45 protein-coding genes (1 of these 45 cut by a window edge) are annotated in these 57,671 nt (G+C 56.7%); 23 read left to right on the forward strand and 22 right to left on the reverse strand.

Going from position 1 to position 57,671, the window contains the following annotated elements; translation table 11 throughout:
- The gene (locus JJL52_RS04640) at positions 1 to 1,713 is read left to right on the forward strand and encodes a PQQ-dependent sugar dehydrogenase (protein ID WP_202051228.1); all 1,713 of its coding nucleotides are present in this window, start codon (positions 1 to 3) and stop codon (positions 1,711 to 1,713) included.
- 42 nt (positions 1,714 to 1,755) lie between these two features.
- Here JJL52_RS04640 and sufT read toward each other — a convergent pair whose 3' ends face one another.
- The 5 genes from sufT to JJL52_RS04665 form a co-directional block, all read right to left on the reverse strand.
- Complete coding sequence (gene sufT / locus JJL52_RS04645; protein WP_202051229.1) at positions 1,756 to 2,304, reverse strand: putative Fe-S cluster assembly protein SufT; 549 nt, start codon at positions 2,302 to 2,304, stop codon at positions 1,756 to 1,758.
- A 9-nt stretch (positions 2,305 to 2,313) separates the two neighbouring features.
- Complete coding sequence (locus tag JJL52_RS04650; RefSeq protein ID WP_202051230.1) at positions 2,314 to 3,042, reverse strand: SDR family NAD(P)-dependent oxidoreductase; 729 nt, start codon at positions 3,040 to 3,042, stop codon at positions 2,314 to 2,316.
- Positions 3,033 to 3,701 (reverse strand): HAD family hydrolase, encoded by a 669-nt coding sequence (locus JJL52_RS04655; protein WP_202051231.1) that lies wholly within the window; start codon positions 3,699 to 3,701, stop codon positions 3,033 to 3,035. The genes JJL52_RS04650 and JJL52_RS04655 overlap by 10 nt, the downstream gene beginning before the upstream one ends.
- A gap of 5 nt (positions 3,702 to 3,706) precedes the next feature.
- A complete protein-coding gene (gene ubiG, locus JJL52_RS04660) occupies positions 3,707 to 4,414 on the reverse strand; it encodes a bifunctional 2-polyprenyl-6-hydroxyphenol methylase/3-demethylubiquinol 3-O-methyltransferase UbiG (protein WP_202051232.1) in 708 nt (235 codons plus the stop codon).
- Between the two features lie 102 nt (positions 4,415 to 4,516).
- The gene (locus JJL52_RS04665) at positions 4,517 to 5,827 is read right to left on the reverse strand and encodes a TRZ/ATZ family hydrolase (RefSeq protein ID WP_202051233.1); all 1,311 of its coding nucleotides are present in this window, start codon (positions 5,825 to 5,827) and stop codon (positions 4,517 to 4,519) included.
- Between the two features lie 61 nt (positions 5,828 to 5,888).
- Here JJL52_RS04665 and mtnA point away from each other — a divergent pair, with 61 nt between their 5' ends.
- A complete protein-coding gene (gene mtnA / locus JJL52_RS04670; RefSeq protein WP_202051234.1) occupies positions 5,889 to 6,929 on the forward strand; it encodes an S-methyl-5-thioribose-1-phosphate isomerase in 1,041 nt (346 codons plus the stop codon).
- Between the two features lie 57 nt (positions 6,930 to 6,986).
- Positions 6,987 to 7,676 carry a sulfate transporter CysZ gene (gene cysZ, locus JJL52_RS04675; RefSeq protein ID WP_436231506.1) on the forward strand — a complete coding sequence of 230 codons (690 nt, stop codon included), beginning with the start codon at positions 6,987 to 6,989 and terminating at the stop codon, positions 7,674 to 7,676.
- Between the two features lie 220 nt (positions 7,677 to 7,896).
- On the opposite strand, the gene JJL52_RS04680 is transcribed toward cysZ, so the two are convergent.
- A complete protein-coding gene (locus JJL52_RS04680) occupies positions 7,897 to 8,211 on the reverse strand; it encodes an H-NS histone family protein (protein WP_202051236.1) in 315 nt (104 codons plus the stop codon).
- 303 nt (positions 8,212 to 8,514) lie between these two features.
- Positions 8,515 to 9,222 carry a DUF2914 domain-containing protein gene (locus JJL52_RS04685; RefSeq protein ID WP_202051237.1) on the reverse strand — a complete coding sequence of 236 codons (708 nt, stop codon included), beginning with the start codon at positions 9,220 to 9,222 and terminating at the stop codon, positions 8,515 to 8,517.
- Between the two features lie 178 nt (positions 9,223 to 9,400).
- On the opposite strand from JJL52_RS04685, the gene JJL52_RS04690 reads away from it, so the two are divergent.
- From JJL52_RS04690 to JJL52_RS04705, 4 genes are read left to right on the forward strand one after another with little or no spacing between them, the layout of a single operon-like run.
- Positions 9,401 to 12,220 (forward strand): 2-oxoglutarate dehydrogenase E1 component, encoded by a 2,820-nt coding sequence (locus JJL52_RS04690; protein WP_236994044.1) that lies wholly within the window; start codon positions 9,401 to 9,403, stop codon positions 12,218 to 12,220.
- Between the two features lie 10 nt (positions 12,221 to 12,230).
- Positions 12,231 to 13,478, forward strand: a complete 1,248-nt coding sequence (gene odhB, locus JJL52_RS04695; protein ID WP_202051238.1) for a 2-oxoglutarate dehydrogenase complex dihydrolipoyllysine-residue succinyltransferase — start codon at positions 12,231 to 12,233, stop codon at positions 13,476 to 13,478.
- 2 nt (positions 13,479 to 13,480) lie between these two features.
- On the forward strand, positions 13,481 to 14,926 hold the full coding sequence (gene lpdA / locus JJL52_RS04700; RefSeq protein ID WP_202051239.1) for a dihydrolipoyl dehydrogenase: 1,446 nt from the start codon (positions 13,481 to 13,483) through the stop codon (positions 14,924 to 14,926).
- A complete protein-coding gene (locus tag JJL52_RS04705; protein ID WP_336885041.1) occupies positions 14,919 to 15,719 on the forward strand; it encodes a hypothetical protein in 801 nt (266 codons plus the stop codon). The genes lpdA and JJL52_RS04705 overlap by 8 nt, the downstream gene beginning before the upstream one ends.
- Here the strand turns inward: JJL52_RS04705 and JJL52_RS04710 are convergent.
- Genes JJL52_RS04710 through JJL52_RS04720 form a run of 3 tightly spaced genes read right to left on the reverse strand, consistent with a single transcriptional unit; the run spans position 15,708 to position 21,586 of the window.
- The gene (locus JJL52_RS04710) at positions 15,708 to 16,616 is read right to left on the reverse strand and encodes a class I SAM-dependent methyltransferase (RefSeq protein WP_202051240.1); all 909 of its coding nucleotides are present in this window, start codon (positions 16,614 to 16,616) and stop codon (positions 15,708 to 15,710) included. The two genes, JJL52_RS04705 and JJL52_RS04710, sit on opposite strands and share 12 nt — an antisense overlap.
- Positions 16,617 to 16,625: 9 nt before the next feature.
- Entirely contained in the window at positions 16,626 to 19,145 is a 2,520-nt protein-coding gene (gene glgP, locus JJL52_RS04715) for an alpha-glucan family phosphorylase (protein WP_202051241.1), read from the reverse strand.
- Between the two features lie 41 nt (positions 19,146 to 19,186).
- The gene (locus JJL52_RS04720) at positions 19,187 to 21,586 is read right to left on the reverse strand and encodes a Lon protease family protein (RefSeq protein ID WP_202051242.1); all 2,400 of its coding nucleotides are present in this window, start codon (positions 21,584 to 21,586) and stop codon (positions 19,187 to 19,189) included.
- A gap of 186 nt (positions 21,587 to 21,772) precedes the next feature.
- Here JJL52_RS04720 and JJL52_RS04725 point away from each other — a divergent pair, with 186 nt between their 5' ends.
- On the forward strand, positions 21,773 to 22,729 hold the full coding sequence (locus tag JJL52_RS04725) for a DnaJ C-terminal domain-containing protein (protein ID WP_202051243.1): 957 nt from the start codon (positions 21,773 to 21,775) through the stop codon (positions 22,727 to 22,729).
- The gene (locus JJL52_RS04730; RefSeq protein ID WP_202051244.1) at positions 22,726 to 23,031 is read left to right on the forward strand and encodes a chaperone modulator CbpM; all 306 of its coding nucleotides are present in this window, start codon (positions 22,726 to 22,728) and stop codon (positions 23,029 to 23,031) included. The genes JJL52_RS04725 and JJL52_RS04730 overlap by 4 nt, the downstream gene beginning before the upstream one ends.
- Before the next feature lie 52 nt (positions 23,032 to 23,083).
- Here JJL52_RS04730 and JJL52_RS04735 read toward each other — a convergent pair whose 3' ends face one another.
- Positions 23,084 to 24,436, reverse strand: a complete 1,353-nt coding sequence (locus JJL52_RS04735) for a sigma-54-dependent transcriptional regulator (protein WP_202051245.1) — start codon at positions 24,434 to 24,436, stop codon at positions 23,084 to 23,086.
- Positions 24,433 to 25,911, reverse strand: a complete 1,479-nt coding sequence (locus JJL52_RS04740; RefSeq protein WP_236994045.1) for an ATP-binding protein — start codon at positions 25,909 to 25,911, stop codon at positions 24,433 to 24,435. Before JJL52_RS04740 ends, JJL52_RS04735 begins: the two co-directional genes overlap by 4 nt.
- Before the next feature lie 165 nt (positions 25,912 to 26,076).
- On the opposite strand from JJL52_RS04740, the gene JJL52_RS04745 reads away from it, so the two are divergent.
- The 7 genes from JJL52_RS04745 to JJL52_RS04775 all read left to right on the forward strand — a co-directional run bounded on the left by JJL52_RS04745 (position 26,077) and on the right by JJL52_RS04775 (position 39,609).
- Positions 26,077 to 27,183: an efflux RND transporter periplasmic adaptor subunit gene (locus JJL52_RS04745; protein ID WP_202051247.1), complete on the forward strand. Its 1,107-nt coding sequence runs from the start codon at positions 26,077 to 26,079 to the stop codon at positions 27,181 to 27,183.
- A 19-nt stretch (positions 27,184 to 27,202) separates the two neighbouring features.
- Positions 27,203 to 30,361, forward strand: coding sequence for an efflux RND transporter permease subunit (locus tag JJL52_RS04750; RefSeq protein WP_202051248.1), 3,159 nt, complete (start codon positions 27,203 to 27,205; stop codon positions 30,359 to 30,361).
- Between the two features lie 2 nt (positions 30,362 to 30,363).
- The gene (locus JJL52_RS04755) at positions 30,364 to 31,800 is read left to right on the forward strand and encodes a TolC family protein (protein WP_202051249.1); all 1,437 of its coding nucleotides are present in this window, start codon (positions 30,364 to 30,366) and stop codon (positions 31,798 to 31,800) included.
- Positions 31,801 to 32,572: 772 nt separating this feature from the next.
- A complete protein-coding gene (locus JJL52_RS04760; protein WP_236994046.1) occupies positions 32,573 to 33,940 on the forward strand; it encodes a TolC family protein in 1,368 nt (455 codons plus the stop codon).
- Positions 33,937 to 35,109 (forward strand): efflux RND transporter periplasmic adaptor subunit, encoded by a 1,173-nt coding sequence (locus tag JJL52_RS04765; protein WP_202051251.1) that lies wholly within the window; start codon positions 33,937 to 33,939, stop codon positions 35,107 to 35,109. The genes JJL52_RS04760 and JJL52_RS04765 overlap by 4 nt, the downstream gene beginning before the upstream one ends.
- Positions 35,106 to 38,216 carry an efflux RND transporter permease subunit gene (locus JJL52_RS04770; RefSeq protein ID WP_202051252.1) on the forward strand — a complete coding sequence of 1,037 codons (3,111 nt, stop codon included), beginning with the start codon at positions 35,106 to 35,108 and terminating at the stop codon, positions 38,214 to 38,216. Before JJL52_RS04765 ends, JJL52_RS04770 begins: the two co-directional genes overlap by 4 nt.
- A gap of 88 nt (positions 38,217 to 38,304) precedes the next feature.
- On the forward strand, positions 38,305 to 39,609 hold the full coding sequence (locus tag JJL52_RS04775) for a hemolysin family protein (RefSeq protein ID WP_202051253.1): 1,305 nt from the start codon (positions 38,305 to 38,307) through the stop codon (positions 39,607 to 39,609).
- A 552-nt stretch (positions 39,610 to 40,161) separates the two neighbouring features.
- Here the strand turns inward: JJL52_RS04775 and JJL52_RS04780 are convergent.
- Both JJL52_RS04780 and JJL52_RS04785 read right to left on the reverse strand, forming a co-directional pair.
- Positions 40,162 to 41,340 (reverse strand): transglycosylase SLT domain-containing protein, encoded by a 1,179-nt coding sequence (locus JJL52_RS04780; protein WP_202051254.1) that lies wholly within the window; start codon positions 41,338 to 41,340, stop codon positions 40,162 to 40,164.
- Positions 41,337 to 42,023 (reverse strand): histidinol-phosphatase, encoded by a 687-nt coding sequence (locus JJL52_RS04785; protein WP_202051255.1) that lies wholly within the window; start codon positions 42,021 to 42,023, stop codon positions 41,337 to 41,339. The genes JJL52_RS04780 and JJL52_RS04785 overlap by 4 nt, the downstream gene beginning before the upstream one ends.
- A gap of 152 nt (positions 42,024 to 42,175) precedes the next feature.
- Here JJL52_RS04785 and JJL52_RS04790 point away from each other — a divergent pair, with 152 nt between their 5' ends.
- Positions 42,176 to 42,757, forward strand: coding sequence for an RNA pyrophosphohydrolase (locus tag JJL52_RS04790; RefSeq protein WP_202051256.1), 582 nt, complete (start codon positions 42,176 to 42,178; stop codon positions 42,755 to 42,757).
- Positions 42,758 to 42,800: 43 nt separating this feature from the next.
- Here the strand turns inward: JJL52_RS04790 and cpdA are convergent, their stop codons facing one another.
- From cpdA to JJL52_RS04820, 6 genes are all read right to left on the reverse strand, one after another.
- A complete protein-coding gene (cpdA, locus tag JJL52_RS04795; protein WP_202051257.1) occupies positions 42,801 to 43,568 on the reverse strand; it encodes a 3',5'-cyclic-AMP phosphodiesterase in 768 nt (255 codons plus the stop codon).
- 9 nt (positions 43,569 to 43,577) lie between these two features.
- A complete protein-coding gene (gene argA, locus JJL52_RS04800; protein WP_202051258.1) occupies positions 43,578 to 44,894 on the reverse strand; it encodes an amino-acid N-acetyltransferase in 1,317 nt (438 codons plus the stop codon).
- A 285-nt stretch (positions 44,895 to 45,179) separates the two neighbouring features.
- Positions 45,180 to 46,877: a dihydroxy-acid dehydratase gene (ilvD, locus tag JJL52_RS04805; protein WP_202051259.1), complete on the reverse strand. Its 1,698-nt coding sequence runs from the start codon at positions 46,875 to 46,877 to the stop codon at positions 45,180 to 45,182.
- A gap of 80 nt (positions 46,878 to 46,957) precedes the next feature.
- Positions 46,958 to 47,635, reverse strand: coding sequence for a TIGR04211 family SH3 domain-containing protein (locus tag JJL52_RS04810; protein ID WP_202051260.1), 678 nt, complete (start codon positions 47,633 to 47,635; stop codon positions 46,958 to 46,960).
- Positions 47,636 to 47,675: 40 nt separating this feature from the next.
- The gene (gene argF, locus JJL52_RS04815) at positions 47,676 to 48,578 is read right to left on the reverse strand and encodes an ornithine carbamoyltransferase (RefSeq protein ID WP_202051261.1); all 903 of its coding nucleotides are present in this window, start codon (positions 48,576 to 48,578) and stop codon (positions 47,676 to 47,678) included.
- On the reverse strand, positions 48,575 to 49,762 hold the full coding sequence (locus tag JJL52_RS04820) for an acetylornithine transaminase (protein ID WP_202051262.1): 1,188 nt from the start codon (positions 49,760 to 49,762) through the stop codon (positions 48,575 to 48,577). The genes argF and JJL52_RS04820 overlap by 4 nt, the downstream gene beginning before the upstream one ends.
- A 173-nt stretch (positions 49,763 to 49,935) precedes the next feature.
- Here JJL52_RS04820 and grxD point away from each other — a divergent pair, with 173 nt between their 5' ends.
- The 4 genes from grxD to JJL52_RS04840 all read left to right on the forward strand — a co-directional run bounded on the left by grxD (position 49,936) and on the right by JJL52_RS04840 (position 54,777).
- The gene (grxD, locus tag JJL52_RS04825) at positions 49,936 to 50,259 is read left to right on the forward strand and encodes a Grx4 family monothiol glutaredoxin (protein ID WP_236994047.1); all 324 of its coding nucleotides are present in this window, start codon (positions 49,936 to 49,938) and stop codon (positions 50,257 to 50,259) included.
- A 233-nt stretch (positions 50,260 to 50,492) separates the two neighbouring features.
- Complete coding sequence (locus JJL52_RS04830) at positions 50,493 to 52,058, forward strand: hypothetical protein (RefSeq protein WP_202051263.1); 1,566 nt, start codon at positions 50,493 to 50,495, stop codon at positions 52,056 to 52,058.
- Between the two features lie 11 nt (positions 52,059 to 52,069).
- Positions 52,070 to 53,971 (forward strand): cytochrome c peroxidase, encoded by a 1,902-nt coding sequence (locus JJL52_RS04835; protein WP_202051264.1) that lies wholly within the window; start codon positions 52,070 to 52,072, stop codon positions 53,969 to 53,971.
- 107 nt (positions 53,972 to 54,078) lie between these two features.
- Positions 54,079 to 54,777: a metallophosphoesterase family protein gene (locus JJL52_RS04840; protein ID WP_202051265.1), complete on the forward strand. Its 699-nt coding sequence runs from the start codon at positions 54,079 to 54,081 to the stop codon at positions 54,775 to 54,777.
- Between the two features lie 49 nt (positions 54,778 to 54,826).
- Here the strand turns inward: JJL52_RS04840 and JJL52_RS04845 are convergent, their stop codons facing one another.
- Complete coding sequence (locus JJL52_RS04845; protein ID WP_202051266.1) at positions 54,827 to 55,612, reverse strand: sterol desaturase family protein; 786 nt, start codon at positions 55,610 to 55,612, stop codon at positions 54,827 to 54,829.
- Entirely contained in the window at positions 55,600 to 56,289 is a 690-nt protein-coding gene (locus JJL52_RS04850) for a TIGR04283 family arsenosugar biosynthesis glycosyltransferase (RefSeq protein ID WP_202051267.1), read from the reverse strand. The genes JJL52_RS04845 and JJL52_RS04850 overlap by 13 nt, the downstream gene beginning before the upstream one ends.
- A 413-nt stretch (positions 56,290 to 56,702) precedes the next feature.
- Here JJL52_RS04850 and aqpZ point away from each other — a divergent pair, with 413 nt between their 5' ends.
- Together aqpZ and JJL52_RS04860 are read left to right on the forward strand one after the other, a co-directional pair.
- Positions 56,703 to 57,392, forward strand: coding sequence for an aquaporin Z (gene aqpZ, locus JJL52_RS04855; protein WP_202051268.1), 690 nt, complete (start codon positions 56,703 to 56,705; stop codon positions 57,390 to 57,392).
- Between the two features lie 145 nt (positions 57,393 to 57,537).
- Positions 57,538 to 57,671, forward strand: the beginning of a protein-coding gene (locus JJL52_RS04860; RefSeq protein WP_202051269.1) for a patatin-like phospholipase family protein. 2,068 nt of this gene lie beyond the right edge of the window; the window shows 134 of its 2,202 coding nt (coding positions 1-134); its start codon is at positions 57,538 to 57,540; its stop codon lies beyond the right edge, outside the window.

A 57,671-nucleotide genomic window follows, 5' to 3' on the forward strand; every position in this document is an offset into this window, starting at 1 on the left:
ATGATGATTCAAAAGTTCATCGACAGGCCAGGATACAGTCCGCGTTTTTTATCGGCATACTGCATTTTCTGGCTCTTTTGCCGGATTTCGGCCGCCGCCACTGTGGAGGTCAGTGTGCGGGATTTTGTATTCGCACCGAAGACGGTGAGCGTGCAAGTCGGCGATACGGTGCACTGGAACTGGATCGAGGAGAGTCATACGACGACTTCAGGCGTTTCCGGAACTCCAGACGGACGCTGGGATTCCGGAGTTCAAAGCATCCCTTTCAACTTTGACCAGACCTTTAACCAGGCCGGGAGCTTTCCTTATTTCTGTGCTCTCCATTGGCAGATGGGTATGACCGGCACCGTGATTGTTCGTGATGCGAATGCGCCCCCCCCACAACAGCTCGACAATCCGATTAAATCCCGCATCCGAAAAGGAAACGTCAATATCAAATTGACTCCCGTCGCGGAAGGACTCACCGCGCCCAATTGGGGAGTTGCCGCGCCAGGCGATGCCGGCCGTTTGTTTGTGGCCGACCAGAACGGGGTCATCTGGGTCATCGATCTGGTCAATGGACAAAAGGCGGTATTCGCGGATTTAAGCGGGATACTGGTTCCTCTGGGCTCTCAAGGGCCCAATACGTTCGATGAACGCGGTTTGCTGGGCCTCGCTTTCCACCCCGGTTATCAGACAAATGGGCTTCTCTATACCTTCACTTCGGAATCTACAGGCGATCCGGCCGATTTTTCCACCCTTCCTTCCGGAACATCGCCCAATCATCAAAGCGTCGTTCGGGAATGGCGGGTAGCGGCGCCGGGAAATCCGCTGGCCTTGGTGGATACCAGCAGTTCCAGGGTCATTCTCCGCATCGACAAACCCCAGTTCAATCATAACGGCGGTGCGCTCAATTTCGGTGCGGACGGCATGTTATATATCTCTACCGGAGACGGCGGCAATGCCGATGATCAAGGGGTAGGCCATAGTTCCCAAGGCAACGGGCAGGATCGTGGCAATGTGCTGGGCAAGATCCTGCGCATCGACCCGAATGGTCGGAGCGCGCCCAATCGCCAGTATTCGGTTCCGGCCGACAACCCTTTCGCGAGCGGTTCGCCGGGCGGACAGGCCGGCTGTGCCGACGGGATCTGTGACGAGGTTTTCGCTTACGGCTTGCGCAATCCCTTCCGCTTTTCCTTCGACAGCGCCAACGGCGCGCTCTTTGCAGGCGATGCAGGCCAGAACGATATCGAGGAAGTCGATGTGATCCGGCCCGGAGCCAATCTGGGCTGGCCGGTCCGTGAAGGCACTTTCTGCTTCAACGCTAACGGGGATGAGGCAGGATTCGTCAGCCGGCCCGGCAATTGTCCGTCAACCGACATGACTGCGCCGGTCGCCCAATACGATCATGACGACGGTACGGCCGTGGTTGGCGGCTTTGTATATCGCGGCGGCAACATCTGGAGTTTGCGGGGGCGCTATGTATTCGGCGATTACGCCAAGCCCTCCGCTCAGGAAGGACGGCTGTTATTCTTGAGCGGTAGAAACATCGCCGTTGGCCAGCGAGCCCGCAAGAGCGGATTGGCGGAAATGCGGATCCAAGGCCAGCAGGGGCTGGGTCTATTTTTATTGGGTTTTGGACAGGATGCTCAGGGCGAGCTTTACGTGTTGGGCAACAGAACAGGTCTGCCTTTCGGTACGACCGGCGGGGTGTGGAAGATCGGGGCGCCTTGACGAGGGATAGATGTGTCTTCGCGGCCCCGCCGAGAGTAAGGATCAGTAAAGGCCCAACTGCAACTGCGCGACTTCCGACATCATCTCGCGCGACCAGGGCGGGTCGAGCACGATTTCGACCGTAACATGATCGACGCCCGGCAGCGCGCGGATACCTCTTTCGACGTCGCCTTGAATCACTGGGCCCATGCCGCAGCCGGGGGCGGTCAGCGTCATCCGGATATGCACATCGTTCAGATGTTCGCCGACCGGTGTGACCTTGCAGGAGTATACCAGCCCGAGGTCGACGATATTGACCGGGATTTCCGGATCGTACACGGTTTTCATCACTTCCCAGCAGTTTTTTTCGACCGCTTCGGGGCTGGTGTCGGACACCAGCGTATGCAGTTCGTGCGCCTCCTTGCCGAGTGCGTCGGCATCCTTGCCGTCGATCCGGACCATATGCCCGTATTCGGTCACCACCGTATAATTGTTGCCCAGCGATTGGTGAATCACGACCGTTTCCCCTTTCTTCAACGTGCTGGGAACGCCGTCGGGGATCGTGATTACGTCCACGTCGCGGGTTAGGACAAAGGCTTCTCGTTCTGTCATAAAAGTGCTTTAAAGATGGAAGGTCCGCGCATCGATCACCTGGCCGTTCACGCCGATGCTCTGCGGGCTGAAAAGATAGCGGTAGACCGGTGCGAGGGACTCCATCGACGGTAATTTGGTGTTGTCGACGCCGGGATAGGCTTTTTTGCGGAGCGGGGAGTCGACCGGGCCGGGCACCATGATGTTGACCCGGATTTTGCCGGCGCTTTCCAGTTCTTCGGCCAAAATTTTGGCGAGCCCTTCGACTGCGAATTTGGAGACGCCATAAGCACCGGAATAAGCCGGGGCGTTCCGGGCGGACGAGTCGGAGGTAAATACGATCGAGGCGTGCGGACTCTTCTGCAGTACCGGCAGCAGCACGCGGCACAGCAGAAACGGCCCGTTCAGGTTTACGTTCAGCGCATGTCCCCATTCCTTGGTGCCGAGCAGCGAAATCGGCGTAAAGCCGCTGAATTCGACAGCCGAATGCAATAAGCCCTGCAGCGACCCGTATTTTTCGTCGATCCGGTTGGCCAATTCCTGAAAATCGTTTTCACTCGCACCGGCCAGGTCGAACGGGTACAGGATCGGTTCGGGGGCGCCTGCCTCGACGATCTTGTCGTACACCGCTTCGAGTTTCGGAATCTTGTTGTCGAGCAAAATCACATGCGCGCCGTGCTTGGCGAGCGTCAGCGCGGCGGTGGCGCCGAGGCCGCCTCCCGCGCCGGTAATCAGTATCACTTGATGGCTCAGCGGCATCGATGCGCTCCTATCCAGTCGGTAATTTGCAGGGGTGAATCGATCACCGAGTCGGCCCCCCAGGTTTCCGGCAGGTCGCCGGGCTTCAAATAGCCGTAGCTTGCGGCGAGTGTTTTCATATGGGCGTTTTTGCCGGCGGCAATGTCGTGAACCGCATCGCCGATGTAGACGCACTGCTCCGGTTTTACTCCGGCTTGTTCGCAGGCGGCCAGCATGGGCCCGGGATGCGGTTTCGAATAAGCGGTCGTGTCGCCGCTGACGATGCAGGCGGCGCGGCCGGTCAGCTTCAAGGCCGCCATTAACGGATTCGTGAAACGCTCGCGTTTGTTCGTCACGACGCCCCATTTCAGGCCTTGTGCTTCGATTTGCGCCAGCGTGTCTTCGATACCGGCAAAGAAGCTCGACTGATCGGCGATATGCCGTTCATAACAGTCGAGCATCGTTGCAAGCAGTGTTTCCTGAACGCCGCCAGCGACCGGTTCGGTCAGGCCGGCAGCGATCATGGCGCGGGCGCCGAACGAAATGAACGGTTTGACCGCAGTGCCGCTGGCTTCCGGAAAGCCGTGCCGGGCGAGCGAGAGGTTCAGACAGCGCATCAGATCGGGCGCGGTATCGACCAGAGTGCCGTCCAGGTCAAACAATACGCAGGCAAGTTCCATCGCGCTTACTCGGATCGCCGAAAAGCGGCGATATAATTTACGTCGATGTCCTTGCCGAGACTGAAGCGCTTGGTCAGCGGATTGTATTCGATCCCGACCATACCGCTCAGCTGCAGGCCGGCGTTGCGCGCCGACTGGCAGAGTTCGGAAGGCTTGATGAAGGTTTTGTACTCGTGGGTACCTTTCGGCAGCATCTTCAACACGTGCTCGGCCGCAACGATCGCAAGCAGATAGGCCTTCGGCTTGCGGTTCAAAGTGGAGAAGAACACCATGCCGCCCGGTTTGACCAGCGTTGCGCAGGCGTTGATGATCGAGCCGGGATCGGGCACGTGTTCGAGCATTTCCATGCAGGTCACATGATCGAAGCCGGCCGGCTGCTCCGCAGCCAGGTCTTCGGCGCTGATTTTGCGGTACTGCGTACGGATGCCGGATTCGAGGCTGTGCAGGTCGGCGATGTCGAGCAGTTCTGCACTCAGGTCGATGCCGAGCGCATCCGCGCCTTCTTTGGCCAGGCCTTCGGTCAAAATGCCCCCGCCGCAACCGACGTCGACGATCCGGGTGCCTTTCAGGTCGGTAAAGCGCCGGATGAACTGGAGTCTAAGGGGGTTGATGTCGTGCAGGGTTTTCAATTCGCCCTGCGGATCCCACCAGCGCTCGGCTTGCGAGCCGAACTTGTTGATTTCGTGCAGGTGGACGTTATTGGATGCAGTCATAAGCGTTAGCGTGGGTGGCTATAGTTTAGTATTTTACTAGGTTATTGTTCTTGGTCAACACATAGGGTACGCTGTGCATACCTTTTTGTTACGGTAAACAGATCAGGATGCAAGCCTGTCTTTCCAATCGCCGATCTTTCCGCTCAATTCGCCGGAATTGATCGTCGTCAATTCGCGTTGTTTCAATAGGCGTTTTCCGGCGACCCAGACGTCGCTGACCTGCCGACGGCTGGCCGCATAGACAATCTGCGAAACCGGACAATACAAGGGTTGGGTTTCGAGGTCGCTTAAATCGATCGCGATCACATCGGCCGCTTTGCCGGTTTCGAGCGAGCCGGTTTCGCGGTCGATGCCGAGCGCTTTGGCGCCGTTGATCGTCGCCATTCTCAGCGCCATTGAGGCGGGCAGGGCGCTTGCATCGTTCGCGACCGCTTTGGCGAGCAGCGCGGCGGTGCGCATTTCACCGAACATGTCGAGGTCGTTGTTGCTGGCCGCGCCGTCGGTGCCGAGCACGACGTTGACGCCGCGGGCAATCAATTCTGCGACCGGGCAAAAGCCGCTGGCCAGTTTCAGGTTCGATTCCGGGCAATGCACGACGTGCGCGCCGGTTTCTGCGAGCAGATCCATTTCGTCCTCGGTCAGTTGCGTCATATGGACTGCCGACAGCATCGGACTCAACAGTCCTAAAGCTTTTAAGCGTTGGAGCGGCCGCAGGCCGGTCTTGGCGAATTCCTCCTCGACCTCGTGCTTCGTCTCGTGCACATGCATGTGTACCGGCAGTTCCAGTTCATCCGAAAACATCCGGATTTTTTTGAGCGGCGCGTCCGATACCGTGTAAGGCGCATGCGGCGCGAATGCGGTCGTCAGCAGCGGCTCGTAGCGAAGCCGGTCGCGCAAAGCCAGGCCTTTTTCGATGTAGACATCGCCGGTTTCGGCCCAGACGGTCGGGAAGTCGACCACGATCAGGCCGATACTGGCGCGGATGCCGTGCTGTACGGCCTGCTGCGCCACGACGTCCGGGAAGAAGTACATGTCCTGGAAACAGGTCGTGCCGCCGCGAATCATTTCGGCGATCGCCAGTTCGGTACCGTCCCTGACGAACGCTTCACTGACCCAGCGCTGTTCGAGCGGCCAGATGTGGTTCTGCAGCCAGTCCATCAAATGCAGATCGTCCGCAATGCCCCGCAACAGTGTCATCGCGGCATGGGTATGGCAATTGATCAACCCCGGCAGTAACGCGTGGCTGCCCAGGTTTTCGATATGCGTCCCGGTATATTTTTGCCGAGCGGCTTCGGTCGGCAAAAGATCGACGATCCGGCCGCCGTCGATTGCCAGGCTGTGGTTTTCATAGGTTACGGATTCGGGCTCAACGGGTATAATCCAGCGGGCATGGATCAGGGTATCGACTTGCATGGGCATTCCTTGATTGAAGCGCGGAATTATAACTTTATATACGACGATTTTTGACTAAATAATGACGAAACAAAACAGATTGTCTGTCGAAGCCCTCAAGTGGACCGGTAATGCATTGCAGGTTCTGGATCAGCGGAAAGTGCCCGAACGGATCGTTTATCAGGATTTTGACACGGCCGAAGATGTGAGCCGTGCGATCGCTTCGATGCGGGTGCGCGGTGCGCCGGCAATCGGGATTGCCGCCGCCTATGGGGTGGTATTGTCGGTGATGCGCCATGCCGGCGAGAATGCAGCGGACTGGCGTGCCAAGATCGATGCCGATATCGACAGGCTGGCCAAATCGAGGCCGACCGCAGTGAATCTGTTTTGGGCGCTGGACCGGATGAAAAAGACGCTCGATGCGCACCTGGATGCGCCTTTGGCCGCGGTGCTTGCGGAAGCCGAAAAGATCCATGCGGACGACATTGCCGCGAACCGGACGATGGGCGAACTTGGCGCGGACCTGATCGGCAGCGCGAAAGGGGTCTTGACGCACTGTAATGCCGGCGCGCTCGCCACCGGCGGCTACGGGACCGCGCTCAGCGTGATACGCAGCTTGTACAGCCGTCGGCCGGTAAAGGTCTATGCGGGCGAAACGCGGCCCTGGCTGCAAGGCGCGCGGCTGACCGTCTGGGAATTGTCCCAGGACGGCATACCCGCGACCCTGATTGCCGATTCGGCGGCGGCCTGGCTGATGCGTTCCGGCGCGATCGACTGGGTGATCGTCGGCGCGGACCGCATCGCGGCGAATGGCGATACGGCGAACAAGATCGGCACTTATGCCTTGGCGGTTTTGGCCAGGCAGCACGGCGTCAAATTCATGGTGGTTGCGCCGACTTCGACGATCGACTGGACGATCGCCGACGGCAGCCGCATCGAGATCGAAGAACGCGATCCGGCGGAGCTGCTGCCCGCCTGTTATCGGGAGCGGGAATCGCTGGTCCAGGCCTGGAATCCGGTTTTCGACGTGACGCCGTCGGAATTGATCGATGCGATTGTGACTGAAAAGGGAGTCGTGCCGAATCCGTCCGCCGACGGCATGGCCCGCTTGCGGATGTCCTGACCATAATAAATACGGGAGGTATTGCGAATGATGTTAGATCGAAGAGGGAATAATCCTTTGCTGGCGATTAAATTTTTCGGGGAGGGAATCCGCTTGCTCGGCAATCCGAAACTGCGAAAATTTGTCGTGATTCCGGTAGTGGTCAATCTTGTGCTGTATGCGGTTGCATTCGCGCTGGGATATCTTTATCTCGGCGATATGATCGATCGATTTATTCCGGATTGGCTGCAATGGCTGCGCTGGATATTGTGGCCGCTATTCTTTATAAGTTTTTTTATCGGCGGATTTTTTACTTTTACGGTATTGGCCAATCTGATTGCGTCGCCGTTTTACGGCATGTTATCAGCCGCGACCTTGGGGGTTGCCGCCGGAGAATCGGCAACGGTGGCAGAGGCGCCCTGGCTCCAGGTCTTCAAGGCCGAATTGCGGCGGGCGGCTTATTTGGGGGTGCGTGCAATATTGCTGGTAATAATTTCGATTATTCCGGGGGTTAATGTGATTGCACCGTTATTATGGGCATTATTCGGTGCTTGGGGAATGGCATTGGAATATCTGGCTTATCCGTTGGAAAATGCGGGAGTTCTGTTTTCCGAACAGCGCAAACTCATCGGCAGCGTCAGATGGGGGGCTTTGAGTTTCGGAGGGCTGGCGGCAGCGGGTTTGGCTGTGCCGATCGTAAATATCATCGTTGCGCCCGCTGCGGTGATCGGGGCGACGCTTTATTTGCGGGAAATCGAACAAAAGTGACCGCTTTGAAATGGGGATAGTCTTTTTGTCGAATATCCCCATCTTTGCCATAACATCAGTCCATGCTTGAGGCTCCGTTCTCTCGCCATATGGCAGCCGCGGAATCCCGTTTCGTGACAGAGTTAAGGTATTAGAACGATTTTTTCCTTAGATACAGTTTCAGATTTTTTCGAAATCGATTTAGATTTTAAAACCCGAGCCAGATCTTTCGAAATCGATTTTAGATTTTGAATTCCGAACTGTCGTGTCCTTCTTCGATTAAAGTGCGCAGCCATTTCGGCATCATGCCGCGTCCCGTCCAGATCTTGTTCGGATCATTAGGGTGGCGGTACTTCGCTGGCACTTTAACGCCTTTCCGGGGCGATTTTTTATCGTTCTCGATGATTTCCACCGTCACTTCGATCGAAGCAGCCAATTCTTTTATCTGCGTTATGATTTCTTTGCGGTGGTTGACAAGCTTATTTTTTAACGCCTTCTCTGCGTTTTCGATAACCGTTTGTAATTCGTTCACAGAAAGATTCTGAAAATCAGTCATAATGTATTGCTCAAAATTTAGTGAATTTAAATTTTATCATAACCAATATCGATTTTAAAACATGCCTTATATCATTTAGTGAAATTGATCACGCTGATTCTCCGTATCAGCAATCCTGCATCCGGCATGGTTGAGATTATTATTAAGAAAAAACAAAATCTCTGTAGAAGAAAATTCCGATATTGAGATATTGATTACTGTGACCAAAGTTTTAAGGAAACATTCAGTAATATTTAACTGAACGGCAGGGCGCGTTTTTATGCGTAATATAATTCAAGGCTATAAGCCAGAGGGCGGAACGGGTTATTCGGTCGATACAGTGAAACGTATTTCATTAATAACCGTGCCGTAATTGTCGATAGTCCGTACTGACCAGTTTCCTCGATCATTGGGGCCAAGTTCGCGTTGGCTGGATGTGCGCCATCTTTCCGCGGCGACAGCAACAGGGTGGCGTAGCACCATCCGGCCGTTTCTAAACCATTCGTGAAACAGGATTTGTGCTGTTTTGCCCCTGACTTCGGTGAAATAATACACCTGCATGGGTTTTCCGTTGCCGATGCTGACGTTGCCTTCGATCAAATCGGCCGGTTCTTTATCGACAATGCGGTAGGCAAGCGCAGCCCGTCGGATTCGACCGCCGCTACCTGTAGGGACGGAAGTTTTGGAGTGAGTAGACACTCTCGGAGGGGAAGCGGGAATCGCAGCCTGCTTCTCTGGGGTTACAGAAGCCTCTTGCGAGGAAAGCTTCGGGTTGGGCTGGATAGTTCTTTGGCTGGCGGAAGGTGTCGGTGCCGGCGCAGCTTCGTTCCGTGCGGCGACTTCCGGTTCGGAATTACCGGCCAGCAGCAGGAGGAACAGCGCCGTAATCAACAAAATCAAGGCGCTTATCGCGCCGGCGATGCGTTTGATGTTCCATTCCGTGATCATTTTCACGTTCGGGACCGGGGTTTCGGCAGCGGCGTCTGGCGTAGTGTATTTGACTTTGATTACGATGTTTTTAGGGTCTGTCATACGTTTTTCGATTACAGTTCAAGAAATTCCGTTGTCTCAAGTTTTATGCGCACATTTATCGCGCATTTATTTAGTGAGCAAAGGCCGTACATACTGGTAATATACCACTACGCTATTGCGTGCGAATATTAATCCGGACAGACAGCCGTTTCCGCTTTTTTCCATCAGGATACTTATCATGGCTTCGCTGCTTGAAAAATTCCGGGAATCTTCCTCCCTGTATGGAAGCAACGCCTGGTTCATCGAAGATTTATACGAGCGTTATCTGAAAGACCCCGAGTCGGTCGATCCCGATTGGCGGCAGCGTTTTCGCTCGATTCAGAACGGCGGCGGCTATGAGACCCCGCATAGCCCGATTGTCGAACGGTTTGCCGAACTCGCGACGAAATCGCAAGGGCGGCTGGCGCAACTGCAGGGCTTTACCGAAGAGAGCGTTAAGAAGCAGGCTGCGGTCGCGCGTCTGATCAATCACTACCGGGTGCGCGGGCATCAGATCGCCAACAACAATCCTCTCGGCAAGACCCTGCCGCCGCCCCCGGATATGGACCCGGCCTTTTACGGGCTCTCCGAACTCGACATGGATACCTGGTTCGATACCGGCATCCTGCACGGCGTCGACCGCCTGCCGTTGCGTGAAATCATCGCGAATCTGAAAGAGATTTACTGCGGCAGCATCGGCTCCGAATACATGCATATCGTCGATACCGCGACGCGCCGGTGGCTGATCAGCCGGATGGAAAACGCCAAAGGCAATCTGACACTTGATCCGGAGAAACAGCGCTGGGTGCTGAAATTGTTGACGGCGGCCGAGGGGATCGAAGTCTATTTGCATAACAAATTCGTCGGCCAGAAACGGTTTTCGCTTGAGGGCGGGGAATCGCTGATCCCGATTCTCGACGAACTGGTTATGGGCTGCAGCACCAAAGGAGTCAACGAAATCGTAATCGGCATGGCGCACCGCGGACGCTTGAACGTGCTGGTCAATATTCTCGGCAAGAGTCCGGCTCTATTGTTCGACGAGTTTGCGGGCCATTCGGCATCATCGCCGCCGGGCGTCAGTTCGGGCGACGTCAAATACCACATGGGCTTTTCGTCGGATATCGATACGCCGACCGGCCCGATTCACCTGACGCTCGCGTTCAATCCTTCACACCTGGAGATCATCAATCCGGTGGTCGAAGGTTCGGTCCGGGCACGGCAGGACCGTGCCGGCATCGACGGCAAGGATCAGGTCGTTCCGGTTCTGATTCATGGCGATGCGGCCTTCTCGGGCCAGGGTATCGTGATGGAAACCTTGAATATGTCGCAAACCCGCGCATTCGAAACCGGCGGTACGATCCATATCGTGATCAACAATCAGATCGGTTTCACCACCAGCGACCCGCGGGACGCCCGTTCCACCCTCTATTGCACCGATCTTGCTAGCATGATCCAGGCGCCGGTATTTCATGTGAACGGAGACGATCCGGAAGCGGTTGCTTTCGTCAGCAAGCTGGCGCTGGATTTCAGGATGACTTTCAAGAAGGACGTGGTGATCGACCTGATCTGCTACCGGCGGCTCGGCCATAACGAGGCCGACGAGCCGGCCGCGACGCAGCCGATGATGTACAAGAAAATCCGCCAGCTCAAAACGACTCGAAAGCTTTACGCCGAGAAGCTGGTCGCCGAAGGGGTAATTTCGGCGGAAGAAGCGGCGGAGATGGAGAGCACCTACCAGAAAATGCTCGACGAGGGTCAGGTGGTGTCGCGGCCTTTGTCACAGAATCCGAAATATTCCTATACGCATCAGTGGAATCAGTTTCACGGCCAGAACTGGGAAGCGCCGTGCGATACGACAGCCTCGCTCGACCGGATCCGCTATTGCAACGACCGTATGCTGCGGTTGCCGGCCGGCTTCGAAATCCATCCGCGCGTTGCCAAGGTGATGGACAACCGCCGCAAGATGGCGGCCGGTGCCTTGCCGCTGGATTGGGGCTTCGCGGAAAACATGGCTTATGCGACGCTGCTGATGGAAAAGTACCATGTGCGCCTGACCGGCCAGGACGTGGGCCGGGGCACCTTTGTACATCGCCATGCGGTGCTGCACAACCAGTTGAAGAACGAAGAATACGTGTCGTTGAAACATTTGGATAAGGACCAGGGGCGAGTGGAGATTTTCGATTCGCTGCTGTCCGAGGCCGGTGTGCTGGGTTTCGAATACGGCTATAGCACCACGATGCCTAACACGCTGGTGATCTGGGAGGCGCAGTTCGGCGATTTCGCAAACGGCGCCCAGGTCGTGATCGATCAGTTCATCAGTTCCGGCGAAACCAAATGGGGGCGTTTGTGCGGCTTGGTGCTGCTGCTGCCGCACGGTTATGAAGGGCAGGGGCCGGAGCATTCTTCCGCCCGGCTGGAGCGTTATCTTCAGCTCTGCGCCGAGCACAACATCCAGGTTTGCTCGCCGACGACCCCGGCGCAAATCTTCCATCTCTTGCGCCGGCAGCTGATCCGGCCGTACCGGAAGCCGCTGATCGTGATGAGTCCGAAAAGCCTGCTCAGGCACAAGCTGGCCGTTTCAACCCTGGAAGAATTGACCGACGGCCATTTCCGGGCGGTCATCGGCGAGGTGGACGAGATCGATCCTCAGCAGGTAACCCGCTACGTATTCTGTGCCGGCAAGGTCTATTACGATCTCCTGGAAGCGCGCCGCGAAGCCGGCCTGAAACATGTCGCGATCGGGCGGATCGAACAGCTTTATCCGTTTCCGACCGAGTTGTTCAAGACCGAATTGGCCAAATATCCGAATCTGGAAGAGTTCGTTTGGTGTCAGGAAGAACCCAAGAATCAGGGGGCCTGGTACCAGTCGAACCACCATTTCCGCGACAACCTGGCGCCGCACATCCGAATGAGCTACAGCGGCCGCGAGCCGTCCGCGGCGCCGGCGGTCGGCCATTTCCATGAACACATCCAACAGCAGAAAGCCGTCGTGGATTCGGCTTTATACGGCAATTCCTAAGGAAGTTAATATGAGCATTGAAGTGTTAGTCCCCCATTTACCCGAATCGGTCGCCGATGCCACCTTAGTGAACTGGCATAAAAAGCCCGGCGATCAGGTGGCCCGGAACGAGAATCTGGTCGATCTGGAAACCGATAAGGTCGTGCTTGAAGTTCCGGCTCCCGAAGCGGGCGTGTTAAGCAGCATTCTGAAGGAAAACGGTACGGTCGTGACCGCGGGCGAGGTCTTGGCCGTCATCGACACTTCCGGGGCCGGCACCGATGCGGCCAAGACTCAGTCGCCTGTTGAAAGTCCCGCGGCGACGCCGAAAACCGCGGAGCCTCGCCAGGAGACCGCGGAAATGCCGTTAAGCCCTTCGGTCAGGCGCCTGCTCCAGGAAACGACGCTGAGCCCGCAGGAAATTACCGGCACCGGCAAAAGTGGACGGATTACCAAGTCCGACGTGCTCGACCATTTGAAGAAGCAGGCTGCGCCCGAAGCCGAGCTGAAAGCGCCGGCGCCATTGCCGGACCAGGCGCCGCGTCCGGCGCCCGAGCAAAATCGCGGACCCTCGAACCTGCGCCCGGAACAGCGCGTGCCGATGACCCGGCTGCGCGCGAAAGTCGCGGAGCGGCTGTTGGAGGCGCAACGAAACGCGGCGATGCTGACTACCTTCAACGAAGTCAACATGCAGAGCGTGATCGATCTGCGCAACCAGTACAAGACGCGATTCGAGCAAAAACACAGTACCAAGCTCGGCTTCATGTCGTTTTTCGTGAAGGCTTCAATCGAAGCACTGAAAAAATTTCCGGCGATCAATGCGTCGATCGACGGCAACGACATCATTTATCACGGCTATTTCGACATCGGGATCGCGGTTTCGACCCCGCGCGGCCTGATCGTGCCGGTGCTGCGCGATGCCGATCAACTGGATTTTGCCGGCATTGAAAAAAGCATCGCCGATTTCGGCGAGAAGGCGCGCACCGGCACGTTGAGCTATGAAGACCTGCAGGGAGGCACCTTTACGATTACCAACGGCGGCGTATTCGGCTCGATGCTGTCTACACCGATTCTGAATCCGCCGCAATGCGCGATTCTGGGCATGCATGCAATCAAGGAACGGCCGGTCGTCGAGAACGGTCAGATCGTGATCCGGCCTATCATGTATCTGGCGCTGTCTTATGATCATCGCCTGGTGGATGGCCGCGAAGCGGTGCAGTTTTTAGTCACGATCAAAGAGTGTCTGGAGTCGCCGGCCCATTTACTGCTGAACATTTAAACATGCCGAAACAACGAGCGAAGTACGATGTGATCATCATCGGTGCAGGTCCGGCAGGTTATGTGACGGCGATACGCTGCGGCCAGCTGGGGTTGAAAACGGTCTGCGTCGACAGTTGGAGCGATGGATTCGGCCGGCCCAATCTGGGCGGGGCGTATTTGAACGCGGGCTGCATCGCGTCGATGGCCCTGCTCGAGTCGGCGAAGATTTATCATTCGCTGACCACCGGCCTGGCGCAGCACGGAATCGGCGTCGGGAACATTTCGCTCGATGTCGGGCGGATGATCGAACGGAAAGACCGGATCGTTGCGGAGATCAACCGCCACATTGCCGGACTGTTCGGTTCTCACAAGATCGATCATATTCATGCCAGAGCCAAATTGCTGCAGGCGGGACTGGTCGAAATCGTACCGGTAAAAGGCGGCGAAGCGTCTTACCTGAACGCGGACCATATCATTCTGGCGACGGGCTCCAAGCCGCTGGAATTGCCTTGCGCGCCGATCGACCGGGAATACATCATTGACACCGGCGACGCGTTGAACCTGGATTCGGTCCCCAAACGCCTTGCGATTATCGGTGCCGGGATCAAGGGACTGGAGATTGCCAGCATCTGGAACCGCTTAGGCAGCGAGGTGATTCTGCTCGAGGCTCAGGAAAATTTTCTGAATCTGCCGGACCAGCATATCTCGCTTGAAGCTTACCGTATCTTCACCGGTCAGGGCATGGAGATGCGGCTCGGCGCGCGCGTAGTTTCAGCGAAGAAAAGCGAGGGCAAAATCGTGATCGAATACCAGAATCACGAGGGCAACGATGTGCTGCATGTCGACAGGATGATTGTCGCGATCGGCCGGAAGCCCAACTCCGAAGGATTGGCTGCACCCGAAGCCGACCTGTTGCTCGACGAGTCGGGTTATGTGCATGTCGACGAAAATTGCCGGACCAATCTGCCCGGCGTCTATGCGGTCGGCGATCTGACTCTGCTCGGCCCGATGCTTGCGCATAAGGGCATCGAAGAAGGGGTGTTCGTAGCCGAACAGATCGCAGGCCTCCATCCGATCATCAACTACGATCTGTTGCCGAGCGTGATTTATACCGATCCGGAGATTGCCTGGGTCGGACAAACCGAGCAGGCGCTCAGGGCGCGCGGCGAACCGGTGAAGGTCGGCTTTTTTCCGATGAAAGCTTCGCCGCGCGCGCTGACGATGGGACGAACCGAAGGGCTGGTCAAAGTGATCGCGCATGCCGAAACCGACAGGATTCTCGGCGTCCACATGATCGGCGCGCAGGCATCCGAACTGATCGCCGAAGCGGTGCTCGCGATGGAGTTTTGCGCCAGCAGCGAAGACCTCGCGAAGACCATCCATGCCCATCCGACGCTGTCCGAAGCGCTCTATGAAGGTGCGCTGGCCTTAAAAAAAATGGCGCTGCATTTGCCGATGAGTGAATGACTGCGTATTTGCCGCACCGTTGAGTAGGGTGTTGTCGTCGTTTCTGGAAACGCTGTTCAAGAGGGTCTTCTGGGTCAGCGCATTGCTTTGGGTAAGCCTGTACGTCTACAAGGACAGACTGCCCGAGCCTTCTTTTTACGATGCCGAGGCGCTTCAGGAACCCCAACAGGAACCGACCGATGAAGCCGCCTTCACAGCGCAAGTCAAGGGGCAGCATTATACGGTGACGCCCAAATTTTCCTACCGGCTCGACGGCGTCGTCGTCAGCCTGCACGATGCGGATCAACTGGACGACATCTGGCATCACGGCCGCTGGCAGGATTTCCTGAACCTGCGCGATTTGTGCGTGGTTTGGGGCGAGAATGTGCAGTCCGGCGTTTATCGCCAGGTCAAGTTCCATAACGATTCCTGGACCTGTTGGGCTGCCTGGCAGGATAGCGAGACCGGCAACGCGTTTAAGATGAATGCACTGTCGAACAATCATCTGTTGGCCGACAAGGCGCTGGTCAAAGCTGCGCTAATGGAGGCCGAGCCGGGCGACCATATCCGCCTTAACGGCTCGCTCGCAGAATACGCGAACCCTGCCAACGGTTTGTACCGGGGCACCAGCACGACACGCGAGGATACCGGCAACGGCGCCTGCGAAACGATTTATCTGAACGAGTTTACGATCGTCAACAAGGCCAACCGCAAACTGCGCCGGCTTTATACGTTCGTAAAATGGCTGGCGCTCGGTTCGGGTCTAGGCTTTTTGATCATGCTGCCGATCGCGCCGGTCAGGCTATCCCATTAAAGGTGCGGAGTCGTCGGCGCCTTTTTCGAACGCGAAAACGAAATATTTGATCAGCCTGAGCCGGCTCAGCAGTTCCAAAGCAGCGGTCTCAACCATTGCGAAGCCGTTAAAGTAGCCTGCCTGCCGGGCGAGCCGTCTGAGGTAAGGGTAGGTCGGCAGCGTATTTCTCGTAATATCCCGTTCGCAAAGTAAGGTAAAGCCGGTTCTGTCGGTTAATTGCCGATAGTCTGTAAGCGTATATTGCACGTTGCATTTGCCGTAAAATCCCCGGCTTAAACGCTCGGGCAACCTGATTTTGGCGAAAGGAACGATTACCGGCGCGGGAATGAAATCGGACAGAGCGAGTATGCCGCCCGGCTTCAATATGCGCCAGGCTTCCCGAAAAAACAGCTCGCGGCTCGGAAAATGAAAAATGCATTCGACGGCGAGCACCGCATCGAAGCTCCGGTCCGGAAACGGCAGCCGGCAGGCATCGCCTTGGACGAAGTCGATCCGATTCCGGGCTTGGGTAACGGTTTGGTCGCGGGCGCGCTGCAACTGGCGGGCGTCCAGATTCAAACCGGTCAGTTGCATGTCGGAGTATCGGTCGTTCATATGCGCGATCGTCCCGCCTAAACCGCAGCCGACATCCAGTACGGCCAGCCCTGTTTCTATCGAGGCGGCCCGGCAGAGTTCCCGGCTCAGGTTCTCGGCGGCTTCGGCAAAATCGGTAGCGCTCAGGAGGGCTGCCTGCGGATGTTCCCAATATCCCCAGTGCACGTGCCTCCCGAAACTCTGCTCGACCGCCGCATTGCCGCTGTGCAGCAGTTTCAGCAGCGCGTCGAAATAGGGCAGGTCGACTGTTTTCTGGGCGCTTGCTCTATTTGACTGTGGGGCGCGAGGTTTGGCGGTAAACATGCGGAAACGCTATTTTATCCACAAAATATGCTGCGTTTCGATCGGAACCAGACAACCGGGATGGCGGGGAATGATACGGGGCGTGTAATCCTGGATCGGGCGGACCGCCGGAATCGTGAGGCTGTACACATAGCCGTTGACGGCGCCCGGAATCGGGTGTGCGATCGGAATCGGGTAAATGTTTTCCGGAATGTCGGCCGCAGGTTCGGAAAACAGCTGTACCGAAACGTCCTCGGCGGCCAAGTCGCCCAGGTAGACATGCAGTTTGAAGGTTTGCTCTGGGCCGTGATCTTCCGACTGCACCTGCTCGACATGGATTTTGGGCCAGAAGTCCTGCACGCGCTGCAGCCATTGCGTCAGCCTTTGGCCCAGATCGCCTTGCGCCGCTGCCCTTTGATGATACTGCGCGGCCAGCGGCAGATAGAAACGCTCGGTATATTCCCGGACCATCCGGTTGGCGGAGAAATGCGGAGTCAGCAAGCTCATGCTGGCGCGCATTTTTTTCGTCCAGCGTTCCGGAATGCCTTGTTCGTTGCGCTCGTAAAAGGCCGGAACGATCTCTTCTTCCAGCAGCCGGTAAAGCATCTCGGCCTGTTCCAGGTCGCTATGTCCGGCTTCGTCGCCGTTCAAGGCCCAGCCGACTTCGGGCGTATAAGCCTCGGCCCACCAGCCGTCCAGCTCGGAAACGTTCAGGCCGCCGTTGACCAGGATCTTCATGCCGCTGGTGCCGCAGGCTTCCCACGGCCGCCGCGGCGTATTGATCCAGAGATCGACGCCCTGCACCAGGTATTCCGCGGTGATCATGTCGTAATCGCTCAGGAATACCGCACGCTCGCGGATCTCGGGGCGGCGCATGAACTGATGCCAGTCCTTGATCAGCTGTTGTCCCGGCACGTCGGCCGGATGCGCCTTGCCGGATACGACCAACTGCACGGGCCTTGAAGGATTGCATAAAATGCGGGCCAGCCGCTCCGGATCGGTCAACAGCAGGTTCGGGCGCTTGTAGGTCGCGAAGCGGCGCGCAAAGCCGATCGTCATCACGTTCGGATCGAACAGGCGCAGTACGCGTTTTTCCAGCTCGCCCTCGGTCAGATTGCTGTGGATATTGATTTCGCGGCTGTATTCGTCGCGGACGAAATGGACCAGGCGGTCGCGGTTTTGAGCGCGCATGTTCCAGAGTTCCAGGTCTCCGACGCGGTTGAAGTTTTTGCCGAGAATCTCGGGGTCGCACAACCAGCGGGTCTTGCCGCATTGGCGCGTCCATAATTCGTCCGCCTCTTTGGAGTCCCAGGCCGGCACATGCACGCCGTTGGTCACATGCGTCACCGGAATGTCATGGCGGGACCAGTCAGGAAACAAAGGGGTAAAAATATCTCGACTGACTTCCCCGTGCAGGCGGCTGACGCCGTTGACGGCGGTGCTGCCGCGTATCGCCAGGTAAGCCATGTTGAACAGGGCCTGCGGGTCGTTGCAGCCCGGCACCCGGCCGAGGCTCAGCAGCGTCGGCACGTCGATGCCGAGTTCTTGCGCGTACAGTCCCAACTGGTTGTTGATCAGTTCCGGGCTGAAGCGGTCGAAACCGGCCTCGACCGGCGTATGCGTGGTGAACAGGTTGCCGGCGCGGCCGATCGTCAAAGCGGTCGCGAAATCGAGATTTTTCTCGCGCATCAGGTCGCGCGCCCGCTCCAGCACCACGAACGCGGCGTGCCCTTCGTTCAGGTGGCAGACGTCGGGCGTAATGCCCAAAGCCTGCAGGACGCGCCAGCCTCCGATGCCGAGCAGAATTTCCTGCGCCAGGCGGTGATTGGAGCCGCCGCCGTAAAGCTCCGTGGTAATGCAGCGGTCGACCGGATGGTTGATCGGGTCGTTCGTGTCGAGCAGGTACAGTTCAATTCGGCCGATTTGCGCCTTCCAGGCGCGCACCCAAAGCTGATATGGGGTCAGCAGTTTGATGCGCAGCCATTCGCCGTTGGCATTGCGCACCGGAGTGATCGGCAGATCGCTGGTGTTGCTGGAAGGATAGAGCGCAATCTGGTTGCCGTGCGCATCGAAGTCCTGGCGGAAATAGCCGTTCTGGTAGAGAAGGCCCACGCCGACCAACGGCAGGCCCAAATCGCTGGCGGCTTTCAAATGATCGCCCGCCAGCAGGCCAAGGCCGCCGGAGTAGATCGGCAGCGCCTCGCTGAGCCCGAATTCCATGCTGAAATAGGCGATCTTTTTCAGGGCGGCCTGCTGCCGGTAATGATGCTGGAACCAGCGGTTTTCGGATAAGGCCAGCCGGTGCGCCGACACGATTATGCGAAGCTTTTGGCAGAAGTCCTGATTTTCGGACAGTTTTTCCAGGTGCGAATAGGACACCGATTGCAGCACCAGCCACGGGTTTCGGGTCAGCGTCCATAATTGCTCGTCGAGTTCGCACCAGATTTCGTCCGCGCCGTGCGCCCAGGTGTAACTGCAATCGATGGCGAGCTCGGCGAGGCCGTCGAGCTTCGATGCCATGTCCGGGCGAAAAAAGGCGGGGGTTTTCATCGCGCGCTACCTAAAGGAGAAGAGGAGGGAAAAGCATCCTTTCAGGCTTGATCCGCTTGGGATTTGACGTAATCCTTTCTTATCGTCGTAAACTGCTGCAACTGCGCATCGACCTTGGCATTGAACGATTCCGGCGGGTAGGTGCCTGCGGCGTCGGCTTCGCCCGGTTCGATGCCGGTCAGTATTTCCAGCGCTTCGTCGACGGTGGAAACCGCGAAGATCGAGAATTGTTTGGTTTGCGCCGCATGCACCACGTCCCAGCGCAGCATCAGGTGTTTGATATTGCTGGCGGGAATGATCACGCCCTGGTTGCCGGTCAGTCCTTTGGCGGAGCAGATGTCGAAGAAACCCTCGATTTTTTCGTTCACGCCGCCGATCGGCTGCACCTGACCGAGCTGGTTGACCGAGCCGGTCATCGCGATATCCTGCCGGAGCGGCACCCGCGCCAGCGAGGAAAGAATTGCGCAGAGTTCGGCCAGGGAGGCGCTGTCGCCGTCCACATGGCCGTATGACTGTTCGAAAACCAGGCTGGCGGCCATCGAAAACGGGCTTTTCCGCGCATAGCGCGCGGCGATGAAGTTTGAGAGGATCAGCACGCCTTTGGAATGGTGGGCGCCGCCGAGCTCGGTTTCGCGCATGATGTCGACGATTTTGCCGTTGCCGAGGCGCGTCGTCGCGGTAATTCGCGACGGCTGTCCGAACATGAAGTCGCCGAGCTGCAGCACCGACAGGCCGTTGATTTGGCCGACGACCGCGCCTTCGGTATCGATCATCAGCGTGCCGCGCAGGATGTTTTCGTAAAGTTTCTCGCGTACCTTGTCGAGCCGTTTGATCTTGTGGTCGATCGCCTGCTGCACGTCGCTGTTGGTGATCTCGGTATGGCCGTTGCTGCCCGCCCAATAGTCGGATTCGGTCAGCAGGTCGGTAATGCTGCGCAGGTGGGTCAACAGTTTTTCCGTATCGCCGGCCATCCTCGCGCTGTGTTCGATGACGCGGGCTACTGCCGCACGGCTCAGCGGCCGCAGCTTTTCGCGCCGCGCCAGGGTTGCCAAGAGGCGCGCGTAGTCCCGGGTTTCGGTTTCGCGCGACACCGTATTGTCGAAATCGGCGGCGATTTTAAAGAGATCGTGAAATTCCGGATCGTAGGCGCTCAGCAAATAATAAAAAATCGGTTCACCGATCAGGATCACTTTGACGTCCAGCGGGATCGGCTCGGGTTCGAGCGATACCGTGCTGATCAGGCTCAGTGCGCGTTCCAGCGATTCGATCCGGATTTCGCTTGTCTGCAGGGTTCTCTTTAAGCTTTCCCAGGCGTACGGCTGAAGCAGCAGTTTTTGCGTATCGAGGATCAGAAAGCCCCCGTTCGCCTTGTGCAGCGCGCCGGGCCGGATCATCGTGAAATCGGTCACCAATGAGCCCATGTAAGCCTGATGGTCGATTCGGCCGATCAGATTGCCGTAATTAGGATGCTGTTCGAACACGACCGGCGCGGATTTTTTCTGGCTGAAGTCGACCATCAGGTTGACTTGATAGCGTTTGAACGGACTCTGTTCCTGCGGCATTTCCATGAAAGGAAGCACTTTCTCGGCATGCGGAATGAAATCGCGAATATGCTCGATGATGTCTTGTTTGACATCTTTCAGGTAGGCCATGATCGCATTCTGCCGGCTGTATTTGGCGAGCAGGTCGTCGATCGAATGATTGACCGCCAGTTCGGCGATTTCGCGGTTCAGGGCCTGCAATTTGCGTTTGGTTTCCTTGCGCCAGGCCGGAAATTTCTTGAGCAGGTTCTGCAGGCGTTCCTGGAAAGCGAAAATCGCTTCCTGAATTTGATGCTGCTTGTCTTTATCGAATTTGTTGAACTCTTCGGCGCTGATCGGCTCTCCATTATCGTCGGCGGGAACAAATGCATAACCGGTCGGCGTTTCGGTCAGGATGACGTGCGCTTCGGCGGCCTCGTCGCGAAGCTGGCTGAGCTGGTCGACTTCATGCTGGCGCGATTTGCTTTCCAGTTCACCGACTCGGGAGCGGTATTCGTCGCCGTCGAACGCGGAGGGAATCGCAATGCTGAGTTCGTCGACCAATTTCTCCATATCGGTCTGAAAAATACGCCCTTCGCCGGGATCGAGCCTGATTGCTTTCGGTTTGCCCGGCTGGGCGAAATTGTTTACATAACACCAATCGGCCGGGACTTCATGGCGACTGGCTTCGTGTTCGGCCAACTGCAAGACCGATGTCAGCTTGCCGGTGCCCGAGGGAGCCATTGCGAAGACGTTGTAGCCTTTTTTGGCGATCCGGATACCGATTTTGAGCGATTCGATCGCACGTTCCTGGCCGACCGTCAGGGCGATATCCTCCAGCTCCTGTGTGGAAGCGAAGTTCAGTTGTGAGGTATCGCAGGCTTTATAGAGTTGTGAAGATGGCAGCGGTGTCATTTTCATTCAATATTACTCATCCAATGAAGCGGGAGGGGCAAAAGCGGTCACGCAATTTCTATTTTAGCTGAGACTCATCGTGAATGTATGAGGCTATATCCATTAAAACAAAAGACCCGAAGTTTTAGTTATAGTTTTAATGGATTAGGATTATCATGATTTTCAGCGTTTTCCAACTTTTTGTCGAAGCCAATGGAATATAAAGATTATTACAAGATCATGGGTGTTGATCGTAAGGCAACGCCGGAGGAAATTAAAAGAGCTTACCGCAAGTTGGCACGCAAATACCATCCCGATGTGAGCAAGGAAAAGGATGCGGAAGCCAAATTCAAAGAACTGGGCGAGGCTTATGAGGTCCTGAAAGATTCGAAAAAACGCGAGGCTTACGACCGAATCGGCCAGAACTGGCAGGAAGGGCAGACCTTTACTCCACCCCCGGACTGGCAGCGCGAGTTCGGTTTCGGCACGGGTTTCGCGGGCGGCGGCCAGGCAACGGGCTTCAGCGATTTTTTCGAAGCGTTGTTTGGCGGGGGCTTTTCGCCGCATCGGGAAGGCGCATTCTATCGCGGGTTTCAGAGTCAGGGCGAAGACCAGCAGGTGCGTATCCTGATCGACCTGGAGGATGCGTACCATGGCGCGTCGCGGACGGTTGCCCTGAATACGCCGGAACTCGACGCCCAGGGCCGCATCGTATCGAACAGGAAAACGCTCAATATCAAAATTCCGCGCGGGATTCAGGCCGGCCAGCGCATTCGCCTGACCGGGCAGGGCATGCCGGGCATGCAGGGCGGAAAAAACGGCGATTTGTACCTCGAAGTCGAATTCAACAAGCACCGCTACTTCCAGGCGAAAGGCAAGGATGTTTCGATCGAGTTGCCGGTGACGCCCTGGGAAGCGGCATTGGGCGGCAGCGTGCCGGTTCCTACGCTGGGAGGAAAAGTCGAAGTCAAAATTCCTCGCGGTTCGCAATCGGGGACGCAGTTGCGTTTGAAGGGGCGCGGATTGCCGGGGGAGACGCCGGGCGATCAACTCGTCACCTTGAAAATCGTGACGCCGCCGGCGCCCAACGAGGCCGCCGCCGCGCTGTATAAACAGATGGCCGAGCTGATGCCGATGAATCCGCGCCAGAACATGGGAATCGACCGATGAAAAAAGAACTGTTGGTGGTCACCGGAACGGTCATGGACGAATCGGTCCAATTTTCGCTGGTGGAACTGTGCGAGTGCGCGAAAACCACCCGGGAACAGGTATTCGAAATGGTCGAGGAAGGCATTCTGGAGCCGGAGGGCGCTTCGATCCATACCTGGCGCTTCGATACGCGGGCGCTGAAACGGGTCCAAATTGCGATCCGCTTGCAGCACGATCTGGGCGTGAATCTGCCGGGAAGCGCGCTGGTGCTGGATTTGCTCGAAGAAATGGAGACGCTGCGCCGGCAGATGCGCGATTTCTGAGTTTTAACGGTCAATCCGCTCGGCTGAGCCAGGGCGCCATTCGGAGTAAGCCTCAGCCCAGTTTGCGGTATAAAGTGCTGCGGTCCAGGCCAAGTATCCGCGCGGCCTGAATTTTATTGCCGCCGGTCGCTTCCAATACATGACGGATATAAGCCCGTTCGAGATTCGCCAGCGTCCATCCCTGCTGCATGGCCGACTCGAGAAAATCCCTTTCGCTCGGCGGCAGTTTCGATGCTTGCGCCAGATCTTCCAGCAGCAGGGTATCATGCTCGGCAAGTACGATGGCCCTCTCCAGCGTATTGGCCAGTTCCCTGACATTGCCGGGCCAATGATAAGCTCGGAACCAGCGTAATACTTCCATCGAAATGTTGACGGATTCCTGTTTGCCGAGCCGCCGGCAAATCCTGTGAAGCAATACGTTGACCAACTCGTCGATATCCTCCTTGCGCTCCCTTAAAGAAGGCACTTCGAGATTGATTACGTTAAGCCGGTGATAGAGGTCGGCGCGAAACGTTTTATCGTTGACGCGCTGCGCCAAAGGTTGGTGGGTCGCGGCGATCAGGCGGACGTTCAGGCGGATTTCCCGGGTGTCGCCCAGCGCCCTTATTTTTCCGGTTTCCAATGCCTGCAGCAGTTTCGGTTGAATTTCCAAAGGCAGTTCGGCGATTTCATCCAGAAACAGCGTTCCCGAGTCGGCCTGTACAAATAGCCCCGGGCGATCTTTGCTGGCATCGGTAAAAGCGCCTTTGCGTACGCCGAACAGTTCGCTTTCCACCAGGCTGTGGGGCAGCGCAGCGCAATTCACCGCGATAAAAGGGCCCGAACGGTTCGGGCTGTTGTCGTGAATCCAGCGGGCCACCGCGCTTTTGCCGGTACCGCTTTCGCCGGTCAGCAGCACCGTTGAATTTACCCCCGCCGCCCGGGTGGCCAGATTGATCAGTTGAAGCATGCAAGGGCTGCGGGTGATGAAAGTGCTTTCGTCAGGGTTTTTTCCGCCGCTCTCGCCGATTTTTACTGCCGTGCGGCGCATTTGCCTATCTTCAAGCGCGCGCGTTACCGCGGCATAGAGCTCTTCGATGCGAAACGGCTTGGTTAAAAAATCGCAGGCGCCGGCGCGCATGCTTTGTATCGCCAAATCGATGCTGCCGAAGGCGGTGATCAGCAATACCAACTGTTCGGGCCGTTTGCGGTGGATCGCGGCCATTAATTCGAGACCGCGCATGCCCGGCATGACCACATCGGAAACGACCAGGCCGAACGGTTCTTTTTCTATCGCTTCGAGCGCCTGTTCGGTTTGTGTGCAGCCGGTAACCGAATAACCCTGCTGCCTGAGCATTTCGAGCAGATAATCCACAACGCCGGGATCGTCATCGATTACCAGCAGGCGAGCGTTTTCTTCGGTCATAACGGATTTTTCCAGGGCAGATGGACAATGAACCGGCTGCCTTTGCCGGCGGTGGTTTCGGCTGCGACAGTGCCGCCCATTTCGGTTACCAGCGTCTTGACTACGGCCAGCCCGAGGCCGGTGCCGCCCTGTTTGCCGCGAGTGGTAAAGTAAGGCTCGAAGAGATGGGGGAGATGCTCCGGGGCGATGCCGGTTCCGGTATCGCAGACGGTCAGCCGGAGTGCGGTGACCGGCGTGTCGGCATAGGCGATCGACTCCTGCGCCAGATCGATGCCGATCTCGCCCGGGCCGGCGATGGCCGCCAGCGCGTTGGACAGCAGGTTTAACACGATCTGTTGGACGCCGTCTTTGTTGATCATCCCCAAAGGCAGTGTTTCGGGACGGGTATAAGTCATGGTTACCCCTTGCCGGCGCGCTTCGAAACCCAGCATGTCGATCACCTCTGCCACAGTTTGGATGACGTCGCACGGCACGGGTTCGGAGGGATGGCGCGGGGCGAATTCCAGCAGGCGCTGGACGATACGGGTAATGCGGTCGGTCTGGTCGACCAGAATATCGGCGATTCGCCGCACTTCTCCCGGATCGTCGCCGCCGTTGGCAAGCGCTCTTGCCCGACCGTTGAGGATCTGCAGGGGCGACCCGATTTCATGGGCCAGGCCTGCCGAAAGCTGGCCGATCGTGATCATTTTATCGGCATTCTGCAATGCACGCTGGAGCTGCCTGCGTTGTTGGGTTTCGGTTTCGAGCCGGCAATGCGCCGAAAACAATTGGGCGGTCATCCGGTTGAATTCCTGCCTTACCGACGCAAGCTCGTCGCTGCCGTCTATGGGCAAGGGCTTCGGCGGCTCCTTGCCGTTCCCGAAGGCGAGCATGGCTTGGCGCAGTTCCTGTAAAGGACGGGAGATGTAGATTTGGCCCAAAAAGAAACAAAGGAGAGTGACAAATAAGATGAAAGAAAAAAAGGAAACCGCGATATAGGTCTTCATGCTGCTCAAATCCGCCTTCATTTTCTGCAGCGAGCGCACCAGCGCCAGATTGCCCGGCGGAATTGCCCCGGAATTCTTGCCGAAAGGCAAAGACACCACAAGAAAGTCGGGATCCTCATCGGGAAAATAAAATTCTTTTCTTTCACCCTCAAGAGTGGTCTGGAAGAGGGTATGCTCGACTTGTTCGGGCCAAGCCAGCCCTTCCGCCGCCGAACGGATGACGTTGCGGTTTCGAATATAGATGCGTACGTCGATGGAAGGCCTGAGCCGGTCTATTTGCTGCAACAGCGCCTGTACGTCTTCCGTTTGCTCATCCCGCAAGGCGTTTTCTACCGAAACGAGCAGGCTGTAGGCCAGCAAGCGTGTTTCCTGTTCAACTTCGTCCCGCAAATTTTGCGATTCGGTTCGAAGCTGATACGTCCCGTAGATGCCGAACACCATGAGAGACAGGGCAAACAGGGAGAGGGTCAATTTATAAATCACCGACATGGTGAGGTATTTTGCGCCGCTTTGTCGCAAGACGCAACACGCCGGTAAGCAAATGAAAAAATTACTTCGAAGCAACCTCATGAAAAACGACATGAATTTATTTCCGACTTAAAGCGGCATGATCATTGCTGTGATTTTAGGATTGCCAATGACATCCCTCTTTCAATGAAAAACAGCCGAACCGCATTGCTCGCCCTGTGCCTGGCCTTGGCCTCCTGCACTTCGAAAACGGAGACCGAAACCGCCGAACTCCGCGAAGTGATCCACCCGATGGTAAAAGACATCACCCGGAGCAGCGACTACGTCGCCGAAATTCAGTCGGTGAAATATGTCGAGGTCCGAAGCAAAGTGAAGGGATACATCGACAACATTCATGTGGACGAAGGTCAGGCCGTCAAGAAAGATCAATTATTGTTCACGTTGAGCGCATTGGAGTTCGAAAAGGAGCTTCAAAAAGCGAATGCGGTCTATAAAAATACCCTGGCCGATTTGAAGGCAGCCAAAGTGGATTTAGCCAATGTCAAGCTGCTGGCGGCCAAAAACATCGTGTCCGGGACCGAGCTCGAAGTCGCTCAAGCCAAAACCGAGGCCTTGGCGGCCGACGTGGAAGAGGCCAAGGCAAACAGCGAAAAAGCGGCTTTACACATTGCGTTTACACAAATCCGGGCGCCTTTCAACGGCACTATCAACCGCATACCGAACAAGGTCGGCAGCCTGATTCTGGAGGGCGATATGCTGACCTCCATTTCCGATAACCGGGAAGTGTTCGCTTATTTCAATCTTTCGGAGATCGATTACCTCAATTACAGGACGAATGGGGAAAAGGAAATCGGCACAGTCGGCTTAAAGCTCGCGAATAGTAAGCACTACGGTTTTAAAGGCAAAATCGAAGCGATCGAAAGCGAATTCGACCGTTCGACGGGCAACATCGCTTTCAGGGCCCGTTTTCCGAATCCGGACGGCCTGTTAAAACACGGCGCCAACGGCAAGGTCATTGTCGACGAACGGCTGAAAAATGCATTGCTGGTGCCGCAGAAATCCACTTTCGAAATTCAGGACAAGGTTTATCTGTTCGTGGTCGACAGCGAAGGGCGCCTGAAACAAAGAAACATCGTTCCGAAAATGCGTTTCGAAGATTTTTACGTCGTGGAATCCGGCCTGTCGGAAAACGAGCGGATTCTCTTCGAAGGCGCCGGCAACGAAAGGGAGGGCAAGAAAATCCGGCCTGTTCCCGTCGATCCGGCGGCGATGCCGCAGGCCGGCCCATACTGATCCAAGGGCAGGAATCCTCATGACCAACAAATTCATTCATCGCCCGGTCCTGTCGATCGTGATCTCGATTCTGATTACGTTGATCGGCCTGTTGTCCTTGATCCGGCTGCCGGTGACGCAGTTTCCCGATATCGCGCCTCCCGAGGTGAACGTCACGACGAAATATACCGGCGCCAATGCGGAAGTCGTCGTCAAGGCGGTGATCACGCCGCTCGAGCGGGCGATTAACGGCGTGCCGGGCATGGCCTATATGTCGTCTGTTTCCGGTAACGACGGCGCCGGCGAAATCCAGATTATTTTCAAGGCCGGGACCGACCCCGAGGTGGCGGCGGTCAATGTCCAGAACCGGGTATCTTCCGTTTTGGACGAATTGCCTGCCGAAGCGATTAAAGCGGGGGTGATTGTCGAGAAAGTGCAAAACGCGATGCTTTTGTACATCAACATACTGAGCTCCGATCCGTCGCTGGACGAGAAATTCCTTTACAACTTTACCGACATCAACGTTTTAAAAGAGCTGAAAAGAATCGAAGGCGTAGGCTTCGCCGAAATATTGGGGTCCCGGGAATACGCGATGCGGGTTTGGCTCAAGCCCGACAAGATGCTGATGTACGGCATTTCGGCCGCTGAAATCATTGATACGCTCAAGGCGCAGAACGTCGAGGCGGCACCCGGTAAAGTCGGCGAAAGCTCGGGCAAGAAAGCCCAGGCGCTGCAATATGTTTTAAAGTACACGGGCAAGTTCAACACGAAAAAGGCCTACGAGAACATCGTCCTGAAAAGCCGGGAAGACGGCGAAATTTTGCGGCTGAAGGACGTGGCCGAGATCGAATTCGATTCGCAGGATTACAATGTTCTGTCGAAGGAAAACGGGCGGCCTTCCGCCGCGATCCTGCTGAAGCAGCGTCCGGGCAGCAACGCCAAGGAAGTGATCGAGCAGATCAAGACCACGATGGCGACGATCAAATCGGCTTCTTTCCCTCCGGGCATGGACTATACGCTGAGTTACGACGTTTCCGAGTTTCTGGATGCTTCCATCCATGAAGTGATCAAAACCCTGGCCGAAGCTTTTTTGCTGGTCGCGTTGGTGGTGTTCGTCTTTTTGCAGGATTTCCGTTCCACCGTCATTCCCATCTTCGCGGTGCCGGTATCGCTGATCGGCACGTTTTTTTTCATGCAGATGATGGGGTTTTCTCTGAACCTGATCACCTTGTTCGCGCTGGTGCTTGCGATCGGCATCGTGGTGGACAATGCGATCGTGGTCATCGAGGCCGTGCACGCCAAACTGGAACATTCGCGAATAGGGCCGCGTAAAGCCACGGAGCAGGCGATGCGCGAAATCAGCGGAGCGATCATCGCGATCACGCTGGTAATGTCGGCGGTGTTCGTGCCGGTCGCCTTCATGGAGGGCCCGGAAGGCGTGTTTTTCCGGCAGTTTTCGCTGACGATGGCCTGTTCGATCGTGCTCTCCGGCATCACCGCATTGACCCTCACTCCCGCGCTGTGCGCGGTATTTCTTAAAAACGGCCATGACCCCGATCATCCGAAAAAATCGGGGACCCAGCGATTTTTTACCCGCTTCAATGCCTGGTACGACGGGCTGTCCGAAAACTACCGGAAACTGGTGGGCGCGATCGCCGGCAGAAGGCTTGTCACGTTCGGGATATTGCTCGGTTTTTCCGCGGGCGCCGGCCTGATCGGTGCCCTGGTGCCTTCCGGCTTCATTCCCGAGGAAGACCAGGGGACGATTTACGTCAATATCACGGCTCCGACCGGCGCGACGCTGGAACGCACCGAAAAAGCCTCGGACGCTGTGCAGCGGATCGCTTCGAGTCTACAGGACGTGAATTCGGTATCCAGCCTGGCGGGATTCAGCCTGCTGTCCGAAGGCACGGGCGCCGTTTACGGCATGAATCTGATCAGTTTGAAAAACTGGGAACAACGAAGCGCTTCCGATAAGGAGATCATCCGTCTGCTCGAAGAAAAAACCCGGCATATCCAGGATGCCGGTATCGAGTTTTTTACGCCGCCGCCCGTGCCGGGTTACGGCAATTCCAGCGGCTTCGAAATGCGCCTGCTGGACAAAACCGGCGAGGGCGACCTCCATCGCCTGCAGAAAACGGCCGACGCCTTCGTCGAGGAACTCAACAAGCGGCCCGAGATCGTGAATGCCTTTACGACGTTCAACGCCCGTTTTCCGCAATTCCTGCTGCATATCGACGGCGACAAGGCCGCGCAAAAAGGCATTACCGCCGAGAATGCGATGAGCACCCTGCAAACCCTGATCGGCAGCGAATACGCGACCAATTTCATCCGTTTCGGCCAGCTGTACAAAGTGATGGTGCAGGCGCTGCCCGAATACCGCGCCCAGCCCGACGACCTGATGAAGCTGTACATCAAAAACGATGCCGGGAACATGGTGCCTTTTTCGTCCTTTCTGCGCGTCGAAAAGGTCTACGGCCCGGAACAGGTGACGCGCTACAACATGTATACCTCGGCGATGGTCAACGGCCAGCCTGCGCCCGGGTACAGCAGCGGCCAGGCGATTGCCGCGATCAAGGAAGTCGCCGCCGCGAAACTTCCGAAAGGTTTCGGTTACGATTGGGCCGGCTCGTCGCGCGATCAGGCCCAGGCGGGCCATCAGGCGGTGTACATCTTTCTGATCTGCCTGTTGTTCGTGTACCTGCTGCTCGCGGCGCAATACGAAAGTTTCATCCTGCCGATGCCGGTGATCCTCTCCTTGCCGATCGGCGTGTTCGGCGCCTTGTTTTTTCTGTGGTTGATGGGGCTGGAGAACAATATCTACGCGCAGATCGCGATGGTCATGCTGATCGGCATCCTCGGCAAGAACGCCATTTTGATCATCGAATTCGCGGCCCTGAAGCACCGGCTCGGAAAAACGCCGTTCGAAGCGGCCATCGAGGCGGCGACGCTGCGTTTACGCCCCATCTTGATGACCTCCTTTGCCTTTATCGCCGGGCTCGTTCCGCTGATGTTCGCTTCCGGCGCGGGCAAGATCGGCAACAATACCATCGGCTCCGCGGCGGCGGGCGGCATGATTTTCGGAACGCTGTTCGGGGTGATCGTGATTCCCGGTTTGTATGTGGTGTTTGCAACCCTTGCTGAGAAGCGCAATTCCGAAAAAAGAAAAGAAGAAATTGCCTATACCGAAACACTGTAAAAATGAAATTGAAATGTCGAATTTTTTTCCGCACGGCCCTGTGTTTAGTGATTTCGGCGGCTACCGGTTGCGGAGCGCTCAACACCGACCTATCCGTTCCGGAAAAGGAAATACCCAAAACCTTCCCGAACCGGAAAGATGATGCCACGATCGCCGGCATCAGCTGGCGCCGATACTTCGCCGACCCGCTGCTGGTCGAGCTGATCGACACCGCGATCCGCAATAACCTCGATTTACAAATCGCCCTGCAGCGCATCGAGATGTCGCGTTCCAGCGTGAAACTGGCGAACGGCGCGCTGCTTCCGAAAGTGGGCTTGAACGTGGGCGGCGGGGTGCAGAAATTCGGGCTGTACACGATGGACGGGGCGGGAAACGCCTCTACCTATATCACGCCCGGCCAAATCGTTCCGGAAAATTTGACCGATATTTTTCTGGGGCTGCAGGCCTCCTGGGAAGTGGATGTTTGGGGCAAGTTGCGGAACCAGCGCAAGGCCGCCATTTCGCAATACTTGGCCAGCGTGGAAGGGAGCCGGTTCGTGATTTCGAACCTGGTCGCCGATGTGGCGATCCATTACAACGAATTGCTGGCGCTGGACAACGAACTGGACATTATTCGGCAAACGCTTCGGAAACAGCAGGAGGCGCTGGAGGTGATCAAGCTTCAGAAAGAAACCGGCCGCGCCAACGAATTGGCTGTGCAGCAATTCAGCGCCCAACTGCTCAATTCCGAGGTGCTCGAAAAACAGACGCTGCAGCGCATCACCGAAACCGAAAACAGGATCAACTTCCTGCTCGGGCGCTATCCGCAGCCCATACCGCGAAAGAAAGACGTTTTGTTCCAGGCCGTTCCCCGGCAGATTTCGGCGGGCATTCCTTCGCAGTTGCTGGCCAACCGCCCCGACATCCGCGCGGCCGAATTCGAGATCGAGGCCGGCAAGTTTGATTTGAAGGCGGCAAAGGCGGCTTTCTATCCGAATTTCAACATCACCGCGACGCTGGGTTTTCAGGCCTTTAATCCGGAATTCCTGTTTCAGTCGCCGGCCTCGCTCGCCTATTCGCTGATGGGGACCTTGGTGGCGCCGCTGATCAACATGAATGCGCTGAAAGCCCAGTTCAATACCGCCAAGGCCAATCAGTTGACCGCCATGTACAACTACCAGAAAACCATTTTGAACGGCTATGTCGAAGTGGCGAATCAGCTCTCCAATCTCCGGAATCTGCAACGCATGCATGAGTTGAAAAAGCAGCAGAGCGAAACGCTGCAAAAGTCCGTCGATACCTCCAAGGAGCTTTATAGGTCCGCGCGGGCAACCTATCTGGAAGTACTGATCGCGCAACAGAACGCTTTGCAGGCCAATCTCGAATTGATCGACGTGATCAAACAGGAACGGCTGTCGACTGTCAATATTTACAGGGCATTGGGCGGCGGCTGGCGATAATCGCGTCAAGTGCCGGCAGGATTTGGCGGGACTATTATTGTTGGCAAAAATTGTGGTCACGCCCTCTGCTGAGCTTCTTTCCCCAGAGCGGACGCTGAGTCCCAGTTGTTTTAACGGTGGGCATCCTCCGGTCGATCGGGGCTGAGTTAATTATTACCGGAGGGGCGCTTAATTCATTCAGAGCTTTTTCCACGATATTGAACGACTCCTTAATTATTAAAAACGGTGTTTTTTCAAATCCATGGTTTTTTCAAACCATCGCCCTTTGAGGGATATCGTCTAAGCTTTATGTAAATATTTGTTTTTTAAGTGGTATCTTATGGTTCTGGTTTCTGGCATTAGAATTGCTTATCTTTTTAGATTTATACAGAGCTTCGCCCGGATCTTCGAATTTTAATCAACCTGTCATATGCAAATCTCATTTTATATCGACTGCTTCAAGGTGCCTGGCGGTCGAATTCAAGCTTTTGCAATCTTACCGGGGTCTTTTTATCAAAATTTCCGGGGTCGATGTTGGTAATCGAAGGTTGATCCGCGCCAAGTTTATGCGATACGTTATAATAGCGAATCGAAAAAATAATTGCGCCAAATTTTATTCGAACTGCCGAAACCCGGAATTATCTTCTATAGCTCTCTCTTGAGATTCATGGAGTTGCCGATGTTTGAGCCCTATCTGCTCCGTTGACAAAATAGAATTGACAACATGCGTATAAGCACTGGCATGCATTTGAAGAGCGCGCGTTTTTCTTCTGCAATTTCTGTTTTGGTCCTGATGAACGGGTGTGTTGCGCCCGCGTATCAGCCACTTCTACCGCCGACCTACATGCAGGACTTCAAAAGGACTGCCGACGATTCGGTTTCCGTTCCTGAAGCCGAAGCGGTATCTCTCAAAGATGAAAAGCCCTCTTCGCCGCAAATTCAGGCGAAGGAATTCAATTTAAATCAGGTCATTCAAACCGCCTTAAAGGCCGATCCGGTCATTCTGTCGGCTTTTGAGAATATTCATCAGGCTGAAGCGGACCTGATCACCGCCGGACTTTTACCGAATCCCGATGTGTCGGTGAGCGGTTCCCTGATGCCTTTGGATCGAACGTTTACGGTGGACCGACAGGGTGGTCCGCCGCAATTCGATGCCGGAATTTCGATGCCGATCGACTGGTTTTTATTCGGCAAGCGTGCCGCCGCGATAGTCTCCGGTCAGCACGGTGTGGATATTGCAGCGGCGGAATTCGCCAATACGGTCAGGCTTCGGATCGCTTCGGCGATTTCCGCCTTTTATACCGTGCTCGAAGCGCAGGCAATGTTGGAGTTGGCGCAGGAAAACAATGCCAATCTGACCCGGGTCGAGCAGATTATTCTAAATCGCGTGGCCTTGGGGGGCGTCGGCACGATAGAGGCGGATAGGATTCGTTTGTCCATCTTCAGCAGCCACCGTGATGTCCATGCGCGGGAGCTTGAGCTGAATGCGGCGCTGAATCAATTGCGTGCCTTGCTCGGCATTGCCGGAAACGTGCAGGTCGCGGTCAAAGGAAGTTTGGACGTGGCCGATCCCGCTACGCCGCTCGAAATCGAAAAGGCTTTCAAGCTGGCGGAGGAAAACCGGCCCGATCTTTTGTCCCTGCAACGCCAGCTCGACAAGGCGAATGCCGATATTGCCCTGGAGGAACGCAACGCCTATCCGCAAGTCGTGCCGAAAATCGGCTATACCCGCCAGTTTCAGCAGCAGGCCATCGGTTATCCGGATGCCAATTCCTGGGGAGCCGGTGTCGACATTGTCGTGCCGCTTTTCGACCGCAATCAGGGCAATATTGCCAAGGCGCGTTCGGTATTGATCCAGTCCAGAGCCAATCTGCAAGCGCAGTTGACTGCGCTGCGCAGCGAAATCGATCAGGCGGTCAAGGCGTTTGCCTCCGCTCACCAGGTTCTGGTCAATGATGACCCTGGCCAATTGGATGCGGCCAAAAACGTGCGCGACAAAATCAACCAGGCGTATGAATTGGGCGGTAAGACGCTGATCGAGGTATTGGATGCCCAGCGAACCTACCTTGAGACCTACCGTTTGCATATCACCAGCCGTTCCAGTTACTGGCATTCACTTTCTCAACTCAATGCTGCCGTCGGCAAAGAAGTCTTGCGATGACCCATCCTTTTTTGCCCCGTTTCGGCAGGCGTGTGTTTTTTTACGGTGGCTGCATCATCGTCGCCGTGGCCTTTTTGTTGATGATGGCTTCCGGGCATCCCGGCCATGCCGGTCAGAACGCCCCCGACAACACGGCGGTAGTAAAACTGGCCGGTCCTAGGACCGTTGCGGTTAGGGCGGGCAGCCTGCTTGAACAAAAGCTGGATATTTCGACCGTTCCTAAGGACCAGATTACTACCCCCCTATTGCTGGCGACGGGTTCCGTCGTCGCCCATTTGGCGCCGGGATCCAACCCGAGCGAAGATCGTTGGCAATTCAACAGCATCGAACTTTCGGGCGTCTATGCAGATTGGCAACGCGCGCGGGCGGAAAAAGAATTCAATATCAAACGGCTGGAAAAGATCCGCCAATTGACCGCTGCGCAGACCCATTCCCAAAAGCTGGTAGTGGACCGTTTACGCAAGCTGGTCGCGACCGGCACCGAAGCGATTCGCGATCTGACTGCCGCGGAGGCGAATCTGTTGCAAGTGCAGCTGGAAGGCCAGAAGGCAGTCTACGAGGCCGAGACCGCGTTGACGGTCGCGACTCGCAACCGTGCGGCATTGGAAAGAACCTTGCTGCAAGACGGCGTCGATCCTTCGTTGCTGGAAAATGCCACCTCCGGCACGTCCTTGATCAAGGCGGATGTTCCGGAATTGAAGATCAATCTGGTTTCGGTGGGGCAGGCCTGCGTGACCAAATTTTATGGCCTGCCGGGACAGTCCTTCATCGGTAAAGTCAAGAGTCTGGCTCCGGCCTTGTCGGCGGAACAGCATACTTTGCGGGTGTTCTTCGAGCTGCCGGATCCGGATAATAAATTCAAGCCGGGCATGTACGCGGAAATCGGCCTCGGCACCGATCCCCGGATGGCGATTCTGGTGCCCTCGGATGCGATTTTGCACAGCCGGAACGCCGATTTTGTGTTCATAGGCGATGGGCCGGAACGATGGAAAATCACTGAAGTACTGGTAGGGGAAAGCATCGGCGACCGGGTCGAAATTCTGCAAGGCCTGAAGGGCGGCGAAAAAATCATCGGCAATGGCGCGATCCTGTTGAAGCCGATGCTGGTGCAGGCGTTGCTGAATGAAGATATTGCCAGAGAAATGCAGCCCGAGGGTGTAAAGGAATGATCCCACGCCTGCTGAACAATGCGATGCACCATCGCCTGATCGTGCTGGGCATCGCGGTGATTATCACGCTGCTGGGGCTGTGGTCTTTTTCCAGGATGCAGATCGATGCCTATCCCGATATCTCGGCACAAATGGTGCAAGTGATCACGACCTATCCGGGGAGGGCGCCCGAGGAGGTTGAGCGCCAAGTCACGGTACCGATCGAAATTCAGATGCGTAACGTGCCGCGCGTCGATACGATCCGTTCGCGCACCATCTTCGGTTTATCGGTCGTGCAGTTGATTTTCGAAGAGGGCGTCGAGGGGTACTGGGCCAGGCAGCGGGTCCAGGAAAAGCTCACCGGTCTCGATTTGCCGGACGGCGCCTCGGCCGAATTGGGGCCCTTGGCGACCGCCTACGGCGAAATCCTGCGTTATGAGCTGGTTTCGGACGGGCGCTACGATCTGATCGAACTGCGTTCGATCAATGACTGGACCGTGATACCACATTTATTGCGCGCTTCCGGCGTCGCCGACGTGAGCAATTTCGGCGGTTACGAGAAACAGTACGCCGTACTGATGAATCCTGCGCAATTGCAGCGTTTCGGCCTATCTTTGAGCGATGTGGTCGACGCGATCCGGACCAACAACGAAAGCGCCGGCGGCAGCGTGTTGTCGCGCGGGAGCATGTCTTTCGTCATCAGGGGACGCGGTGCGCTGCAAAGCGTCGAGGAAATCGGCAATATCTTCATTAAATCGCATGGCGGCACGCCGATCTATGTGCGCGATGTGGCCGATGTCGAGATCGATTCGAAAGTACCTTCCGGGATTCTCAGCAAAAACCGCAACGATGCGACGATCGAAGGCATTGTGCTGATGCGGCGAGGCGAAAATCCTTCGACCGTGCTGAACCACGTCAAGGACGTCATTACGGTGCTGAACCAGGTCGATCTGCCGCAGGGCGTGCAGGTGGTGCCATTCTATGACCGTTCAATGCTGGTCAACAGCACCCTGCATACGGTCAGCCACAGCGTCTTGCTCGGTATTTCGCTGGTGACGGTGGTGCTGCTGTTCTTTCTGGGACGCCCCTCCCTGGCCTTGCTCGTCGCCTTGACGATTCCGTTTTCGCTGTTGTTCGCGTTGGTGCTGATGAACGCGATCGGCATTCCTATCGGCCTGCTCTCGATCGGGGCGATCGACTTCGGCATCATCGTCGACGGCGCAGTGATCATGGCCGAAAACATCGCCCATCGTCTGCATGAGGCGAACCGGCAACAAAGTCGGATAGGCGCCGTCAAAACGGTGCTCGATGCGTCGCTGGAGGTCGAACGCCCGGTCTTTTTTTCGATCCTGATGATCGTCGGCGCCTTTTTGCCGTTGCTGACATTGACGCACATCGAAGGCTTGCTGTTCCGGCCGATGGCGTTGACGATATTATTCGCTCTGTTCGGCGCGATGCTGTTTGCGTTGTTCGTGGTGCCGGCCCTGGCCAGCTATCTGTTTCGGCACGGTTACCGGGATTGGGAGAACCCGCTGCTGAGGTGGCTTTATCCCCGCTACTCCAGGCTGCTCGAAACCTTGATGCGCCGCCGCTGGCCTACCGTGATGGCCGCTGCAACCGTGCTGGTGGTCAGTTTGGCGGCCATCGTGCCGCGTCTCGGCACCGAATTTCTGCCTTACATGGATGAGGGTGTCGCCTGGGTACGGGCGAATTTTCCGGAAGGCACCGCCTTGCAGCAGACGTCCAAGTTCGGGCAGCGGCTGCGGCAGATTGCGCTCGAATTTCCCGACATCGATTTCATCGTCGTGCAGGCGGGACGGAGCGACAGCGGCACCGATCCTTTTCCGCCCAGCCGGATAGAGATGCTGATCAGCCCCAAGCCGCGCGATCAGTGGGTACAGTTTTCAAGAAAGCAGGAACTCCTGGCCGCGCTGGGAAAGCGCTTTCGCGCCGAGTTTCCGACCACGCGCTTTAACTTTACCCAGCCCATCATCGACAGCGTGACCGAGGACGCGAACGGCACCTCGGCGAATCTGGCGGTGGAGTTTTCAGGCGCCGATTCGGACGTCTTGCTGCGCCTCGCACAAAAAACCAAGGAATTGCTGGCGAGGGTACCGGGGGCGGAGGATGTCAGCATCGAACAGGAAGGCCCTCAGCCGCAATTGGTGATCAAACCGGATCGTTTCCTGTGTGCGCGTTACAATGTGAGTATCGAAGATGTGAATCGGCTCATCGACGTTGCGGTCGGCGGTTCGCCGATCGGCCATTTATTCGAAGGAGAACGGCGCATCGACATTGTTGCCCGCTTTGCCAAGGAATACCTGAGCTCGCCTGCCGCGATAGGGCGGCTGCCGGTCTACAATACCGAGGGCATACCGATTCCTTTGGCGCAGGTCGCGCATATCGATATCATCGATGGGCAGACGATCATTGCCCGCGGAGACGGCCGCCGCCGATTGACGGTGCGTACCGATATCGTGAACCGCGATCAGGGCGGTTTCGTAGCGGAAGCCAAAAATCTTTTCGCGAAAGAAATCACCGTTCCGAGCGGTTATCGGGCGGCTTGGCTGGGCATGTTTGAAAATCTGGAACGCGCCGCGCAACATTTCACCATTCTAGTGCCGATGAGCATCGGCGTGATCTTCATGTTGCTGCTGGCGACTTTCGGTTCGCTGCGCGCGGCGCTCATCCTGCTGTTCGCGATTCCTTTTGCGTTTGTCGGCGGCGTAGTGGCGCTGTATCTGCGCGACATGCATTTGAACGTGTCTTCGGGGGTCGGATTCGCGGCGGTTTTCGGCGTGTCGATCATGAATGGGGTGCTGATCGTCCGTACGATCACCGAACTGCGTATGAACGGTGCCGCGCTCGAAGCGGCGATCATTCAGGGCTCGGTGCGTTGCGTCCGGCCGATTCTGATTGCCTCGTTGGTCGCGATTCTGGGATTGGTGCCGGCATCGCTGGCGACCGGCCTGGGGTCGGATGTCCAGCGACCTTTGGCGACTGTCATCGTGTGGGGACTGTTTAGCGCTACGGTGATGACCGTGCTGTTGGTGCCGGTGCTCTATCGCTTGTTCGAGCCGCCGATTGGTTTGCCGACAGAGGAAGAGCTCGAATTGGATAAGGATTAACGCCATTTTGAGCTGAATACGCGCCCGTTCGTGTAAAATCCGTTCTTTAAATACTTGAACCGTACCTGACGGGACTGGCGGCTGCATCATGGACATTGCGCTTATTTTTATTTTGATTCTGATTAATGCCCTCTTCGCCATGTCGGAAATGGCATTGGTTTCATCCGGCAAAGTAAGGCTGCAGAAATTGGCGGACGAGCATCGGCCGGGCGCCCAAGCCGCCCTGAAACTTCATCAGGAACCTTCGCGCTTTTTATCCACCGTCCAGGTCGGGATCACTTCGGTAGGCATTCTGAACGGCGCAGTAGGCGAGGGCGTACTGGCTGAGCCGTTGGCTGACCAGTTTCGGCAAGTAGCGTATCTTGCACCTTATGCTGAAAATCTGGCGCTAGCGGTAACGGTCATCTCGATCACTTATTTTTCGGTCGTGGTGGGCGAACTGGTGCCCAAACGCTTGGCATTGCTGCGCCCGGAAAACATCGCCCGCGTGATGGCCGGGCCGATGAACGGCCTGGCCCTGATCGCCGCGCCTTTGGTGTGGCTTTTGTCCGCTTCCAGTAACGTGCTGCTGCGCATGATCGGCGCCCATAAGCTCCGGAAGGTGACGGTGACCAACGAAGAAATCAAAATCCTGATGGACATCGGTTCGGAAGCGGGCGTGTTCCATGACCAGGAAGGACTGCTGGTCTCGAATGTGTTGAAGCTCGACGAGCAGCGGGTCGGTGCCATTATGACGCCGCGCAAGGATATTTTTATCGTCGATCTGGAGAGCGGCGAGCAGGCGGTCAAACGCCTGATTGCCGATTGCCCTTATGCGAAGGTCGCAGTCTGCCGCGGTGGTGTCGAAAATGTCCTGGGCATTCTACACCGCAGCGATTTGTTGAAAATCCTGATGGACGGGGGAGAATTCGACATTGAGCCTGTGCTGCGCGCGCCGCTGTATGTGCCCGATTCGTTGATGCTGCCTGAGCTTCTGGCGTTTTTCAGGGAAATGCACGACGAGTTTGCGCTGATCGTGAATGAATACGGCGAACTGGAAGGCCTGGTTACCTTGAGCGATGTATTGAAAGCGATCGTGGGCGATTTGCCGAGCCCGGAAGCCGAATTCGATCCCGACATCGTACAGCGCGACGACGGCTCCTGGCTGGTGGACGGCAGTGTCTCGATCGCCCGGCTGAAATCGGCGATCGGCATGACGGGGCCGTTTCCCGGCGAGGCGGTAACGGCGTTCAATACCGTCGGGGGATTCATCCTGTTCTATCTGGAAAGAATACCCCATGTGGCGGATCACTTCGTTTACGACGGCTGGTATTTCGAAGTGGTCGATGTGGACGGCACGCGAATCGACAAGGTTCTGGTTGCAAATGAGAAGGCCCGTCCTAAAAGCGAATAGGCTGCCGCTTTGGGGCGTGGCGATTCCGCCGGACGGGTTTTTTAACCCGTCCGCACGTTTTAATGCGAATTAAGCGCTGTATCGGTATTGCTCCATCCACCTACTATTTGCAGAGCAAATCCCCCCTGCCCCCCTTTTTCAAAGGGGGGATATTGCCGGCAGACTCGCTCTCTTTTCAAAAGGGATATCGCCAGTCTATAGTCTGTAGGATGGGTAGAGGCGACAGCCGAAACCCATCATGGATAGCTATAGTACTTCGTATTGATGGGTTTCGCTTCGCTCTACCCCATCCTACCTTGCTTTCCCCCTTTGAAAAAGGGGGGCAGGGGGGATTTGTTAAGCAGCTTTCACAGCGTAACGGCCTTTAACTCTTACTACGTATTTTAGCGAAGCGGTGCAGTCGGTTTGAACTGTTCGAAAACACAGGCAAACCGGCCTTTGGGGACATCTCCGAACGGTACGAACGGGATAAATATCCCGTCCGGCGTTTGGACCGCGGTCCCGCAACGCGGGACTTCGGAAAACAAGACATAGCGCAATTGTCCTGCCAACTCAATAAAAATTGCCGTGCAGGCCCGGTATGCCGATATTCTGGATGTGAACCGCATTGCGGCCTTCTTCGTAGGCCAGCAGTCTGCCTTCCTCGCGCCAGAGCCTGAAAGCCAGCGCATACGATAATACCCGCACCGGATAGCCGCGCGGCATTTCCTGCAGATAGGGCTGGATGGTCGTGAAGTCGGACGCATGGTATTGGTCCATGATGAAACGTAAACCGCCGTTGGCCGGGCCGATATTGTAGGCCAGAAGGCCCAGGAACAGGTCGCCGTTCATTTCGTTCAGGTAGTGTTTGAACGTTGCGGCGGCAATGAAGGCGTTGTGCTTCGGGTTTTGCAGATCCAGTTTATCGACCTCCAATTGCTCGGCGGCTTCGCGGGTGATCGTTTTCGGCACTTGCGTGATCTGGAACAAGCCCCGGCCGCCGTCCGCGCTGTCCCTCGGCATGAACGAAGACTCGGCCGCCGCGATTCCGTGCAGGATATTCGCGTCGACGTCGAAAGCTTCGGCCGCCGCTTCGATCGCGGGCGTGAAGGGCGCGGCCCGGTCCAGTATTTTTTGCAGGTCCCGGGTGCCGTAGCGCCGGTATGCCGCATAGACTTGATGCGCCAGCGTCACGCGCCCGGCTTCTACTTTGCCGCCGACCAGCGTTCTGAAATGTCCGTAAGCCAGCGCGAAATTATCCTGCACGCTGATCCAACCGATCACGACGGCAAGGCCCGCGGCAACCGCCGGCGCCAAGATCTCGGCTTTCTGATGCAGCCGTTGGCGCAGCCGCCACCAGCCGAGCAGGAAAAATGCCGCCAGCAGGACCAGCAGCAATATACCGAACGCGAACGGCAGCAGGTTGGCGAAAAAACGGGTGCCGGTGAAGTGCTCGGCGGAATAGCCGAGCAGCACGATGATGGCCGAAATCGCGGCCCCGATGAGGCTGATCGCTTCGACCGCCAGCAGGGCCAGCTTGCGCTGCAGATAGCCGGGAGGCGGCGTTTTTTTCTTTTTCTTTTGAGTGGTTGATTTTGAGGCGGCGGGCGATTTCGAGGTGCTTTTTTTGCGCGGTGCCGAGGGCGATGGATTGCGTTTCCGGGCGGGTTTCGGCGGCTTTGCCCCGGCCGTGTCGGCCGTTTCCGTTTCGGGGAGGCTGTCCTGCTTTTCCATCGCGCGGCTGCCGGTCATTTATGCAGGTGATCGTCCGGACAGACGCCGTTGCGCAGGCTGATGATCGGCCATTTCGCCGATTCGGCGTGCTGCTTCAATATCGCGTCGGGATCGACAGCGACCGGATTTTCAACCTTGCTTAAGAGCGGCAGGTCGTTGTGCGAATCGCTGTAAAACCAGCTGTTTTCTAATGTCTCGTTCGAGTCTTGCAGCCAGTTTTCGAGATAGGCGACCTTCCCCTCCCGGAAGCAGGGCAGGCCGATGAAACCGCCGGTGTAGCGTCCTTCCTTAAATTCTGGCGTAGTCGCGAGCAGGTTTTCGATCCCGAACAGATTGACGATCGGTTCGGTTACGAAGCGGTTGGTGGCGGTAATCACCAGCAGCGTATCGCCGCGCTTTTTATGTTTGCCGACCAGTTCCAGAGCAGGCTGCAGCAGCAGCGGACGGATGACGTCCTCGACGAACTCGGCCCGCCATCGATGAAGTTGATCGGCGCTGTGCAGGGAGAGGGGGCGCAGCGAAAATTGCAAAAATTCGACGATATTCAAGGTGCCGCGTTTGTAGTCGTCGTAAAACTTCGCGTTCGCCAACTCGTACTCGTCCTTGTCGACGATGCCGCGGTCCACCAGAAACTGCCCCCATAGGTAGTCGCTGTCGTCGGCTATCAGGGTATTGTCCAAATCGAAAATGGCTAAACTCACGGGTATCCTGTCCAGATTAAAAGGCTAGCTGCCTATGGAAACTCGGTTGATTTTATGGTTCAATGAGGTATTCATTATAACTGCCTTACCTACCTCGTCATTTTATCATACGCGCGCCGAGGAAAAGGTGAGGTAAACAACAAGGTTTTAACATGATAGACTCGAAAGGATACCGGCCCAATGTCGGGATCATCCTTTGCAATGACGAGGGTCGCGTGTTTTGGGCAAAACGGATGGGGATGAATGCCTGGCAATTTCCTCAGGGCGGTATCAATCAAGACGAAGACCCCGAAACGGCGATGTATCGTGAATTGTGGGAAGAGACCGGGCTGCAGCAGCAGCATGTTCAGGTGCTTGGGCGGACGCGCTACTGGCTCCGGTATAAGTTGCCCGAACGTTATATCCGCAAAAATACCGCGCCGATCTGCATCGGGCAAAAGCAGATCTGGTTTATTTTGCGGCTGCTCACGCATGAATCGAACGTGCGCTTCGACCATTGCCCGAAACCGGAATTCGACAGCTGGCGCTGGGTGGATTACTGGGAACCGTTGAAAGATGTCGTTTATTTCAAGCGCAAGGTTTATCTGCGCGCGATGACCGAATTGAGCGAGATTCTGGCCATCGAAGGCTTGCCCGTCGATATGGCCGGCAAAACGGTTAAGGATCAGATGCCGCCTGCCAGGCTGAAAGGCAGCCGCCGGCCGAGACATAGAAAGGCTGCCGCCAAGGCATAACGGCTTTCAGGCAGGGGCAGTCAATAAAGGTCTATTGAGGTCTTTAAACCGCCGGGTTTTCGGGCAGGCGGTAAACGGCGGTTTCCAGGCTGCCGTCGGGGTAAAGACGAACAATCCGATAACCGGGCCCTGCGTCGTCAAGGCTGAAAGCGAGGCTATCGGGTTCGAACTGAAAGCAGGTCGAAGGCGCGCTGAATATGCGTACCGCATCGGTCTGCTGGTCCATCACCTGATGGATATGGCCGCAGGCGACCGCCCTGACTTTCGGGTACCGTCCCAGCACGGCAAGAAATTCCCCGCTGTTATCGATGATCATCGTATCCATCCAAAGGCTGCCGGTTTTCAGGCAGTGATGGTGCGCCGCAATCAGCGCATACCGGTCCGGGTAAGCGCGCAAGCCATCTTCCAGAAACCGCAATTCCTGTGCATCGATCCGTCCGCCCGGCTTACCCGGAATCAGGCTGCTCAAGGCAATGATCTGCCAATTGCCGAGAAACGTTTGTTTATTGCAGCTGACCCGCCCCCTGTTCAAAGCGCTTTGCATCAGCGCCGGATCATCATGGTTTCCCGGCAGGCAGATGCAGGGAATTTCCGCGCTCTGCAGCTTTTCGGCGATGCGCCGGTAACTGTCGAGGTAGGGTTCCTGGGTCAGATCGCCGGTGACCAGGATCAGATCGATGTCAGGATGCGCCGCCAGCGCGTATTCGAGCACCCGGTGAAAATAATACTCGGTGTCGATGCCGTACATCGTATCTCCCGGATGCGGAAGAAGATGCAGATCGGAAATTTGCAGGAGAGTATACGCCGGCATGGCTGGATTTCAGTCGATCTTTTTATTCAGTATCTTGGAGTTCCGCTGCGGATTATAAAGGCTCTTCAGCGAATCCGGCAGGCTTGTCAGGTCCGACTGGCTGAATCCGCGCTCGATGAACCAGTGCATCGTTTGCGTCGACAAGGCGTAGATCTTTTTCAGGCCTGACTGCCTGGCTTTGGCATAGGCATGATCCAGCAGCCGGCTGCCTCGCGAACCGCCCCGGTAGTCCGGGTGGACCGCGAGGCAGGCGATCACGCCGCTTCGGCTCGGTTCATCGTGATGCAGCGCGGTGCAGCCGATGACCAGCCCGTCGCGTTCGACGACGATATAATCGGCGATTTCCATTTCGATTTTTTCGCGCGAACGTTTGGCCAGGATGCCCTGCTGTTCGAGCGGCTTGATCAGTTCCAGAATGCCGCCGATGTCGTTCAGCGTCGCGGGCCGCAATTCTTCGAATGGGGTCGCGCTGATCAGCGTGCCGACGCCGTTGCGGGTAAACAGTTCGAGCAGTAGGGCGCCGTCGGTTCTCCGATCAACCAGATGGACGCGGCCGACGCCCGCGTTCGAACACTGGATCGCGGCTTTCAGCGGCAGGGAGACAATATTCGGCAGGTCCGGATGCCGATCGAGGAAATCGCCCGCTTCGGCGGTGGTCATTTGGAGGATCTGTTGGCCGCTGCGGGGATCGCAGAAACTCTGCTCGGTCAGCAGGATCAGCTTTTCGGCTCTCAAGGCGATTGCGACCTGGGTGGCGACCTGCTCGGCGGACAGGTTGAACACCTCGCCGCTCGGCGAATAACCGATCGGCGAGATCAGCACGACCGCATCCTGGTCGAGCTGCCGTTCGATCGCCGAGCCGTCGATCCGCCGGACTTCGCCGGTGTGGCCGTAATCGACGCCGCCGATTACGCCGATCGGCTTGGCGGTTACGAAATTGCCCGAGGCGACCCGGAGACCGTAGCCTGCCATCGGCGTGTTCGCGAGGCCTAAGGACAACAGCGCCTCGACCTCGACCCGCGCCGTGCCGGCCGCTTCCTTCACGCATTGCAGCGCCAGTTCGCTGGTAATCCGGAGATTGTTATGAAACAGGGCAGGGGCGTCCAGCTTTTTCAGACGCTCGTCGATCTGCGGACGAATCCCGTGCACCAGCACCAGGCGAATGCCGAGGCTCTTCAGCAGCGCGAAATCGTGGACCAGATGGTCGAAATCGGGGTCGAGCAGGGCCTCGCCGCCGAAATTGATTACAAAGGTTTTGTTCCGGTGCGAGTGGATATAGGGCGAGGAATCTCTGAACCAGTTAACGAAGGATTGGGCGGGTAGCATTAAAGGAAAGGATTGGGCAAAAATGTGATTTTTGTAGGTTGGGTTAGCGAAGCGTAACCCAACATTTACGGCTTCGATGTGTTGGGTTACGCTTCGCTAACCCAACCTACATTCTATCAATCCAGATTGTCGGTAACTGCACCTTTCGAAGCGGAGCTGACCAGTGCGTAGATTGGGCTGAGGTACGAAGCCCAACGGAACGAAGGCGATATCCTCGAAATGTTGGGCAATGTAAAGCTATTGCCCGACCTACCTCTGCTGAAGGTACGCAATGCGTACTCTACTTCAATCCAGATTGTCGGTGACCGCGCCTTTCGAAGCGGAGCTGACCAGTTTCGCATACTTCGCCAATACGCCGCGGGTGTAACGCGGAGCCGGCTGTTTCCATTTTTCGAAACGGCGGGCGATTTCGTGTTCGTTCACATGCAGCGTCAACTGATTGTTTTCGGCGTCGATCGTGATCTCGTCGCCGTTCTGCACGATCGCCAGCGCGCCGCCGGTATAGGCTTCCGGGGTGATGTGGCCGACCACGAAGCCGTGCGTGCCGCCGGAGAAGCGTCCGTCGGTGATCAATGCCACATCCTTGCCGAGGCCTTTGCCCATCACCGCCGAAGTCGGGGACAGCATTTCGCGCATGCCGGGGCCGCCTTTCGGGCCCTCGTAGCGGATTACGATCACATCGCCCTTGACGATGTCGCCGTTCAGGATAGCGTGCAGGGCCTGTTCCTCGGCGTCGAAGACTTTCGCCTTGCCGGTGAAGACCAGACCTTCCTTGCCGGTGATCTTGGCGACCGCGCCTTCGGCGGCCAGGTTGCCGTACAGGACGACCAGGTGGCTGTCTTTTTTGATCGGCTGATCCAGGGGCTTGATCATGTCCTGATCTTCCGGATACGGCTTAACCTCGGCCAGATTTTCGGCCAGTGTTTTGCCGGTTACGGTCAGGCAGTCGCCGTGCAGCAGGCCGCGGTCGAGCAACTCTTTCATTAGCGGCTGGATGCCGCCGATTTCGATCAGTTCGGCCATCGAGTAGCGGCCGCTCGGTTTCAGGTCGGCGACCATCGGCACGTGCTTGCCGATGCGGGTAAAATCGTCCAGGGTGAGATCGACGCCGGCCGCGTTCGCCATCGCGAGCAGATGCAGCACCGCATTGGTCGAGCCGCCGAGCGCGATGACGACCGTGATCGCGTTTTCGAACGCTTCTTTGGTCATGATGTCGTGCGGCTTGATGCCTTTCTTCAACAATTCGAGCACTGCGGCGCCGGCGCGTTCGCAATCCAGGCGCTTGTCTTCGGAGACAGCCGCCTGCGCGGAACTGTTCGGCAGGCTCATGCCCAAGGCTTCGATCGCGGAAGCCATCGTGTTTGCGGTATACATGCCGCCGCAAGAACCGGCGCCCGGGATCGCTTTCGCTTCGATTGCGGCCAGTTCCGCATCGTCGATCTTGTCGTTCGCGCGCGCGCCGACCGCTTCGAACACCGACACGACGTCGAGCTTTTTGTCTTTGTGGCAGCCCGGCAGAATCGTGCCGCCGTAAACGAAAATGGCCGGACGGTTCAGGCGCGACAGCGCAATCATGCAGCCGGGCATGTTCTTGTCGCAGCCGCCGATTGCGACGATGCCGTCGAAACCCTGGCAGCCGACAACGGTTTCGATCGAGTCGGCGATCACCTCGCGCGACACCAGCGAATATTTCATCCCTTCGGTGCCCATCGAGATGCCGTCCGAGATCGTGATCGTGTTGAAGATCACCGCTTTGCCGTTGGCCTGGTTGACGCCGCGCGCCGCATCGTCGGCCAGCTTGTTGATGTGCATGTTGCAGGGCGTGACCATGCTCCAGGTAGAAGCGATGCCGATCTGCGGTTTTTTGAAGTCTTCGTTCGTAAAGCCGACCGCGTGCAGCATCGCGCGGCTCGGCGCACGCTCCATGCCGTCGACGACCAGGGATGAAAAATGGCGGGTTTTATCGCTGCCGGAATTGGCCATGTATCTGTTCCAGGATAAGTTGAAAAAGCAAAGAAAAAAGCGGGCGCCGTTCTTTAAAGTCCAAGCGCCGGTATTAACGGTTAATAAAAAGTATCCCAATTGCTCGACTTGCGCCGCCAGCTCAGTTTCGGCAGGATGAAGCCCAGGAGCATCCCGATCGAGGCGACCATGCCGCCATAGAGAAACCAGTCCTGTTCCGAGCGGTCCTTCAGCGCCGCGTTTTCGCGCTCCAGCTGCTTGGCTTCCTTTTCGATCTGTACATAGCGTTCCTGGTAATTGTCGCGCTCGGTCTTGATCCGGATCGCGTCGGCCGACGTTCTTTTCAGCTCGCTGAGCTCATGGGTCAATTTATCGCGCTCTTTGGCCAGGGATTGTTCGAGCGTCGTGCCGGGCGTCAGGAACTGTTTCAGCTTGATCAGTTCGAGTTTCAGAGCCGCATTTTCGGATTTCAATGCGGCACTTTCACGGGTTGCCGATTCCAGCTGCGTTCGGCTGGGCGGTTCTTTCATTGTGTTACGGGTCAGGATATAACCCTCGGTGCCGTCTTCCAGCCGGACGCGGGAATAGCCGCTTTTCCTGCTGACTTCCAGCACGGTCAGGGGGGTGCCGGTTTCAAGCGAACGCACCAGGGCGCCTTTGTTGCTTTCCTCGCTGCGCAAGGCGATGATATGGGTGTCGGTCACATAGACCGTCTTATTCGGCTCTGCCGCCTGGACGGCGCCGACGATCAGCAGGGAAGCAATGAATAGGCGTTTCACGAATGGAATCTCTAGGGTCTGAGGAAATCCGATTTTAACGTTATTTACCCGGGATGAGAAATTCGAGCAGCGCTTTTTGGGCATGCAGGCGGTTTTCGGCTTCTTCGAAAACGACGCTCTGCGGCCCGTCGATTACCTCGGCGGCAACTTCCTCCCCACGGTGCGCGGGCAGACAGTGCATGAACAGCGCATCGGGCTTGGCGGCGCGCATCACTTCAGCGGTGATCTGGTAATCCTTGAACGCCAGTTCGCGCAATTTCTGTTCCTCTTCCTGCCCCATGCTGGCCCAGACGTCCGTGACCAGCAGGTCGGCATCTCTCGCCGCTTCGCTCGGAGCCGCAAAGAATTTTACGTGATCGCCTGCCGCTTCGACGATCGCCTGATTCGGACGATAGCCGTCCGGGCAGGCGATATGCAAATGAAAATCGAGCAGCATCGCGGCATGGATGTAGGAATGGCACATGTTGTTGCCGTCGCCGATCCAGGCGACCGTCTTGCCCTTGATGTCGCCGCGTTTTTCGAAATAGGTCTGCATGTCGGCCAGCAGTTGGCAGGGATGCTGTTCATCGGTCAGGCCGTTGATTACCGGCACGCGGGAGTTCAGCGCGAACGTGGCCACCATCTCATGGCTATGGGTGCGCAGCATCACGCAATCGACCATGCTCGAGATCACTTTCGCGCTGTCTTCGATCGGTTCGCCGCGGCCCAACTGGGTATCCCTGGGCGAAAGAAACATCGAGCTGCCTCCGAACTGCGCCATGCCGGCTTCGAACGAGACGCGCGTGCGGGTCGAAGACTTTTCGAAAATCATCGCCAGTACCTTGCCTTTGAACGGATAATAATTCCGGTCGCGATGTTTTTTCAGTTCGATGGCCCGGCTGATCAGTTTCCGGAACTCGTAGCCGGTAATGTCGAGGAGGCTGATGAAATGTCTGACTTTCATAGGGTTACATCTTGTGCTGTATAGTCTTTGACAAGACCGGATAAAGTGGCGACGAGCAATTCGATTTGGGCCTCATCGAAGATCAACGGCGGCAGCAGGCGGATCGTTTTTTCATTCGTTACGTTGATCAGCAGGCCTCTTTCCAGGGCGGCGGAAACCAGATCGCCGCACGGGCGATCCAGCTCGATGCCGATCATCATGCCTTTGTGGCGAATGTCGACGACGCCCGGAATGCCGTCCAGGCTTTCGCTGAACGCTGCGTGGATCGCCCGGCCGTGGCGTTCCGCCTGGTCGGCCAGCTTTTCCTGTTCCAGCGTGTCGAGAACGGCCAAGGCCGCGCTGCAGGCGAGCAGATTGCCGCCGAAAGTCGAGCCGTGGTTGCCTGCGGTCAGGACCTCCGCCGCTTTGCCGTGCGCCAGGCAGGCGCCGATCGGCACGCCGTTGCCGAGCGCTTTCGCAAGCGTGACTACATCGGGAAGTATCCCGTTGTGCTGGAAGGCGAGGAATTTGCCGGTGCGGCCGATGCCGGTCTGGATCTCATCCAGCATCATCAACAGATGATGGCGGTCGCAAAGGGCGCGAACCCGGTTCAGATAGTCCGCCGACGGCACATTCACGCCGCCTTCGCCCTGCACCGGTTCGACCAGTACCGCGACCACGCCGCTGTGTTCGGCCAGCGCCCGTTCGATCGCGGGCACGTCGTTATAAGGGACGCGGATAAAGCCTTCGACCAGCGGTTCGAAGCCCTGCTGGACCTTCGGATTGCCGGTCGCGCTCAAGGTGGCCAGCGTGCGCCCGTGGAAACTTTTTTCCATTACGATGATCCGAGGAATATCGATGCCCAGGCTATGGCCGTATTTGCGCGCGATTTTGATCGCGGCTTCGTTCGCTTCCGCGCCGGAATTGCAGAAAAAGACATTGTCCATTCCGCTCAGTGCGGCAAGCTTGGCCGCGAGGTTTTCCTGAACGGCGATTTGATAGACGTTCGATGTGTGCAGCAGGGTTTCGCTCTGTTTACAGATCGCGCGATGAACGGCCGGGTGCGCATGCCCCAAGCTGCAAACCGCGATGCCGGACAAGGCGTCCAGATAGCGCTTGCCGTCGGTATCCCATAACCACGCGCCGGACCCGCGCACGAAGGTCACCGGCAGGCGCCCGTAAGTCGGCATGATGTGACTGTTCATTTTCATTGACCTGTAAATGAAAAAACCGGCAGTAAACCCTAGCCGGCAGAAAAAAGGGCCGATTATAAATTTCTATTGTGTATCAGGCAAGTAGCGGCTTAAAGATTTGCTTTTTTAATGCGTTTAAACTTGCTAGAATCAGTTAATTTTCATTATCGAGTGTTAAAAAAATCATGAGTGTTATCGAAAGAATCCAATCCCAGCTGGAATCCAATCCTGTAGTTCTGTATATGAAAGGCTCTCCCGATTTTCCGCAGTGCGGATTTTCAGGGCAGGCGGTGCACATTCTGGATGCCTGCGGCGCAAAATACGCTTATGTCAATATCTTCGAAGATCCCGAATTGCGCGAAGCGTTGAAAAGCTACTCCAACTGGCCGACTTATCCGCAGCTTTACATTGCGGGCGAACTGGTCGGCGGCTGCGACATCATGACCGATCTCTACCAGAAAGGCGAACTGGCTAAAATGTTGAGCGCGGTCAATTCGGTCGCCGAATAACCCGCAACCCATTGTTTCTTTCCGAGCCTCGTCCCGCCGCGTCCGCGGAATCCGGGACGGTGCCGCCGTTTCTCTCTACGGCAATTGGGCCGGCCCATTCAAATCCGAAAGCGATAAGGCATCCGCAGCGACTGGATGCGTCCGTGATTTTGCCGCTGGTAATTCCGGTTAGACAGTATCAAAAATGCTTGTTAAGCTACAGCGCTTACACTTACACGACGGGGCGCAGGCGAATGCAAGGGCAGACAACTTTATGGCTGGGCGGTTTGACCGCGCTGTATCTGCTCTGGTTGACATTCTGGATTGTGTTGGGCGATCAGTCCTTCGGTCTGAACTTTTATAACTGGGATCAGGCTTCGGCAGCGATAGCGGCGGCGCTGGCCGCATTCCTAACTGCCCGTAAAACCGCGAGGCCTTACAGATTTTTTCTGATACTCCAGGGCCTGAGTCTGATCATGATGAGTTTGTCCTGGATTACCTACGATCCGGAGGATACTCATCAGGCTTTCCATTTCAGCGGCGGTCTGCCATCCTATTCGAGCATCAGCTACGGTGGATTCGCCTTTTTTGGCGTGTGCGCGTGGAGTTATCTGGTGCTCGAACAATGGCGGAGCTATCCGCCGACGGCGCTGACCCAAGGCGTCTTTGCGCTGTTGTTCGCCGGCCTGTTTTTGATTCTGGCCAATTTCTACTATCCCCAATATTTGCCGTTGCTCGGCGAGGCGGCGGGCCGCCTGGATGCGGTGGTGTCGGGTTTCGAGTTCCTGATGCTGGTTTCCGGACTGATTTCGGTTCTGCTGAAACAATCGCCGTCCGTCAGTATGACGCTGGTGGCGACCGCCTTGCTGCTGGCGAGCGACCTGGCCTACAGCGATAACGATGTGCCGTACGGCATCGAGGCGGTCTGGATGTTCGGACAATTATTGATGTTGGCCGCCCTGACGCAGTTCTCCGGCCTGCCGCAGAAAACCGAGAGCGGCCAGGAGCCGGGCAAGGGTCGGTCCGGTCTTTCGGCGCTGCTGATCTTGCTGTCGCTGGGCGGGCTGCTGCTGGCGGTCGCGGTGGGGTTTTTGCCGATTCACCGGGTATGGAAGTCATTTTATGGAGTATTGTTCGTGGTTGGGCTGGTCGTAATCGAGGTCTGGCTGACCGACCGCTTCGATGAGACGGTCAAATACCTGAAATCCCATGCGAAACACCTCTTGCGAAACCGCCTGGTCGGAGTAGACTGGCGCGCGGCCGATACGCGCATCTATACTGCGCTGCAATCGACCGGCCTCGGGGCTTATCTCGACTTTCTGGACGCCTCCGCGCGCCGGCTGAAGAAGGATGTGATTTTTTTGGGGCCGGAAAAACTGTTTCCTGCGTCCGCAACGGATGATGCCGGTTCGAAAACAAGAGCGTGCTTCCTGGTGATGCCTTTCAGTTACGCCTGGTCGAACGACGTCCACAAGATTCTGGCAGATGCCTGTAAAGCGCTGTCGGTGCAGGCGGTGCGCGGCGATGACGTGTTCACGCCCACCGATATCCTGGTCGATATCTGGAGGAGCCTCAATACGGCCGATTTCGTGATCGCCGACATCACCGGCCGCAATCCGAACGTGCTCTATGAGCTCGGCATCGCGCACACGCTCGCCAAGCCTGTGCTGATCATCTCCCGGAACGCCGGCGACATTCCGATCGATTTGAGCACCCGGCGCGTGATCCTCTACGGCCAGAACGAAGAAAACTGGCATGCGGACCTGGAACTAAAAGTCACCCAGGCGATCTCCGAAATCATCCGCGTTTACGGTTTGTAAAAAGAACATCCATGAAATCGTGCATTATCTCTCGGCAAACATTTCTTGCCGTCCTGCTGATCAATCTTTCAGGAATTGCCTGTCTCGGGGCGGCGGAGCCGCCGCTCGCGCCCGGTTACGGCAATCTGCAGTTCGCGTTGCCGGCACCGGGCACTTACGCGTTGCCGCCTTTGGGGGAGGCTGCAAACGGCAAGGTGCTGGACAGCGACGGCAAGACGATCGATCTCTACGATTTGATGGGCGACAAGATCGTGCTGCTCAGTTTCGTCTATTCGACCTGCAGCGACGTGAACGGCTGTCCCTTGGCGACCGCGGTGCTGCATAAAATCAAACGGCGCCTTGCCGATGAGAAAGATATCGCCGCCAAATTAAGGCTGATTACGCTCAGCTTCAATCCGGAGCACGATACGCCCGACACAATGGCGATATACGGCAAGGAGTTTCAGGCGCCGGGCATCGAATGGCATTTTCTGACGACGCGTTCCGAGGCCGACCTGCAGCCGATTCTCGAAGGCTACAAGCATACGGTGCAGAAGGTTTACGACGCGGAAGGCAAGAGCACCGGTACGTTTTCGCATGTGCTGCGGGTATATCTGATCGATACGGACAAACGCATCCGGAACATTTACAGCGTCTCGTTTCTGCATGCGGATACGCTGATCAACGACATCAAGACCTTGTTGAGCGGCCGACCCAATACCGCCGCGCCCAAGGCGGCTGCGGCCGGCAAGCCGTCTGTGTATCAGGCCGGGGATGACAAGTCCGATTATCAGAGCGCCGAATATCAAACCCATTCGCTGGCAATGAAGGAGCGGCGGGGCAAAGCGATCGACCTTTTGGAGGCGGCTCGAAAGCCGATGCTGGGCTTGCCGCCCGTGCCGGTGCCGAAGGACAATCCTTTAACCCCGGCGAAAATCAGTCTGGGCCGCAAACTGTTTTACGACCGTCGCCTGTCGCTGAACAAGACCTTTTCCTGCGCGATGTGCCATATTCCGGAGCAGGGCTTTACCAGCAACGAAATGGCGACCGCGGTCGGCGTCGAAGGGCGGACGGTCCGCCGCAACTCCCCGACGTTATATAATGTGGCTTATCTCGATCGCCTGTTTCACGACGGTCGCGAAACGACATTGGAGCAACAGGCATGGGGGCCGCTACTCGCGCACGATGAGATGGCGAATCCGTCGATCGGTTATGTGCTGGATACGGTCGCCAACAGCGAGGATTACCGGGGACTGTTTCAAAAAGCCTTCGGCAAAGGGCCGAGCATGGAAACCCTCGGGATGGCGATCGCCAGCTACGAGCGCACCTTGAACTCGGCCGATTCGCCGTTCGACCGCTGGTTCTACGGTAAGGACAAGAAAGCGCTGAGCGACCAGGCGCAGCAGGGTTTCAAATTGTTTACCGGCAAAGCCCGGTGTTCCGGGTGCCACACGGTCGATTCGAAATTTGCGCTGTTTACCGACAACGGCTTCCACAATACCGGGATCGGTTTTGCCGCGGCGATGGACGGCTCGAACGCAAAGCGCCGCGTGCAGATTGCGCCGGGCACCTTCGTCGAAGTCGACCGCGAGGTGATCGATTCGGTATCCGGCGACAAGGGCAACGATCTCGGCCGTTATGAAGTCACCCAAAAACCCGAGGACCGCTGGAAATACCGCACGCCTTCTCTGCGCAATATCGGTTTGACTGCGCCGTACATGCATGACGGCAGCCTGGGGACGTTAGAGGCAGTCGTGCAATTTTACCGGCAAGGCGGGCGTCCCAACGAAAACCAGGATTCTTTGATCCGGCCTTTGCCGCTGAACGATCGGGAAGCGGCGGCGCTGGTCGCGTTCCTGAAGAGCCTGACCGGTTCGAACGTCGGTGAGTTGGTAGGCGATGCGTTTGCGGCACCGATCGGCGATGCGAAATGACAGATTAGGTTTCTCCGGCTACGACGGATTTTGGTGCTGGAGAAGCTCAGCCGTTTGATGATAACATGGGGTTTTAAAATCGACGGAATCCGCGCTTAAGAGCGATCATGAACCCCAATCACCGAATCCTGTTTGCCGGCGATCCGCACGGAAATTTTCGGCCGCTGATCGAGGCGGTCCGGAAATGCCGTCCCGAAGCGGTCGTGTTGCTCGGCGATTACGATTTGGAACGCCCTTTGGAGCACTATCTGGCCGAGATCATGGGCCTGACCGAAATCTGGTGGATTGCGGGCAACCATGACTTCCAGTCGCCCTGCAAATACCACAGCCTGTTCAATTCCTCGCTTGCCGGCTACAGCCTGCACCTTCGCGTGAAGGAAATCGCCGGGCTGCGAATCGCGGGACTCGGCGGCATTTTTTTGGGTAGGGTCTGGTATCCGCCTGCCCCGCCGAAGTGGATCAACAAATGTCATTTCTTGAACAACCAGAAAACTGCGCAGCGTTATCCCGAGCTGTCGTTAAAATACCGTTCTGCAATTTGGCATGACGAGTTCGAAGCGATGAAAGCCCTGCAGGCCGATATCCTGGTCACGCACGAAGCCCCGTCCTCGCACCGGTTCGGATTTGCGGCAATCGGCGAGCTGGCCTCCGCGATGGGAGTGAAACACGTGTTTCATGGCCATCTGCACGAAAACTACTCCGCCACGATCCGGCGCAATATCCGCGTGGTGGGCGTCGCCGATCAGATGGTGGCCGATTTGGCCGGCAATCTGGTTAACGCCGGAGCATTGGCCGTTTCGGATTAGGTCTGCTTTTTCAAGCCGGCGGATCCGGGAAATTCGTAGCTGGCCGGTTTCAGCGTAAGGTTTTCAAAGGCAGCCGCAGCAGCCGGAGAAAACCCAATTCTTCGGGCTTTCGGTAAGGAGCCAAGCCGAGCGTCATCGTCATCTGCGGCTCTTTCGGATCGGCGGTATAGGTGCCGCACAGCCTGTCCCAGAGCGAAATCGAAAATCCGTAATTGCTGTCCGTTTCCACGCGCCGGGCCGAGTGGTGAATCCGGTGCATGTCCGGCGTGATGATCAGCCAACGCAGTTTCCGGTCGAGCGCGGGCCGGATATCGACATTGCTGTGATTGAAGGTCGCCGCGCCGTTCAGGACGATCTCGAAGAAGATCACCGAAGCCGGGTCGGCGCCGACCAGGAGGATACAGAGGACTTTATAAAGCATCGACAGCACGATTTCGAGCGGATGAAATCGGACCGCCGTGGTGACGTCGAATTCGAGATCGGTGTGGTGCACCTGATGCAGGCGCCAGAGCAGGGGCCATTTATGCATCAGGATGTGCTGGGCGTAGAGGGCGAAGTCGAGTAAGATCAGTGTAACGGCAACCGCCAGCCAATGAGGCGTCAGCACGAGGTTCAACATGCCCCAGCCGTGCGTTTGCGCGAATACCGCGCTCAAATAGGCGAAGCTGCCGATGGTGACTCCCATCAGGATCATGTTGAAAGCGGCCAGGCCCAGATTGATCGGCCAGCGCTGCCTGGGTCCAAGCTGCAGCATCCGTTTCGGACGCCAGCGTTCCCAGCCGGCCATGATCACGAAAATGCCCAGTGCGGCGGATAGGCGGATTACCGTTTCCAAAAGCGCCCCCTCTGATAAAGTACTGCCAACTTGGCCGGTTCGGCGCCGAAAAAATAGCGAAGGCGCAACGACCACATCAGCAAGACCGTCTTCCATACCCCAAATGATTCCCAGCGGCGGCCGGAACTAGTGGCTTTTGCGGTGAGACAAATCGGCGGGCCGATAGTTTTCAACAATTTTGACAAGGCAATGTCTTCCATCAACGCGATTTCAGGGTAGCCTCCTACGCCGAAAAAAGCCTGCCGGGTCGCGAAAATCACCTGGTCGCCGGTCGCGATCCCGGTCAGCCGGGAGCGCCAGTTCATCATCCGGGCGATTACCTTCAGCATCACGGGCCGGCCTCGCAGGCGGATATCGAAACGCCCCCATTGTCCGCCCTCCGCCAGATGCTGCTCGATCAGCCCCAGTGCCGCATCCGGTAACGCCGTATCGGCGTGCAAAAAGAGCAGCACATCGCCTTTCGCCTGCTGGGCGCCTGCGTTCATTTGCAGGGCTCGGCCTTTGCGGGCGGAAATCACCCGGTCGGCCAATCCGGAGGCGATTCTTACCGTAGCGTCGGTACTGCCGCCGTCGGCGACGATAATTTCGGCCCGGTTACGCAGCGGCTGCAGGGCGGCCAGGCAGTGGGGCAGGGACTGAGACTCATTCAGTACCGGAATGATGATCGAAAAATGCATAAAGGGCTCAATATAAAAAAACGTCGATTGTCCGCTATTCCTGATAGGGATACAGGCATGAGTCGATTTTTATTCTGGCGTAAAGATTCAAGCGTTTATCCCCGCCTCTTTATCCGGATGTTATTAACTGGAAAGAAATTGACAGTTTCCCGAAGCCTGTCTATATTGCCTCGTCGTTTTTAAAAATAATGAGGCAATTGATTTTATTGTTTGACCGTTCCCCTAAGCAAACGGAAAAAGTAAAGGCTTGATATCCTCAAGGCGGCTGTTATTCGTTTGTTTATTAATTTAAGTTTGTGATTGATGGGCCGTTATGGACTTTGGGTTCAGGACGGTGAGGAAGTATTCCGCAAGGGACGCGCATCCGCGCAGGATTATCCGAGTTATTTATCATGAATTGCAGGAGAATAAACATGAAGCAAATAGGCGCCGAATTTTTGGGAACTTTCTGGTTGGTTTTGGGCGGATGCGGCAGCGCAGTATTGGCGGCCGCGTTTCCGAATGTGGGCATCGGATTGCTGGGGGTTGCGTTTGCTTTCGGGCTTACGGTTTTGACAATGGCGTATGCGATCGGCCATGTTTCCGGTTGCCATCTGAATCCCGCCGTCTCTATCGGTTTATGGGCCGGCGGGCGTTTTCCGGCGAATAAACTGTTACCTTATATTCTGGCTCAGGTGGCCGGAGGACTGGTCGGCGGCGGCATCCTCTATCTGATCGCCAGCGGCAAAGCGGGTTTCGATGCCGCGGCCGGTTTCGCGGCTAACGGCTATGGCGAGCATTCGCCCGGCGGTTATTCTCTGGGCGCCGCGTTAGTGACCGAAGTCGTGATGACCATGATGTTTATACTGATCATTCTCGGCGCCACCGATCGCCGCGCGCCGCAAGGTTTTGCCCCTGTCGCGATAGGTTTGGGCCTGACTCTGATACATCTGATCAGCATACCGGTCACCAACACCTCGGTCAATCCCGCCAGAAGCCTTGGCGTCGCGGTTTATGCCGGCGATTGGGCACTCGGACAGGTTTGGCTGTTCTGGGTCGCTCCGATTGCGGGCGCGCTTTTCGGGGCCTACATTTATAAGTTCCTAGCCGAAGCGACGGATTAAAAAACCAACGACGCCGGGTTTCTAAAAAAATTATAAAAATCGTTCATTTGAATCGGCATCCGAGCTTCTCGACCTTTGTTAGAAGGAAAGGCTTCGAGAAGTTCCGGCACGCAGATAACAGGGCCATCACACACAGGGGGACGGCATGGCAGAAGCACAATCCGCAACCAGTTTTGCGCAAGTTCAGCAGGAAGAACTGGAAGTCATCAAAAACCAGCGGCTGAACCGGGGCGATATTCGGGAAGCCCATGAAGCCAGGCGCCTTACCGGGCTGGCGAT

The organism is Candidatus Methylomicrobium oryzae, from assembly GCF_016745425.1.
Classification (GTDB): domain Bacteria; phylum Pseudomonadota; class Gammaproteobacteria; order Methylococcales; family Methylomonadaceae; genus Methylomicrobium; species Methylomicrobium oryzae.

Coding starts and splice junctions, on each gene's coding strand:
- JJL52_RS04770 (WP_202051252.1), top strand. CDS start 35,106: ATGATCCCACGCCTGCTGAACAATGCGATGCACCATCGCCTGATCGTG.
- lpdA (WP_202051239.1), top strand. CDS start 13,481: ATGCCGAAACAACGAGCGAAGTACGATGTGATCATCATCGGTGCAGGT.
- mtnA (WP_202051234.1), top strand. CDS start 5,889: ATGACGAAACAAAACAGATTGTCTGTCGAAGCCCTCAAGTGGACCGGT.
- JJL52_RS04685 (WP_202051237.1), bottom strand. CDS start 9,222: ATGACAGACCCTAAAAACATCGTAATCAAAGTCAAATACACTACGCCA.
- JJL52_RS04755 (WP_202051249.1), top strand. CDS start 30,364: ATGAAATTGAAATGTCGAATTTTTTTCCGCACGGCCCTGTGTTTAGTG.
- ubiG (WP_202051232.1), bottom strand. CDS start 4,414: ATGACTGCATCCAATAACGTCCACCTGCACGAAATCAACAAGTTCGGC.
- JJL52_RS04750 (WP_202051248.1), top strand. CDS start 27,203: ATGACCAACAAATTCATTCATCGCCCGGTCCTGTCGATCGTGATCTCG.
- glgP (WP_202051241.1), bottom strand. CDS start 19,145: ATGAAAACCCCCGCCTTTTTTCGCCCGGACATGGCATCGAAGCTCGAC.
- JJL52_RS04655 (WP_202051231.1), bottom strand. CDS start 3,701: ATGGAACTTGCCTGCGTATTGTTTGACCTGGACGGCACTCTGGTCGAT.
- cpdA (WP_202051257.1), bottom strand. CDS start 43,568: ATGCCGGCGTATACTCTCCTGCAAATTTCCGATCTGCATCTTCTTCCG.
- JJL52_RS04720 (WP_202051242.1), bottom strand. CDS start 21,586: ATGAAAATGACACCGCTGCCATCTTCACAACTCTATAAAGCCTGCGAT.
- JJL52_RS04835 (WP_202051264.1), top strand. CDS start 52,070: ATGAAATCGTGCATTATCTCTCGGCAAACATTTCTTGCCGTCCTGCTG.
- JJL52_RS04710 (WP_202051240.1), bottom strand. CDS start 16,616: ATGTTTACCGCCAAACCTCGCGCCCCACAGTCAAATAGAGCAAGCGCC.
- odhB (WP_202051238.1), top strand. CDS start 12,231: ATGAGCATTGAAGTGTTAGTCCCCCATTTACCCGAATCGGTCGCCGAT.
- JJL52_RS04850 (WP_202051267.1), bottom strand. CDS start 56,289: ATGCATTTTTCGATCATCATTCCGGTACTGAATGAGTCTCAGTCCCTG.
- JJL52_RS04690 (WP_236994044.1), top strand. CDS start 9,401: ATGGCTTCGCTGCTTGAAAAATTCCGGGAATCTTCCTCCCTGTATGGA.
- JJL52_RS04760 (WP_236994046.1), top strand. CDS start 32,573: ATGAACGGGTGTGTTGCGCCCGCGTATCAGCCACTTCTACCGCCGACC.
- JJL52_RS04790 (WP_202051256.1), top strand. CDS start 42,176: ATGATAGACTCGAAAGGATACCGGCCCAATGTCGGGATCATCCTTTGC.
- JJL52_RS04730 (WP_202051244.1), top strand. CDS start 22,726: ATGAAAAAAGAACTGTTGGTGGTCACCGGAACGGTCATGGACGAATCG.
- JJL52_RS04780 (WP_202051254.1), bottom strand. CDS start 41,340: ATGACCGGCAGCCGCGCGATGGAAAAGCAGGACAGCCTCCCCGAAACG.
- JJL52_RS04775 (WP_202051253.1), top strand. CDS start 38,305: ATGGACATTGCGCTTATTTTTATTTTGATTCTGATTAATGCCCTCTTC.
- sufT (WP_202051229.1), bottom strand. CDS start 2,304: ATGACAGAACGAGAAGCCTTTGTCCTAACCCGCGACGTGGACGTAATC.
- argA (WP_202051258.1), bottom strand. CDS start 44,894: ATGCTACCCGCCCAATCCTTCGTTAACTGGTTCAGAGATTCCTCGCCC.
- JJL52_RS04820 (WP_202051262.1), bottom strand. CDS start 49,762: ATGAACAGTCACATCATGCCGACTTACGGGCGCCTGCCGGTGACCTTC.
- JJL52_RS04830 (WP_202051263.1), top strand. CDS start 50,493: ATGCAAGGGCAGACAACTTTATGGCTGGGCGGTTTGACCGCGCTGTAT.
- JJL52_RS04840 (WP_202051265.1), top strand. CDS start 54,079: ATGAACCCCAATCACCGAATCCTGTTTGCCGGCGATCCGCACGGAAAT.
- aqpZ (WP_202051268.1), top strand. CDS start 56,703: ATGAAGCAAATAGGCGCCGAATTTTTGGGAACTTTCTGGTTGGTTTTG.
- JJL52_RS04725 (WP_202051243.1), top strand. CDS start 21,773: ATGGAATATAAAGATTATTACAAGATCATGGGTGTTGATCGTAAGGCA.
- JJL52_RS04745 (WP_202051247.1), top strand. CDS start 26,077: ATGAAAAACAGCCGAACCGCATTGCTCGCCCTGTGCCTGGCCTTGGCC.
- JJL52_RS04680 (WP_202051236.1), bottom strand. CDS start 8,211: ATGACTGATTTTCAGAATCTTTCTGTGAACGAATTACAAACGGTTATC.
- JJL52_RS04740 (WP_236994045.1), bottom strand. CDS start 25,911: ATGTCGGTGATTTATAAATTGACCCTCTCCCTGTTTGCCCTGTCTCTC.
- grxD (WP_236994047.1), top strand. CDS start 49,936: ATGAGTGTTATCGAAAGAATCCAATCCCAGCTGGAATCCAATCCTGTA.
- JJL52_RS04650 (WP_202051230.1), bottom strand. CDS start 3,042: ATGCCGCTGAGCCATCAAGTGATACTGATTACCGGCGCGGGAGGCGGC.
- JJL52_RS04735 (WP_202051245.1), bottom strand. CDS start 24,436: ATGACCGAAGAAAACGCTCGCCTGCTGGTAATCGATGACGATCCCGGC.
- argF (WP_202051261.1), bottom strand. CDS start 48,578: ATGAAAGTCAGACATTTCATCAGCCTCCTCGACATTACCGGCTACGAG.
- JJL52_RS04665 (WP_202051233.1), bottom strand. CDS start 5,827: ATGCAAGTCGATACCCTGATCCATGCCCGCTGGATTATACCCGTTGAG.
- ilvD (WP_202051259.1), bottom strand. CDS start 46,877: ATGGCCAATTCCGGCAGCGATAAAACCCGCCATTTTTCATCCCTGGTC.
- JJL52_RS04640 (WP_202051228.1), top strand. CDS start 1: ATGATGATTCAAAAGTTCATCGACAGGCCAGGATACAGTCCGCGTTTT.
- JJL52_RS04765 (WP_202051251.1), top strand. CDS start 33,937: ATGACCCATCCTTTTTTGCCCCGTTTCGGCAGGCGTGTGTTTTTTTAC.